The sequence below is a fragment of the Paenibacillus sp. N119s genome (assembly GCF_059447605.1).
Window position 1 is genome coordinate 1 of the sequence record NZ_JCAJRU010000012.1, and the last position, 43,028, is coordinate 43,028.

A 43,028-nucleotide genomic window follows, 5' to 3' on the forward strand; every position below is an offset into this window, starting at 1 on the left:
GGTCATCAACACGCCGCTCTTTTTTATCTGGACGGCATGACTGACATGCAAAAGGTACAGGACAATGTGATCCGTCCGCTGCATGAACGGGTTTCCTCTGACGAGATCACTTTACCGTTATTGAAAAACGCAATTTTGGACATTGGTGAAGCAAGCTTCACTCAAAACTTTGAAGATGCCTTGGAACAGATCCTCGCCGGTAGTCTTCTCTTACTACTCGACGATACGGATGAAGGATTGGTCATTTCTTTGCCTGGATGGGAAGAACGCAGCATTTCAGACTCGAAGACGCAGCCCGTGGTTAGAGGTCCGCAAGAAGCGTTTACAGAAACCTTGCGTACGAACACGACTATGGTTCGTCGAAGGGTGAAGGATACAAGAGTACGACTAACTACCATAAAAGTTGGAGAAAAAACCAAGACCGATATATCGGTTATGTATTTAGAGGGGGTCGCTGACCCCAAAAAGGTGCAGGACATGATATCCAAGTTAAAGAACATGCATGTAGAAGGTATACTTGAAAGCGAATATTTGGAAGAATGTCTCCATGAAGATAAACAACTCACAATATTTCCGCTCTTTTATAATTCTGATCGCCCAGACTCCATTGCAGCAGGAATTATAGAGGGGAAAATTGCGATTTTTGTGGATGGATCTCCTTTCGCCATCCTTGCACCTGCGGTGTTTGTAGATTTCCTTCAATCCGCAGAAGATTATTATCAATCCTATATTTACAGCAGCCTCATTCGAATATTAAGGTACATCTGCCTGGCAATCTGCATGATGGCTCCGGCCATTTATGTCGCATTAACGACATTTCATCAGGATATGATTCCAACAGTTTTGTTATTAAGCTTATCCGCGCAACGTGAAGGAGTTCCGTTCCCGGCATTTATTGAGGCGATGATCATGGAAGTGGTTTTTGAAATTCTAAGGGAGGCAGGTCTTCGTATGCCACGGACGATTGGTCAAGCTGTTTCTATTGTAGGGTCCATCGTGATCGGCCAGGCAGCTGTAGAAGCAAACATCGTTTCGGCTGTTATGGTCATTGTTGTTGCAATAACTGCCATTTCGAGCTTTGTCATTCCCTCCTACACCTTTGCCATTCCAATTCGGATACTACGCTTCGCTTTCATAGGTATAGCCGCTATGTTTGGTGTGTACGGATTGACTGTTGGTATTCTCATGCTCTTAGTGCATCTGAATGGGCTTCATTCATTTGGTGTACCGTATTTAAGCCCTTTTGCCAATTACAAATCGCCAGAGCAGAGAGACGCCATACTGCGTTTTCCATATAGAACTAAAAAACATCGCAAAAACTAAAGGAGTAGACCATCATGAACTCGTACCGATCCACCATTTTGTTACTGTTCATGTGCATCTGGCTAATGGTGTTTCTTACGGGTTGCTGGAACAGTAAGGAATTGAGCTCAATTTCCGTCGTGATGGCTCTAGGAATTGATGCCGTGGATGACCAATATGAAGTCAGTTTACAAGTGGTTGATCCATCGAAAATGTCTCAGAATTCCCCTATGGAACGGACACCAACGATCGTTTTTTCCAAACGCGCCGATACCATATTTGAAGCTATTCGAAAATTAACAACGGAATCCTCCCGAAAAATGTATATGTCTCACTTAAAGTTTGTCATTTTCGATGAGAAAACGGCAAAAAAAGGAATCAAGGAGCCGCTGGACTTTCTCTTCCGTGATCATGAAGTTCGGCCTGATTTCTATTTGGCCGTTGTGAGAGAAAACTCGGCAAAGGAGGCCGTTACCTTTGTAGCTCCAACCGAGGTCTTGCCTGCAATGGATATGTATAAAGCATTAAAGATTTCTGAAAAAGCATGGGCCCCCACTTCCGCAGTCAATGTAAAAGATCTTTTGCAGAAATTTACGGAGGATGGCATTGAACCGGTGCTCACTGGTATTCGGCTGACAAACGTAGCAAAAGGTCTAACTATTGATAATGTGACAAAATCGCCCCAACATGTTAAATATTTTTTCACTGGAATTGGTGTTTTCAAGGGCGATCGACTTATCGATTGGATGGATGATTCGCAAAGTAAAGCCTTTACCTATATATCCAACCGTGTTTCCAGTACCGTAGCTTCCATCGATTGTCCGAATTCCAAAGGAAAATTTGTTGTTGAAGTAATCCATTCCAAAGTAAAAATACGTCCAGAAATAATAGACCATGAGCCGCACATTTCTCTTATTGTGGATACAGAATCCAATATCGGAACGGTCTCCTGCAAGGCCAACCTTAAGAATGAAGAGACATTTAGAGATCTTCAAGAATCAGCTAAAGAGCATCTGAAACAGTCTTTCAGGAAAGGCATTTCGCACGCACAACAAATCGGTTCCGATATATTCGGGTTTGGAGAAGCTTTTCACCGCAAATTCCCGCGTGAATGGCATAGATGGAAAAAGGATTGGCCACAAAAATTCCAAACGCTTAAAGTGGATATTCAGCTCAATTATCGTTTAGTTCGGTTCGGAGACATTACTAGTCCAATTGATATGGGAATACACAATCAGGAGTGAATGCATATGCTTTATGTAATTCTCGTAACTTCCATTTTAACATCGTTGTATGAGTTTAAGAAATTTATGGAAAGACAATATGTGCGTGAAATTGCATTCAGCTCGGTATTGTTAATTATAGGCGTTATATTGATTATCCTGCGGATCGCCGACGTTAAACTACCGACTCCACTGACGGTTATTCAAGTCCTATTCCAACCAGCAAGCCGTTTACTTACAGAAATGCTATCTTAAGGAGGCATTAGAATGAACTCCAACTTGACCGTTCGACAAGCTATTATGTGGTTTGCATTATATCAAATAGGAAGCGCATATTTGGTGCTCCCTGCGGCAATTACCGCTACCGCCAAACAAGATGCCTGGCTCTCCATTCCAGTCTCCTTAGGTTTCCATCTGTTATTGATACCTTTGTATGTCTCCATCGCTAGGCAAATACAGGGAAAATCTTTTGTAGAGCATCTTCGTTGCCTCTTCGGTCCCTTGGGCGGGACGATCAGCATCGTTTTCATTTTTTTCTTTCCCTTTCTTGTGTTCATCATGACGCTTCGAAATCTGGGCGACTTTATCTCGATAGCTATTATGCCTGAAACTCCCCCTGACGCGGTATATTTCATCATGCTTATAGTCATTTATTTTGCCGTTCGATCAGGTCCTGCTGTAATTGGCCGTTGTGCAGAAATCCTGTTTTTTTTCCTTCTCCTTCTGTATCTTTTGGTCAGGATTACCCTTCTTCCTGATACTCACATAGATAATGTGCTCCCTATATTCGAGTATGGTGTGAACCCTATCGTTCTCGCTTCATTCAATTTGTTTGCCTTTCCCTATCTTGAAGCAATTCTGTATCTGTTTTTTTCACAGTACATCCCCGATCCAAAAAAGTGGAAAAAGACAGTGATAACTTGTGCTTTGATTAGTGGCGGCATGTATTTTTTCATGGTTCTACAAATAATCGCCGTGATGAGTGAAGGTGTTGTATCTGATTTGACGTTTCCTACTTATTTTATTAACCGAACAATCAGTAACGGAGAGTTTCCTCAACGGTTTGAAATTTTCGTTGCAGTGTTCTGGTTTGTCACCATTTTTTTTCGACTCGCACTGCTTTTATATGTGTCAGCGCAAGGGCTTGCAGATGCTTTTCGCCTTCGAAGCGCTAACTCTCTCTTAGTGCCTCTGATCTTAATTGCAATAGCAATGGTTCATTCTATTTGGCCAAACATGCAGTTTATAAACAAGTTTTTCTCAGTATGGCCTTTTTACGCCATGATTTTCGGTATCGTGTTTCCAATTGTGCTATGGCTGGTGGGTAAGGTAGGCGGTTCGTTGAAATTACGTAAAAAGTATCACTAAAGTTGCGTTGGCTGCATGAAACATGCTGTCCTCAAAATCAACTTTTGTTGTACTTATTATTGCAATTTAGCAAGAAGTAGCTCTAGTTCCCCCTTCTCAAGATGTCTCCATTGCCCACGTTCCAGATGGTTCAATGTAATATTCATAATTCGAACACGTTCCAGCTTGAGCACCCTGTAACCCAAGGCTTTGCACATTCTGCGAATTTGCAGGTTTAGACCCTGTGTCAAAATAATGCGAAACTCGTATTCACTTATACGATCAACCTTGCACGGTTTGGTAATGACGTTCAATATTTCAACCCCGCGAGACATGGTCTGTGTAAATTCATCTGTAACAGGCTTGTCTACCGTCACCACATATTCCTTTTCATGACCATGCTCGGAACGCATCATTTGATTGACAATGCTCCCATCGTTCGTTAATAAAATGAGCCCTTCTGACGCCTTATCCAGCCTGCCAACGGCAAAAATACGTGAAGGATAATTGACATAACGAATAATATTGCCCTCCACTTGCTCCGCTGCCGTACATACAACGCCGATAGGCTTATTTAATGCCAAATATACAGGTTCACTACGGTTAACTGGAATAGCCTTCCCATCAATTAGCACGATATCCTGTGGCTCTACTTTCGCGCCCGCTTCACAAACGTTGCCATTAATTGTGATTCGCCCTGCTGCAATTAGCCTGTTCGTTTCCCGACGTGAGCAGAATCCTGTCTCGCTAATATACTTGTTAATTCGCATGATTCACCTATTTTACGTTGTAGTATGAGAAATATGGATCAATACAGGCGGTACGTCTTTATTCCATTAAAAAAACATCTGATTATGCCGTACGTAATCAGATGTTAGCCTTTTAAAAACAACCCTATACATGCTCGGCCTACTTACTTCCGCCGCCTCTGTTCCCAATTGGCTTGGCAGGGCCGCCTTTTGCAGTTCCTGCCGCTGTATTTCCTGGTGCACCGGTAGCAGCGCTTTTTCTCCTTACAGGCTTCGCTGTTTTGTTCCAGCGTGTCCAGCCCTTACTGCCTGTACCTCTGCCGGTTCCGCCACCCTTACTTTTTCCACCCATATTATGATCACTCCATTAGTAGTCGTTCTGATTTAACTAAGCTATCATACCATTACTTTGATCATAATGCCCATTTGTTTTAAAAATTGAACATGTTAAGTCGCAAATACTTTCGTAAAACGTACCTTATTGTATTTTTGTTCGTTGCAGGTCAATAATGAAATAAGGTTGTTTAGCATGGAAAAATAATGATTTTTGAAGGAGTGTTCTCTACCAGAAGAAGCCAAAAATTTGGTCATGCATACGCGGCTTCAAATTGATGGTAGCAATGTGATGTTTTCGGACGTTTTTCCGGGGATGCCTTTTGTTACGGGAAACAACATCAGCCTCGCCATCGTCAATAAGGACGAGGAAAAAATTCGATCGTACTATCATAAGTTAAAAGAAGGCGGGACCGTAAACATGGAGCTACAAGAAACATTCTGGAGCAAATGTTATGGTAGTCTTAAAGATAAATTCGGAATTGAATGGCAATTGAGTTATGATAACGGAATGACCAACAGTTAGCGTTTATATTGTTATACGACAGTTAAGCCCTCGCAAGCTATTCTGATTGAATGTTTTGTGAGGGCTTAATATCAGTCGCAGCCTTGGAATTCTTCCAGAACCTTGGATTTGTCCCCATGAATCTTTTCCAGGTGATCCTCTCCCCAGTAGCATAGATGGTCTAATGCAGGTTTTAATCCCCAGCCGTATTGCGTTAACTCATACTCCACTTTAGGAGGGATTTCTTTATAAACCTTTCGTGTAACGATTCCATCCTTTTCTAGGCATCTGAGCTGAGTGGTCAGCATTTTTTGAGTAATGCCAGGCATTAACCGACGAAACTCAGACGTTCGTTTCCGTCCTGTCATCAGATGGTAGATAATTAAAGGCTTCCATTTTCCTCCCATTACCTCTAAAGCCGCTTCCACACCTATTTGATACTTCTTTTGAACCTTATTTTCGGTCTGTTCATTCATTTCTTACTCCTCCTTTAGAAGGCTACGTTTGCTCAGAACAAACTATCACTCGAATTCTTTACTCCAGGTCAGTTTCCAGGGTACCTATCTAGGGTACTTCCATGTTCCTATGGCACCTGTATCATCCTATAGAACTTCAAAGTGCGTACTTCCAGATTATTTTCCTACTGTTTATAATAGCATCAACCATTGAACATGCCTAGAAATCAGCTATTGAGAAAGGTAGTGAATAAATATGAAAGTATTAAGCGTTGTTTCACACCCAAGAAAAGATTCTTTGACCTTTAAGGTTGCCAGTCGTTTCGTACAAGGTCTTGCCGATGCAGGCCACGATTATGAGATATTGGATTTGCATGGGATTGGTTTTGATCCTGTTTTAAAAGGAGTAGATGAACCGGATTGGTCCGTTGCGGAACAAACCTTTTCTCCTGAAGTAGAGATGGAAATAAAGCGGATGAAGGAGTATGATGCGTTGGCATTTATTTTTCCACTTTGGTGGTGGCATTTGCCAGCCATGCTGAAGGGTTATATTGATCGTGTATTGAACAATGGGTTTGCGTACGGTTCGAATAAGCTTCATCATCAGCATATCTTGTGGGTTGGCTTGGCCGGCGTTTCGCAAGAACAGCTGAAAAAGCGTAACTATGATGAAATGATCACTCATTTACTGAATGTGGGTATTGCAGATTATTGCGGTGTTTCCAACTCCAAGGTTGAATTCTTAGATGAGACTCTGGGCTCAAATTCCGATCATTATGAAATGCTGCTGGACCAAGCTTATCGCTTGGGTCTGAATTATGCCAAGGATTAGGTTTTATTTACAAGCCGCTAACCCATTTCCATGCATATGGGTTAGCGGCTTTTCATTTAGCTTGATTTAACTAGCCTTCGATAAAAAATTGCTACCTCCTCCGTGATTGTCAACTGTTTCTTTAAGTTTTATTTACTTTAATGGGTTTTCCAATGTCGCCCTTCTATTCGCTGTATGCCATTCCTGATAGATTCCTCCAATTTCATAAAAAGCTTTATTCATTGCAGTTGTCAGCTCCTTCATGATCTCCTTGGTATATTTTAAATGAGTATTTTTGTTATCCACTTCATATTTGCGAAGCAGATTTAGATGAGCAGTGATATGAATCGTATCCTCAATGATCCAATACATCACATCCTCTACATCTTGAGTAAGCTTGTTTAGCATCTGTACGCCTCTTTCATACATCTGGAGTGTGTACCCCTGTTTGCCAACTTTCACATACGGACTCAGATCATCATAAAAATCCGTGCGAAAAGGTCGTCTAACATATTGTTCATACTGTTCTTCGTACATCGAAGTTTGTTTAAACAGTTGAATGGTCATCTCTATAATTTCTTGTTCGTTATATATTTTTTTCATTGGATTTTTTTCCTTCCCTTTCTCTACTACATTCAAGTCATATTCATAGTAGATCACAAGTGATGCAATAAGATGACGAACGCCTTTTTTACCAACCATTAACAATTCTTTGGGCTGTATACGATAATTAGAATAGAGGAGATTTTCCTCGATACTTTAAACTGAATCCATTAGTGAAGGCAGCAGCGTGAAGGTAAAGGTCAAATCAGGGGGTAACATTAAGTTGTATGCGTATGCTGAGGAGCAAGACAAAATTCCTGACGAAGGTGAAGCCACCAAGAACGTAAAGGTCTCCTCGATTTCTACCAAAGTCTCTACCGTTAAGTTAAGAGTCACTGTTACTGAAAACCGTGGACGCTATTCAGGACATCAAGCCGTTTGGGAATTCACCTATAAGATTAAGAAACAATCATAAAACACTATAAATAGACCGTCACTCTTAGGAGCGGCGGCCTTCATATTTTACAACTCAGGTGAACTAGGTAGATACCATTTAGGTATATCAGTCTGAAAGTAATCATACGCCTCCAAAACCTCTTCAGCTCGTCGCACCATAGCGTCTACCTCTTCTTTACCAAATGGAATGGCCCAGTGAATCGATGAAAGCTGATTGCTTGCGATATACAGTGCCATTAACCTAAAAAATACATCCGGCACATCGTTGTTGAAATAACCGTGAATACGACCAGAAGCAAATAACGGGCTTAATCCCGCACACCAGGTGATACGATTGAATTCTTCCCAGGGATCGCCATAATCCAGTCTATTAAAATCAATAATACCCAGTTCACCAGATGGGGTAACCACCATATTGCCCACATGATAATCCCCATGCTGAAATGTCTGGGGGCGATTTTCTAATAGATGACGGTTTTGCTCAATAAAGCTTATCGTTTGATCTGCTCCCTTTAAAGGAATACCGCATGACTTATAGTTTCTGATATATCTGTTGATTTTCGCATTATAATGTTCAGCCCATGGGACTTGAGCTTGCTCCGCGTGAATCTCATGCAATTTAGCCAATGCCTTTCCAGCTTGAACTCCGAGTTGGTACTGCTGCTCTGCATTTAAGGTGGGGATAACCCCTTCAGCATCATCCCCGTGAACCCAGGTAAATAAAGAGTATACCGATTGTCCGTTGTTGCATATCCCAAAATCAAGCGGACGGGACATTACAACATTTTCTATATGATTTAGCTTTGTTACGGATTCAAATTCTCGGTGTTTCTTGTCATATTGGGTAATGTTCGAAATTCTCAGTAATAAATCCCTGCTGTCCGTGTTTTGAATATAATATTTGCTGTCACTGGACCAGCCTTTATGAATTTCTTGCACGTTGCTCCATGTACTGGCACCCGGAATGTCATTCCAAAGTTGACTCACGCTCGCATCCCCCTCGCTAATCATGGTCTTACTACTACGCCTTCCATAGTTTACCTTTAAATTGACAAAGGAAGCAATCTTCTTGCCAACGGAAACCCAAATAAAAAAGGAACAATCCTTTGAGAAATGTCCCTTTCAGCTCAAGCCCAAATTATGCTTTTATTCGTTATTCACCGATGTATCCGTTCTTTTGAAACCAAAAGGGCTACGCTTCAATTTCCCTTCCATGACATATCTGTCCAGTAGTTCACACATTGTAGCATATCCATTTTTTCTAAATAAAGGTGCATAGGCTGTGGCTTTAGGAGAAGTGTTCAAATATTGAAGAAAAAAAACCTCGTCTATCACCTGCGTATCGTAAATATAAGCTTCAATCAATGTATGCCGTTCTGGGTGATGCTCCCCAATATTCACAAACAGACAATGATCACCATGTAAGTCAGCTGACCATATTCTATCAATAATTAAGTCTGTTTCTCCTTGTTCCAGCCATTCAAACTGAGTTGGGAACGGATCGTACTCAGAAGGTCTAATTTGATGGGTTACGGTAGCCATTCGTTCACATAAACGCTGCGCAGATAGCGTATATTCGTCCCACAAGTTCAAAATAGCCATATCTCTTGCACACGAGTATTCCAACTCACGATCTTTTTCTGTCGAAACTTGTAGGTGTGTGAACGTTTGATCTATCTCCTTATGCCTCATTGCTATTCTCCTTCCTTCTATCTATGACAAAATGTATTCCATCTAGTAAGCAAAAATCCCTTGCTCGAAAAGCCGAATGAGTTCAAAAGAGAACCATCACAGCTTGACGGCAAGGGAAACATGTCTAACTATATACAGAGATTATACTTTTAAATCACCATCATAGGTGGCAATCATTTTGTACAGTTCGGGACGACGGTCACGGAAAATGCCCCACTCGATCCGCCCGACTTCGAGCTCGTCCAGATCAAATTCGGCAGTAAGCACTTCTTCATCCGTACGACTTGCTTCTGTGATTTTGTTCCCTTGAGGACCGGCGATAAAGGATGAGCCATAGAAGTTGATACTGGATTCCTCATCTGTTTCCTTTCCAATCCGATTGGAGGCAATAACCGGAATCAGGTTAGAAGCCGCATGGCCCAGCATGCAGGTCTGCCAGTGATCTTTGGAATCAATAGAAGAATCCTGTGGCTCAGAACCGATCGCTGTCGGATAGAACAAAATCTCTGCGCCCATAAGCGCCATACAGCGGGCCGCCTCAGGATACCATTGATCCCAGCATACGCCTACCCCAATTTTGGCATAACGTGTATTCCATACTTTAAAACCGGTATCACCCGGATTAAAATAAAACTTTTCTTCATACCCAGGGCCGTCCGGGATATGGCTTTTGCGGTATTTTCCCAACACTTCGCCGTCTGCATCAATGACAGCAAGACTGTTGTAACGAGCGTAGTTCTTCTTTTCGTAAAAGCTGATTGGCAGCACAACCTGCAATTCCTTGGCAATCTTCTTGAAATGGTTAACTGCCTTGTTGTGCTCCAGTTCGGTTGCATATACATAATAATCAGACTTTTCCTTCTGGCAGAAGTACGGAGTCTCAAACAATTCCTGCAGTAAAATAATTTGCGCGCCTTGGGCTGCCGCTTCACGTACCAGCTTCTCTGCTTTGCTGATATTTTCTTCGATATTGGTAGAGCAGCTCATTTGGGTAGCGGCCACTTTTACTTTTCTCACTTTAGTCCTCCTTTAAATGTTGTCAAAATCGTTCAACGCTGTGCAGCGGGCATCTGCTGGGTTGTACAGTGTACGTTACCGCCCTCACGAATAACTGCCATACCATCTACAGTGCGAATTTTGCGGTTCGGAAATACTTTTGACAGTACTTGCTGGGCTGCAAGATCACTCTCAGCAGCAGTTCCGCCAAACACTGGCAAAATAATACCGCCATTCACAAAGTAGAAGTTAATATAGCTTAGTGTCAGACGGCTGTCTTCATAATCCACACGCGGCGGTTGGCCGATCTGAATCACTTCCAGCTTACGACCTTTGGCATCTGTTGCTTGCTCTAGAATGCGCAGATTTTCCTGCGTGATTTCATAATTTTCATCCTCTGGGTCATCACATACTTGCAGAATGACCTTGCCAGGAGCAGCAAAGCAAGCAATATTGTCCACATGACCATCTGTTTCGTCTCCACTGAGTCCGCGTTTTAGCCATATAATTTTCTCGGCACCTGTATATTCGCATACGTACCGTTCAATGTCTTCTCTGCTTAATTCCGGATTGCGGTTGGGATTGAGCAAGCACTCTTCAGTTGTAATCAGCGTCCCTTCGCCATCTACATGCAATGAGCCGCCTTCCATCACCAGTGGTGCATCAAACCGTGGAACTCCAAGTTGGTCCAGAATTTGCGGAGCAACCTGGTCATCCAGATCCCAAGGAGCATATTTGCCACCCCAGGCATTAAACCTCCAGTTAATACCTGCCAACTGGCCATGCTCGTCCGTCAGAAAAGTTGGACCGTTGTCACGCAACCACGCATCGCTATGCTCTATCGGCAGCAGTTCTACCCGTTCCCCAAGCTCAAGCGCTTTAACGGTTTCCAGATCGTCTGGATTTACAACAACGGTAACGGGCTCAAATTCTGCCATAGCACTTATAATTTCGGCGTAGCCCTTACATACCTCGGCATGCATCTCCGGATAAACCATCGAAGACTGTACAGGCCAGGAAATATACGTACGTTCATGTGGCGCCCATTCAGGCGGCATCTTATAATGTGAATCCTTAATTTGCATGTATTGAAGCTCTCTTTCTTATCAAAATGTAGACTCCGCTCCTATCATACAATAATATGATCTTTGTCTCAATCGAAGCAGAAAAGTTTTAATAATTTACATTGAGATTTAGCAAAAAATCACTTTGAAAAGGTGATTGCTTTCAACGTTTTTCCATCAAAATCCTTCACAGTAAATTGTGCCCCCTCCAGCACAGCGTAAGAGGATGGGTAGTTTTCTTTTGGCAATGCGATCGAACCAGGATTCAATACAAAGACCCCATTTTCCACATCTGCTACTGGAATATGAGTGTGTCCCTGAATGAACACATCACCCGCTTCTAGTGGCGGTAAATTTCCGATACTAAAACCATGCCCGTGTGTGACATAAATTCGCCGTCCTTCATGGTACAACAAAGCATAATCCCCCATCATCGGAAACTCCAGCAACATCTGATCCACTTCTGAATCGCAATTTCCGCGCACCGACACTGCAATGTGGGATTTGTACTGGTTCAGCATTGCAGCCACTTCCGCTGGATTATATCCTTCAGGTAACGGATTACGCGGTCCATGATACATATAATCTCCAAGCAAGACAAGACGGTCAGCTTTCTCCTCCCTGAACTTTTCCAGTGCCAATTGCAACCAGTACAGCGAACCATGAATATCTGATATAAGCATCAACTTCATAACTTTTCCTTCCTCCCTGAATAGACCATTGTAATTTGAAAATATTTATCTTACGTTCATTATTACATTATTTCCTGAACAAATCTGTGCAAAAATGTTAGTTAGATACTCCGTGCCAATTAACGACCACGAAAAAAAATTGACGACCGCTTCTCCCATAATAAAGCAGAAGCGGTCGCCACGTAAAAAACAATTACTGTGTTTTTATCTTTGTTACTGTTTCATTTATAACTTAACGTTTCAAGCTTTCTCCGTTCGTGGCAATGACTTCTTTGTACCAATGGAACGATTTTTTCCGATATCTTTCAAGTGTACCGCTGCCATCATCATGACGGTCAACATAAATGTAACCATAACGTTTTTTAAGCTGAGCAGTCGATGCGCTGACAAGGTCGATACAGCCCCAGGAGGTGTAGCCCATAACTTCTACTCCATCTTCGATTGCTTCCCCAACTTGAACCAAATGATCATTCAGGTAGTTGATCCGGTAATCATCTTCAACTGTTTTTTCACCTTTGTCATTGGTGATCAATTCGTCAACAGCGCCCAAACCATTTTCAACAATAAACAGCGGTTTTTGGAAGCGATCATAGAATGTATTTAGCACATAGCGCAGACCCTGTGGGTCAATTTGCCAGCCCCATTCACTGGCCTCAAGATGCGGATTGCTAACCCCACCCAGGATGTTACCTTCACCTTTGATTTTTTTAGTTTCGTCCGCAGTCTCACAAGTACTCATGTAATAGCTGAACGAGATAAAGTCAACGGTATGCTTCAGATCTTCAGCATCACCAGGCTCAAAATGGATTGAGATTCCGTTTTCTTTAAAGAAACGTTTCATGTAACCTGGATACTGACCTCTTGCATGAATATCGGCAAATGCCATATTTCTGTGATCAAATTCCATTGCTGCAATCACATCATCTGGATTAGGTGTCAGCGGATAAGTAGGCATACTCAGTACCATACAACCAATTTTGAAGTCAGGATTAATCTGATGACCAATTTTTACCGCTCTTGCACTCGCTACCAGTTCATGGTGAATAGCTTGATAAAGGTCTTGTTCACTAAGTTGATCTTTGGGTGTGCTAATCCCGCCACTCATGAATGGCGCTTCAAGAATGGAGTTGATTTCGTTAAAAGTTAACCAGTATTTTACTTTATCTTTGTAGCGTTTAAATACAGTTGTAGCATAGCGCTCATAGAAATCAACAAGCTTACGGTTTACCCAACCATCGTATTCTCTGGACAAATGTAAAGGTGTTTCATAGTGAGACAATGTAACGAGTGGCTCAATGCCATATTTATGAAGTTCATCAAACAAATCATCATAGAATTGCAAGCCCTTCTCATTAGGCTCCAGTTCGTCACCTTTAGGGAAAATACGCGACCATGCAATGGAAGTACGGAACACTTTAAAGCCCATTTCTGCGAAAAGTTTGATATCTTCTTTATAATGATGGTAAAAATCAATACCGATCAATTTCATATTATCTTCTGTTGGTACATCCGTAACCGGTCCCCAACCACCACGAGGAGTTACATCCTGAATGGACCAGCCTTTTCCGTCTTCTTGATAAGCACCTTCGAGCTGATTAGCAGCAACTGCTCCGCCCCACAGGAAATCTTTTGGAAACTGTGTACTCATATTTTCTCCGCCTTTGCTGATGTTTTTTTCATGAACTAGGACATAAACACGTTAGCTCTACGCTAATGTCTATAAAGTACTTCTAACTGAATCTTAAGGTTTGTAACGCGTTTCATGTCAAGTATTATTTCAAAAAAACTTCCAGAGTCAATAATCGTATGATCTCCAATAGTTCCTTCCATATTTATAGCAACGTCCTCACACATTCATACGTAATTACCAATTCTAACAGAGTGAGCTATTCTTCTATTGAATGACTCTATTTTCTTTTTTCCACCAATTGCAAATTGTACGTCAGACTCTCAAGGGTAACTGAAATCAACCCATACATGTATTCATCGTGCGTATCGTTTTTCACAAAAATCTCAGGCATATGTTCTTTGGGCACATCCTTTAGACAGCCGTTATAAATATCATCCAGTAGTGCCGGCTTAGATAGCTCTCCAGTCAAAGCGATCGAGACAGGGTCTATAATCGCGATAATGGATGTTATCGTTTGGATCGCCAGAGGAATAAAGCCTTGTGTGCTGTTTAACTGTTTAAGCAATTCCTCTCTTGTTAAGCCAAAGGGCAAAAAGGAAACTTCCCCGGCAAACTTCGTATTTCCTTTTAACAAGTGTCCATCAACAATAAAACCGGCTCCCGGATAATTATCCTTAGGAAATGTAACAATCGCAAAGGTCTTGTCCTCGTCATAATTTTGCATGTTATAAAATCCATAGACGGTCAGATGCATATCATTTTCAATCGTGACTTCTAACCCGTATTTATCTTGAAGGCGTGGTCCTACAGGGACTCCTATCAACAGGTCGAGATCACACACATCGATAATCCCTTGGTGAACAACCCCAGGAATGCCAATCCCCACGGCTTTGACGTTTCCATAGTTATGAATTAGCTCTCCGATTTGTTCATCTATGACTTCATAATCAATATGCGGCACAACAGATGTATTCTGTACGATAATATCGCCAAGCATATTGGCAACAGCATAAGTAAGAGAATGTACTCCTCCTTCTGTCTTCACTGTTAAACAGATAATATAAGAATAATCAGCGTTATATTTGTACCGCCTAGCCGGACGTCCGCCGTTCGATTCTTCTAATTCCATCTCTAATACTTCTCCGATTTGAAGAAGCTCATTCAGAATATTGCCACAGGTTGCCACACTAAGTCCTGTAATACTGGCTATAGACGACTTGGTTGCATATTCTTTGGATTTCAGCGTGTTTTTAACTAGCTCTACATTAATTTGTTTGACCCGAATGGTATTATTGGAGAGTGGTTGTATTTGAATACACCCCTTTTGAAGTGATTATTAAAAGGTTAATAATAAGCTGTAATATAACGCTCGGTCTGCCATAAGTCAATTTGCACAAACACACGCAAGCATGTGATTCTCAATTTTATTAGCCGTTCATCATGATATACTATGAAAAAGAGAGAAAAACTTAGTAATAAAACTAACTAAAAGAGGGGAGATTCTATTGTCAACAAGTGAATATGTAGCCATAATTGCGTTAATTCTCTCCGTTATACTTCTGTTCAAGGTCTATCGCCTTCAATCTCAGCTTCATGACCTGAAATCCGATGTGGAACGTCTTGAGAATCGTTCAGGACTAACGGGAACACCAATGTCAAGCACAATCGCATCCCCTGCTCCACGTATCCTAGGCACAGAAGCTTCAGAAGAAATCAATGAAAGACTGCTTCAATTGATCAGAGAAGGAAATAAGATTAAAGCCATCAAAGAGTTAAGAACCGTCAAGGATCTTTCTCTTAAGGATGCAAAAGATTATGTAGATCACTTGGAAAAACGCTATGAAGGGAACATTTAAAATGAGTGTAAGTAAAACAAATGCCATGCGCATATTGGACGGGCAACACATCCACTATAATATTTTGAGTTATGACCACCAAGATGGAAAAATAGACGGAATGAACGTAGCCGAAAAGATCCAGAGAGCACCAGAATCCGTTTTTAAAACTTTGGTTGCACATAGCAAACAACATCTGTTTGTTTTTGTGATTCCTGTACATAAAGAGCTTGATCTCAAAAAGGCTGCCAAATCTGCGGGAGAAAAGAAAATTGAAATGCTTCCAGTTAAGGAGTTGCAAAAGCATACGGGATATATTCGCGGTGGCTGCTCTCCTATAGGGATGAAAAAGCTCTATCCCACTTATATCGACCAGCCCGCAGTGGAGCTGGAAACCATCGTTGTAAGCGGTGGAAAAATTGGAACCCAGCTAGAGCTGAATCCACACGATTTAGCTGAAATCATTCAAGCCCAATTTACAGATCTAACGCACACGACATAAAACTCACCACATCATCATAACATCTATATGCGTATTTTCTCTTAATCCTATGGTTTATTATGCTTTAACCTGGAGGGGAAATTCAAATGATGCATAATGATTGTTCAAAAAAAGTCGGCATCCCCCAGCCCATTAGAAGTGATGGCGCAGGGGGAATCGACAAGGGTCCACGTGATGTGATGAGGGATTTACAAAATCCGGATATGCTGGTTCCTCCCGTAACGGACAATGGTCTCATACCGAATATGAGGTTTTCTTTTTCAGACGCCCATATGCAGCTTAATCAGGGTGGATGGTCAAGAGAAGTGACAGTAAGGGAATTACCCATTGCCACCACTCTTGCTGGTGTGAATATGAGCTTGACACCGGGCGGTGTACGCGAGCTTCACTGGCACCAGCAGGCAGAATGGTCTTATATGCTGTTAGGAAGTGCTCGCATTACAGCCGTTGACCAAGACGGACGTAATTTTATTGCGGATGTGGGACCAGGCGATCTCTGGTACTTTCCACCAGGCATCCCGCATTCTATCCAGGGCCTTGAAGAAGGCTGTGAATTTTTGCTGGTTTTCGATGATGGCCATTTCTCCGATCTAAACACCTTATCCATCTCGGATTGGTTCGCACATACTCCCAAAGAGGTGCTTTCTGCAAATTTCGGGATTCCAGAGGCTGATTTTGCAGCGATTCCTCAAGACCAGGTGTACATCTACCAGGATTCCGTGCCTGGCTCAATCCAAAGTCAAGCGGTCCCCTCTCCCTATGGGACGTTACCCCAATCTTTTAAGCATAAATTGCTAGCTCAGCCCCCGATCAAAACACCAGGCGGAAGCGTACGAATCGTCGACTCCTCTAATTTTCCGATTTCCAAAACCATTGCAGCTGCTCTTGTTGAGATTGAGCCTGGAGCAATGCGAGAAATGCATTGGCACCCCAATAATGACGAATGGCAATACTATCTTGCCGGGCAAGGACGGATGACTGTCTTTGGTGGTAATGGTGCAGCCCGTACATTTGATTTTAGAGCCGGGGATGTCGGATATGTGCCTTTTGCCTATGGTCATTACATTCAAAACACAGGTTCCAGTACACTGTGGTTTCTTGAAATGTTTAAAAGTGATCGTTTTGCAGATGTGTCCTTAAATCAATGGATGGCACTTACACCCACAGAATTGATTCAAAGTAATTTGCATGTTGGCGTTGATGTGACCTCTAAATTACGGAAAGAAAAATGGCCTGTCGTCAAGTATCCAGGGTATTCATTTTACCCGAAGGGCTGACCCGAGAAGAATCTAGTAAGGTGCGCCTTGTTCGTGCACTCAGAAAAAAGTCTATCCTCATTCTTTTCTTACTGCTCTCTAATGCAAATTTAATGATCCCCGAATATAGTTACGCAAATGGCATTTTATAAAAAACAAAATGCTGTAAAAATTCGGGGAGTGAGAAATAAAGATGCAAAAAATCGCACAAGTTACGGCCATTTTCTGGATTATGAAGATTTGCGCTACCACACTGGGTGAAACCGCAGGTGACTTATTGTCACAAACTCTTAATGTAGGGTACGCCATTAGTTCCATGATTTTGTTTAGTATTTTTTTAATCAGTCTTATGTTTCAACTTTTTTCTAAGAAGTATCATCCATTTCTTTATTGGACTGTTATTCTTACAACAAGCACTGCGGGTACAACTATGTCAGACTACATGGATCGTAGCTTAGGATTGGGTTATGCAACCGGATCATTCATTTTAGTATGTATTTTGTTAGCCATTTTCTCATTTTGGTATTTTAGTGAGCGATCATTGAACGTCAATAATATTACTACACGGAAAGTAGAAGTAATTTATTGGATTGCCATCTTGTTCTCAAACACTTTGGGTACTGCTTTAGGTGATTTTTTGGCGGATAGTTCCGGCCTTGGATTTGTAGGAGGAGCGGTCTTAATAGGGAGTTTGCTAGGTCTGATCCTACTATTAACATACTCTACAAATGTCTCACGAGTATTTTTATTCTGGTTAGCATTTGTATTAACGCGTCCTTTTGGAGCGACATTTGGAGACCTTCTTACCAAATCACACGCAAAGGGAGGATTGGACTTAGGTACTATGGGATCTTCATTGGTACTGATTATAATTCTTATAGCTTTAATTATCTACACTACGCTCAATACTTCCAAAATGAAACAATCACCAGAGTTAAATGCAAGTTAATCATTTGTACCGATTGTTTCCATAGCTACTTTATATACAAAGATATAGGCCTCTGCCTATATCTTTTAATCTTACACCGATGGCGGACTCACCGCTGTACCTTTATCTCCAGATCTGCGTGGTTTTGCACAAACTGCTCGAATGAAATCGGGATCAGTTTAGAAAAAACAGTATAACAAAAAAACACCGTATCGAAATACGATGTTTCTATAATCTGTATAACAAAAACTATTCCTCAGAGTCTACGTTATGGTAAACCTGCTGAACATCCTCCAAATCCTCTAAGGCATCAATCAATTTATCAAATTGAGCCTGTGCATCTTCTGGAAGAGTAATATCATTTTGGGCAAGCATGGTGAGCTCGGCCACAGTAAATTCAGTTACTCCTGCCTGCTTGAAAGCTTCCTGCACAGCATGGAATTGGTCCGGCTCTGCGTATACGATGATGGCTTCATCTTCTTCAATGATGTCACGTACCTCTACATCTGCTTCCATCAGCAGCTCCAGCACTTCATCTGCAGTTTTTCCCACCAGACCAATAACTGCTGTTGAATCAAACATGTAGGCTACAGATCCGCTCACACCCAGGCTGCCGCCGTTTTTAGTAAAAGCAGAGCGCACATCCGATGCTGTACGGTTCACGTTATTAGTCAGTGCATCTACAATGACCATGGAACCGTTCGGTCCGAAGCCTTCATAACGAAGCTCTACGTAGTTTTCATCACCAGCACCTTTTGCTTTTTCAATAGCGCGGTCAATGATCGCTTTCGGTACATTGTACGTTTTTGCACGTTCCAGTACGACTCTTAACACCCGATTGGATTCTGGATCAGGCTCGCCCTGTTTGGCTGCTACATAAATTTCCACGCCGAATTTAGCATATATGCGACTCGTATTAGCATCCTTCGATGCCTTCTTTTCTTTAATGTTATTCCACTTACGTCCCATAATATCCCGCTCTCTTCCTATATGAATATACATAACGAACTTCATTATATCCTTGTATATTATATCTCCTAAAGGACACATGAACAAGTTCAAACGATCTAGTCATATTAAGAAAACGATTTCTCATGAAATTCTAATCTTCATCTAAAGATGCTCCCATGTTGAAGAGTTAAGATCATACTACTTTCGAATCACATTAGAAAAGGAGTATCCCTGTATGTTATCCAACCTGGACTACCAGCTTTTCCATCTCATCAATGAACAAGCAAATAGCTTTTCTGCTCTGAATGGACTTATGCGTTTTTTCGCTGAAGATGCCCAATATGTATTTGTCCTTGCCTTGTTGCTATACTGGTTCTCAAGAAATACGCTTAACCGGAAAATGATCATCTCGGCGGTCATATCCATATGTATAGGCATGGGGATTAGTTTTATCATCGGACATCTTATGTATCGGGATCGTCCATTTGTTACCCACACGGTTATTCAGCTCATTAAGCACCCAGCGAATGCCTCCTTTCCGAGCGACCACGCTATTGGAGCTTTTGCACTGGCGGTCACGTTCTGGCTGTACAGTAAGAGGTTTAGAACGATCTGGCTCGCCGCTGCTCTTCTTATCGGGTTTTCCCGTATCTGGACAGGCGTCCATTATCCGTCAGATGTAGCGGCTGGTGCGCTGGTCGGTGCCTTATGTGCAGTTGGTACCCGCTATCTGCTTCTGCATTTTAAACGTCCTCAGCATCTAGTCAACTTATGCCTAGAGCTGTACGAAAGAGTAGAGCTTAAAATTTGGAACAAATCAACAGAGCCTCAATCTGAGGATGCTTGAGTATGATAAGGCCCCATAAGCCATGGTTATGGTTTATGGGACTACTTTGATTTATCCAGTATTTCAGACCCTGTACGCCGGAAAAGAAAGCGTTACGGTTGTCCCTATATGTTCAGCACTGCTCACTCTGATATTCCCGTTATATCGCTTGACCAATTGCTTGGCTATAGCAAGGCCCAAACCTGTCCCCCCTTGCTCGCGACTCCTTGCCTTATCCACTCGATAAAACCGGTCGAATAAATAAGGCAGGTCCTCTGCAGGAATCCCGATTCCGTAATCCGTGATATGAATATGAACCTCGTTTTGTTCCAGCGTTCCGGTTACAAGAAATTCTTTTGAAAAACCAGAATATTTAACGGCGTTATCCAGCACGATTAGCAATAACTGTTCCAGATGCTGCGGCGTGATATGAACTTGTACTTGTTCGAGGAGCGTTGATTCCCACCGGAATATCATATCAGGATGCAGCATATTAAAATTGGTGAGCGTATATTGAATGGTGTGACTGATATCTATCGCAGGCACATCCTGTTCCAAATTTGGGGACTCAGCTCGCGTCAACTCCAGAAGATCGTTTACAATACCCTTCAATCGCTCAAGCTCCTGGACAGAAACACGAAGCGACTCGTCCAATATGGCCGGATCGTGCTTGCCCCAACGGTTCAATAAGGAGATATGACCTTCAATAATCGAAATTGGAGTGCGCAATTCATGGGAAGCATCCTCAACAAACTGTTTTTGTTGAAGGAAAGAACGCTCCAACTGATCGATCAACTCATTAAATACTTTCCCCAGATTCGACAGCTCGTCATTATTATCGGATACTTGCACACGTTCCTCATGCAACCCTTTTTTGCGAATTCTGATCATCGTATCCGTCATGGACTGAATGGGCCGCATCAATTGGCGTGAAAGAAAAATCCCTCCCAAAGCGCTTAATATAATCGCTCCTATACCGCCTGCAATCATGACACCTTTTATTTTGTCACTAATCTTGTCTATATTTTCCATGTTGTTTATAATTTCAATGGTTCCAGTAAAGTGATCTGAATTCAACGGACTTCGCATAATCAAGACCTGATCCTCCAGATGCCAGGCAGTCATAATCTGAGTGCTACGTACTGCTTGTGGCAGGAACCAATCCTCAGGCAGCTCGTTGCTAACGCTGAGCAGTGGAACTCCTTGCTGATTCAAAATACGGATCATTTGATGCCGATCATTCAAATTCTCAACAAAACGTCGACTGTTCACAATTTCTTGAGCAGACAAGTGTTTTTCCTGCAAAAGGGTTTGAAGTTCGTTCATGCTTTTGCGGATACTCACTTTTCCCTCACTGACCATCCACTGGTTAATCGTAAAATATTGGACACCATTGTACAAAACAAACAAAATACATAACAGAAACGAAGACCATACTGCCAATTTCCAACGGATGGGCAGCCGGGAGAATAGGGATCTTAGCGTTGCCATTATCGAATCACATACCCTAATCCGCGTAATGTCTGTATAAAGCTTGGTTCTCCAGGCTTGTCGATTTTGCTACGCAAGTAACGAATATACACGTCGACGACATTCGTTTCGACCTCCGAATCATAGCCCCATATAAGCTCCAGCAATCTCTCCCGAGTCATGACACGTCCGATGTTATGCATCAATATGGATAGCAGATCAAATTCACGCTTCGTCAATTCGATAATCTGTTGGTCTTTGGTCAAAATACGAGCCTCGCTATCCAGCACCAGTCCGTTGTAAGTAATTTGCCTGGAATCTTCAACGAATCCACTGCGCCGGAGCAAAGAACGCATCCGGGCCAGAAGTTCCTCAATGGCAAAAGGCTTTGGGATATAATCATCGGCTCCACTGTCCAGTCCCATCACTTTATCCATCACACCGTCCCTTGCGGTTAGCATTATGATCGGGGTTTGTTTTGTTTTGCGAATCCGACGACACACTTCAATTCCATTGATGCCTGGTAACATTAAATCCAGCAGAATGATGTCCCATTCCTCGCTTAACGCAGACTCCAGACCTTTCCTCCCATCGTACTCGACAGTCACCTCGTAAGATTCATGCTTTAGTTCAAGCTCAATGAAACGAGCCAAGTTTTTCTCATCCTCAATCAGAAGTATCCTTTTCATAGCTTTCCTTTCCAGGCGCAAGAGCGTCTTTTTCTAAACGCTTGATATAGAAATCAGTTTACTAGATGTACATTAAAAAATAATGATCTTTTCAATTTATTTTCTCACGATATTTTAATGTGTCCTGTGTAAGCTGGATCATGACTCTATGAACATGGGTCTGTTAGCCATTCAGCATGAAAGAAGGTTGTATTCTTGAAAATGAAATCACTTATAACCGCACTCACTCTATCGGCAGCTTTCTGTATATTGTCTCACGTCGGCTGGTTTACTGTCCGCTCTGATGCTAAGGCCGTTCAATCCACAGCCTGGGCTGGCTCCTTTGTAAAAGTTAAAGCATCTCAGCCCGATGCTGTTAAATCCCCGCAACGTATGGACCATATCGTCATTGTGGTAGAAGAAAATCACTCGTCGAAAAAAATCTCAGGCAATCCCTCTGCCCCATTTATAAACAACTTGATGAAAAAAGGTGTCAATCTGATGAATCATTATGCAATTGAGCATCCAAGTCAACCGAACTACCTGGATCTATTTTCAGGTTCTAATCAGGGCGTCCACAATGATTTGACTCCAAATAAAATGAGCACCAGCAATCTGGCTTTGCAACTTATACAGCATGGATATACGTTTGGGGGTTATTCGGAGGGGCTGCCTCGAACCGGATTTACCGGTCCATATGATTTGAAAACCCTGTATGCGCGTAAACATAACCCGTGGGTGAATTTCAACAATCTGCCTGCTTCAATCAATATGCCTATGACCAGCTTTCCACAAAACTTCAATCAGTTGCCGACGGTCTCTTTTGTCATTCCCAATCTGAACCACGATATGCACGACGGCACGATTCGAGAAGCAGATCAATGGCTGCAGGCCCACTTATCCTCTTATGCTCGTTGGGCACCGCAGCATAACAGCCTTTTGGTTTTAACATGGGATGAAGATGATATGAGCAGCAAAAACAAAATTCCGACTGTAATCATAGGCGCTCGTTTGAAAAATGGCCCCTATAATGAGAAAAGCAATCATTTTTCTATGCTGCGCATGGTTGAACAATTATACGGATTGGATTTGCTCGGCAAGAGCAGAACGGCCCCGCCGCTTAAAATATGGACATCAGGCTCCTAAATGTCTAATATGAGGGTGAAGTCTAACTTGAAGGAGATTATTCACTTGGATGTCTTACATAAAAAGTTGAGCAATAACCATGAAATCACGGTGTATGAAACCACGGAGCTGTATGGTGAAAAGGGATTATTTCGCGTCATGCAATTTTCAAATGCAGCTATCCAAGGTGCGATGGATTTGAATCATCCGCAACGTATTCTGTTCGAATATCCCAGAGCAATCATCCATCTCATGGAGCTGAACGACCCGTCATTTGAAGACGTGTTTGTTATCGGGCATGGTATAGGTACAATTGCGAGTCATTTTGCAGATAAACGCTTTAAGATTGCCGAGCTGGATGCACAAGTAGTAGAATTCAGCCGAACATTCTTTGGATACGAACAGGACAATGTAGTTATTGGTGATGGACGCTGCATTCTGGAGAAGGAGGGCCCGGATGCTTATGACTATATTATTTTGGACGCCTTCACAGAGCAGGGAACGCCTTTGCATTTAGTATCCCTGGAATTCTTCAAAATGGCTAAAGAAAAGCTGGATTCCGAAGGATCGCTAATTATGAATTTAATGGGCAAAAGTGAACACGATCATCTGATCCATGCCATTCACACAACGTTACGTGAAGAATTCACCTATGTCACAGCGTTCTCCCTACCCTCGGAAGGCATTGCCGATATCCAAAATATTATTATGATAGGTCGAGACAAGCCTATTCGTTTTCAGACACGTCAGATGGCTGACTTCCATCAGATTACACTTGAAGAAGGTCATATTCTGGGAGATGCAGACACCTAGTGTTGAATGAGACCCATTAATCGTCTCTCTATATCATGGATATGAATCAACTCTTTGTGGCTGCTTCTTCGCTCTACAAACTCTACTTTACCGTGTTGTGCATCTTTACCCACGACGATCCGTACGGGAATACCTACTAAATCCGAATCTTTAAATTTAACTCCTGGGCGTTCCTCACGATCATCTAGCAGTACCTCTACACCGCGATCCTGCAGTTGGCTATACAATTCCTCAGCTATGTTCATTTGAAGCTCGTCTTTCACAGAAATCGGAATGATATGAACCTGAAACGGGGCCAACATATGCGGCCATATGATTCCGTTCTGGTCATGATTTTGCTCTACAATGGCGGATAGGATGCGGGAAACACCAATACCATAGCAGCCCATAATCATCGTTTGATCAGTTCCGGACGCATCCAGAAAAGTCGCCCCCAGCTTCTCACTGTACTTGGTGCCCAGTTTAAATACGTGTCCAATTTCAATTCCTTGGTTAAATTCCAAATTTCCTTCGTCACATCGAGGACATCTATCCCCTTCTATGACATTGCGCAAGTCAGCCACATGCCGAAGGTCCAGATCGCGCCTTGGATTCACATGCTGATAATGGTAATCCTGCTCGTTCGCGCCTGCGAGGCCGCTAGACATGTGGACAACGGCGTAATCCACCCACACAGGGATTGTCAAGCCGTATGGGCCTATGAACCCGGGTGGGGTTCCAGTCACCTTTGTGACAGTATCTGTACTTGCTATTTCGAATTTTTCACTACCTAAAATTTGTTTAATTTTTAGTTCGTTGACCTCATGGTCTCCCCTGACAACTACCGCAATCGGCTGATCGTCAGCCATATAAATCAGTGTTTTGATGATTTCCTTCGGCTCTACGTGAAGCGTTTCAACCAGTTGATCTATGGTGCGCAGACCTGGAGTATACAGTTTTTCCATTTTATCCGTAGTGATAGAAGGATGGCTATCAAGTTCATTTTCATTGGAGACAGAAGATGTGCCTATGCTTCCCGTTGACCTTGGTTCCGCCTTTTCAAGATTGGCAGCATAATCACAGCAGGTACATGCCACAATCGTATCCTCTCCAATATCAGCCAGCGCCATAAATTCATGGGTTTCACCCTCACCACCAATAGCACCTGCCTCTGCTTCGACTGCGCGGAAATTCAGACTGCAACGACCAAAAATACGTTGATAGGCCTGAAACATCGTCCAATAAGTGTGATCTAGTCCTTCCCAATTGGCATCAAACGAATAGGCATCCTTCATCAAAAATTCTCTGCTGCGAAGCAGTCCAAACCGCGGACGTCGTTCATCCCGAAATTTGGTTTGAATTTGGTACAGCATTACAGGCAATTTTCGATAGGAATTCACTTCATTGCGTATTAAAGACGTTATGACCTCTTCATGTGTGGGCCCCAATGCGAACTCCCGACCATGTCGATCTTGCAGACGCATCAGCTCAGGACCGTACACATCGTATCTGCCAGATTCTTGCCATAGCTCCGTTGGTTGCAACACAGGCATCAGTAGCTCGCTAGCCCCCGCACGATCCATCTCATCTCGTACAATTTGTTCCACTTTTCTGAGCACCCGTCTGCCCAGTGGCATATAGGTGTACATTCCGGCCGCCAATTGGCGGATAAATCCTGCCCGCAGCATAAGCTGATGGCTAATCACTTCGGCCTCTGCAGGTGCTTCACGCAAGGTTGTCAGTAATAATTGGCTTTGGCGCATGTGTGGCTTCCTCCTTGTAAGAACGATATTTTTGTATGCAAAAAAGACACATCCGTCAGGGACGAATGTGTCGTGGTACCACCCTTCATTTGACCGTAACCATACATGGGACGGTCCTTCTTGAGATAACGGCGTCTAGCCGGTAACGGTTTATCTTACACAGCCGCTACAGCTCGCAAGGCAGGGAAACGTTCATTCGCGTCGAGAAACCTTTCAGCCCATGGGTTTCTTCTCTGTACAGCGGGTCATTGAACCTTTGATCCTTGGTCTACACTATTCCTATATATTACAATTTTCACCACTTTACACGAAACGCAGCTTCGAGTCAAGGAGATCATTGTCTATCCGGACTCGTCCAGGGACATGAACGATATTTAGATTTTAGGATAATCAAATTCCGTTTCTCACCATATTGCAAAATGAGCGGCCAGATTTTAGGTCGGATACGTCTGCGAAAACCTAGAACAAAGCGGATAAACCGAGGTGAAATGTCCCAAATACGAACGGATTCCTGCCCCACTCCTATGGGTAGTTCTTTAGAAAATAAAAAACGGTTAAGCGAACGTGTGATAACCCCTGATATCGCCTCAATCGTGCTGACATCCATCACGATGATTGTATCGGAACGCTGAAGTCGCTCGGTAAAATAACGCTCATGATAATTCCCTTCGATAATCCATTCTTCCCTTTGCAGGACTTCACCCAGTTGTTTATGAAATTGTTCATCTGTGCTCCGCTTCCACTCCGGTCCCCAATACAAATCATCTAACGAAATATACGGCAAATGAGTCCACATCGATAGGCGTCTGGCCAAGCAAGTCTTGCCGCTCCCCGGTGAACCGATTACAATAATCCGCTTAGCATGCTGCACAGCTAGAAGCTTGTTACTTGGTCCCGCACGTAAGGTCAATATGAGATGGATCAGCCGATACAGTAACCCTACTGCCAAAGCCCCTCCCTTTAAAAGCATATAAAGAAGGAACAGCGGCAGAAAAACAATAGCGTATTTCACACTGTCCATCAGACACCCTACTCCTTTTATAAATTCAATAATTGAAACCATTACGAAAGTCTAATACACACTGTTGTGGGTCAGTGTTCTCTTCTTTACTTATGTATTTTTCTTTTTAAAATACACGCCCTTAAAAAACACAAAATTTTGCGAATGTGTGCCATACAGCTCCTGGAATCTAGAATGAAGTTTATTTATAGAAATGGTGTCTGAGACTGTCCGGTCTGTTTGTATGGTTAAGTCGACACAACTGATTCCAAACTGGCACACTTGCTCCATAGGATAACCTTGGGTAATCCCGTAAATCATCCCGGCAATAAAGGCGTCGTCCGCGCCTGTGACATCAATGACCTGTTGAACTGGAGGAATCGGGACTTGTCCATGAGTTCCATTCTGAGAAGCAAACAATACATGCTTAGTGCCGCAGATGAAAATGACATTTTGAACCCCTAGTTTGTGAAAAATTCGGGCTGCATCCAATATATGCTGGTCATCTTTAAGCTCAAGTCCCAAATAAGCTTCCGCCTCATCTGGTTTACATACCAGCCATTCCACCCCATGCAAGTTTCGGGGAAGCTTTCTCATCTTGGAAGCTGACACCGAAGAAACGACAAGCGGAACCTGATGCTCCAGACAGACCTGTATGGTGGCCGCTATTACGTTCATAGAAAAATTAGTGTCCAGCAGAACGAGTCGGGATGAGGCGATTAAAGGAATATTTTCAAAAATTACCGAAGGACGAATCTGGTCATAAATTTCCATTTCTGCAGTCGCTACAATCATTTCACCGTGCTCGTTCAGCAAGGCTGTATAGACTCCGGTTGATGACTCGTCTTGGACTTGAAGAGGTAACACCTGCATATAACGGCTGGACTGTTCAATGATAAATTCGCCTTCAGCATCGTCCCCAACGGCGGTCAGCAAGCTGACCCGTCGGCTCAATCTCCCTAAATTTTCAGCCACATTCCGTGCAACCCCACCACAAGATTGTAGACTAGTGCTGCTCGGGTTAGAGGTATAAAGCTGAAATGTACCTTTAATCATGATCTTCCGATCCAGATTGGCCCCTCCGATACACAGTATCTGTTCACTAGAGGGCCAAGGCTCGTCCTGTTCATTTTTGTGAATTTTTTTTAGTTTCATCATTCGACTCCTTTCTCGAGTCATTTCGCTAAAATGATTTAAATTTGTGCAGAAATAGGTACTCTATAAACCTAACATGTTTTATATGTCAAATTCCCAAGAATCATGTCGAGTCCGTTAAAATATCATAAAGTTACACATACAAAAAATCACCTTATCGTAAAAATACCCTCCACTTTACGATAAGGTGACTGAATCTAAACATGCAGCTTAGATCGTTCCTAGCATCTGTTATTTTATAATAAATAGAGCAGCTCCATGGGGGGGTAAATCTGCAGACAGTTCCTGCGCTAATACACCTAGATCCACCTGATTCCATAGGTCTCTGGCACTCACCTGTCCTTCCATTCCAAGATCCCTTAAAGATACACGAACGGTGGAAGCTTCATCGCCAGCATTAAATAAAGCCGCATATACGTGACCTTCCTCGTTGTGAGAAGTCCAAACGATATGTTCATCCTTTCTATAGACCTGGCGTGCATTCACACCGTTGCGATGAACATCAAGCACTTCTGTGTTCGTTAGCAATGAAAGTGTCCCTGCATCATTATCCCGCAGTTCTCCCCCGAACATCAGTGGAGACCGGAAAATGCTCCATAAGGTCATCATCGTCAACTGCTCATCCTTCGTAAAGCGTGTCCACCGATCATGGCTGCCGGAATCTACTGAATCTACCGAACGGATACCCAGATGACCGAGCGGCAACATATCGCAATCCGGCCAGTTACCTGAGCCCACATGCTCCGCCCATTTCTCACAACGTTCAAACATACCGTGCAGTAAAGGCCATACATCCCAAAAATCATCAGTCATGCGCCACATATTAGCATTTGCCATTAAATCAGCCGCATGTTCCAACGGTGCAGGTCCAGGTGATAGGCTCAACACCATCGGGCGCCCACATTGGTCGATGGCTCGTCTAATCAACTCAATTTCTGCCAAATGAATACCATAGAGACGTGATGCAGCAATGTCATCTACTTTGACAAAATCGACACCCCATTCCGCATACAGGTTAAACAATGAATTATAATATTCCTGTGCGCCTTCTTTGGTTGCATCTACCCCATACATATCTGTGTTCCAAGGACAGATAGAGTTAGGATGTGCAATTTGTCTGGCCGTCGCTGTAGTTCCTAAAATTGGAGTATCCTGATGAACCGCCTGTCTAGCAATACCTCTCATAATATGTATCCCAAATTTCAATCCCAAACTATGAACATATTCTGCAAGAGCATGGAACCCACGCCCATCTGCAGCCGAAGGGAACCGATTCACCGCTGGAATCAGTCGTGAAAATGAATCCATTTCTAATGGAACAAATGGTCGATACTGTGAAGATACAGCTCCCGGTTCATACCACTGAATATCTACCACGACATATTCCCACCCATACTCCTTCAGGTGCTCCGCCATGTATTGGGCATTTCCCCTTACTTCCTCTTCCTTTACCGCTGCGCCGTAGCAATCCCAGCTATTCCACCCCATAGGTGGTGTATGCGCTGTCAAATGATGTTTCATTGAATCCATCCTTTCATCTGCTAGACCTCCAACCTGTTACTGCAAACTCATCCTCACCACAACATTATTATAATGTAAACCCTTACTTTTGTCCGTATCATCTTTTCTATTTCCACTTTTTATACATTTATGTTGACTAACTTAAAGAATGTGGTACATTTAAACATGCTGTTAAAAAACTTTGACTTGAATCAGAGGGTGATTTTACATGTGTGAACATGCTTATCGAATTTTGTTATTTTACAAATATGTCAATATTGAAGATCCGGCTACCTTTACGGCAGCGCATCTGGCTTACTGCAAGGAGTTGGGCGTCAAGGGAAGAATCTTGATTGCTGGGGAAGGTATCAATGGAACACTGTCCGGGACAGTAGAGCAAACGGAGCAATATATCCGTGATTTGCGCGCCAATCCGAAATTCCACGATATTGTTATTAAAATAGATGAGTCTGACGGTCATGCGTTCAAGAAAATATTTGTACGCCATCGTCAAGAGCTGGTTACGCTGCGTCATGAGAATGAGCTGGACCCTAATGTAATTAGCGGCAAGCGTCTGTCACCAAAAGAGTTTTATGAACAGCTTCAAGATGAAGATGTGGTGGTTTTGGACGGACGTAACGATTACGAATATGACATCGGTCATTTCCGCGGAGCTATTCGTCCCGAAGTTGAATCGTTCCGTGAATTCCCACAATGGATTCGTGATCATATGACTGAGTTCAAGGATAAAAAAATCCTGACCTACTGTACCGGAGGTATTCGTTGCGAGAAGCTGTCTGGTCTGCTGATTAAAGAAGGCTTTAACGATGTAGCTCAGTTGGATGGCGGCATCGTCACCTACAGCAAAGACCCGGAAGTACAAGGACGTTTGTTTGACGGTAAATGCTATGTGTTTGACGAGCGGATTTCGGTTCGGATCAACCATACAGATGAAGACGTTATTGTTGGTCAATGCTACCACTGTGAAACACCAAACGATCATTATATTAACTGCCCGGTGTGCAATCTCCAGCATATTGTGTGTCCAGATTGCGAAGAACAACATCAACATTATTGCTCTGACGATTGTCGTACCAAAGCGAAAACCATGGCTTCTGCATAAACCCACAGCATACTCGGGTTCATATGAAAGGGATGTCCTTACTTGCCGTTTAACAGGGCAGTGGACATCCCTTTTATTATCCTCGGAATAAGCGACTTATGATTTATAGTTTATACCTATAACCTTGATTGTTTATCCGTCTTGGACGGGCTTGAAAGCAGCATCTTATAATGAACCATGTTATTACAGAAAGGATGGATGGAATTCATGGTTCAGATCGTACTTTCAACTCTATTATCCGTTATCGTTCCGCTGTCCATTCCGGTGATTGCTGGATTTTTACTCGGCAAATTCATGAGATTGGAAACAAAACCACTCTCGACTTTATATTTATATTTTTTAAGTCCTGCGATGATTTTGGACACACTGCTCAAGGCTCAGCTTTCCTGGCATGACGTGGCACAGACAGCCGCTTTTTCATTGCTAAACCTGCTGCTGTTGTGGGGGATTGCACAGCTAGCGGGGAAAATCTTCAGGCTGAGCGCCCCGGAAACGGCCGGACTTACTTTAGTCTCCACTCTAACCAATAGTGCAAACTATGGTTTGCCGCTTATTTTACTTGCTTTTGGGCAGCTTGGCCTGGATAAAGCCTCCGTATATGTCGTCACCCAGATCATTATGGTCAATACCATAGGTGTTTACTTTGCAGCTCGCTCTGAATTTTCCGTTCAAAGTGCCGTAAAGTCTGTATTTTCTCTCCCTGCGATCTATGCAGCTCTTCTCGCACTGGGACTTCGAGCACTGGATTGGCATCTGCCCTCTGGCATTCAATCAGGCGTCTCGATGATTGCAGCCGCTTATTCTCCAGTCGTGCTGGCGATTCTTGGTACCCAGATGGCTTATGTAAAAATATTCAGGCTGGAGCCATCTATTAAAAAAGCCAGCTACGTAGGACTGACAATCCGGCTTTTTCTTTCTCCGCTTGCCGCTTGTCTTGCCATGCTCATATTGGGAATATCAGGTTTATTGTTCTCCGTTCTCTTTATTCTGGCTTCGATGCCAGTGGCTGTGAATGCAGTCATTTTAGCCGAAAAATTCAATGCATCGCCCAAATTGGTCTCCACCTGCATCTTGTGGAGTACGCTTGCCTCATTTTTACTTTTGCCCATTCTGATTATGCTGGTAGCAGGTTAGTTAAAAAGAATCTCTACCGTGTAGGGAATCTTCAGTATGCAGCCTGTTGTCGACTACAGGCTGCATACAATTGTCAGCGTATTCGCGGAAAACTGATCCAGCTCAGTAGATTTAGCCTTGATTTTTTTCCCTTTTCCCGGATTTGTCCCATAAATTCCCCAAGAAATCGTTCCCACTTTAAACCTATTTCTTTTTTCGCGCTATCATTCTCTAGCACACTTCTCACGCTTTGGTTTAGGGCCATTTCCAGGTGTGCTAAAGCTTCGCGTAAGTGATTATCTATATTTTGCTCGCTCATCTATCCATTCTCCTCATTCCTGGGTATCGTCTAGCAAGGCAATTTCTTGGTCCAATTGCTTTTTCATTCTTTCAAATTTGGCTTCGGCAATAATATCTTCCACTTCCTCACGCGCTAATTGAAGGTATGATTTACCTCGATTGAGCAAGCTGGTTCCCCCCTGCATCCCAGCTTCAGCTATGGGACGGAATGTGGTTTTAGCAATGGGAAGCAATGCGGAGGCCGCAATGGCAAGCGCAGTACCGATAACAATTTTTTCAAAGTTAGTTTGCATGATCGTAATCCTCCTGGTAATAAAGTATTACTGCGGCTGATTAAGCCGCAGCATTGAGGTGGTTTGCAGTAAAGTCTTCACTTGTCTGCTTGTTTGAAATCAAAGCCAAAATCGGTTTGGATAAAAGAGATACCGAGCCGGCAACACCAAGGATGGGAAGCCAATAGTGGAGTGGCAGACGTGCGGTATGGAAGAACCCTGTTAATGGCGGTATATATATGGCTCCTAGTAGAGCCAGCCAGGAAACGCAAAGAGCCCCGATTAAAAAGCGATCTTTTGTCCAATCGCGTACCGTTTCTTCAGACCCCTCCTGCCGCCACGAGAAAGTTTGTATTAATTGCCCCGCAACCAAAGTTGCAAAAGCAACGCTTTGAGCCACAGGCACAGGCGCACCAACTGCAAGGCTTGCAGCAAATAAGCCAAGGGAGCCTAATCCCAGCAGAACTCCTCTGGTAATCACTTTCTGGTACAGGTCTTTGTCGATGATATCCGTTCGTTTCTGCTGTTTTGTTTTCTGACCTGGATTTACAGCGAGAACCATTGCTGGCAAAGCATCGGTCAGTAAATTCATCAGCAGAATTTGAATCGGAACCAAAGGTATCGGCAATCCGACCATTACGGCGACGCTGGTGACAATAATCTCTGCCAGATTTCCGGTTAACAGACAGCCGAGTGCTTTACGGATGTTGCCGATGATCGTTCGGCCTTCTTTAACCCCTTCCAGAATTGTGCCGAAATGATCTTCCGTCAATACCATATCTGCCGTTTCCTTCGTTACTTCTGTTCCTGTTCTTCCCATTGCAATTCCCACATTGGCTTGCTTAATAGCAGGCGTATCATTGACGCCATCCCCAGTCATAGCGACAATTTGTCCGTTTTTTTGCAGAGCTGTTACAATACGAAGCTTGTGTTCTGGAGTAACTCTGGCAAATATGGATATTCGATCCACAATTTGGAGTAACTCTTCGTCCGACAAACGGTCAAGCTCATGCCCTGTTACAACACTCTGCGCATCACTGTTAATTCCAAGTTGCTTCGCGATGGCAATGGCGGTAATCGGGTGATCGCCTGTAATCATCACAGGTTTTAGCCCAAGCGCAAAAGCCTCCTGAATATTTTGCTCTACTTCAGCTTTGGGTGGGTCCATCATGCCAGTCATACCGACGTAAATTAAATCGTGCTCATCGTCAATGGAGTCGTTGTCGATGTTCTCATCCAGAGGCCGATATGCAAAAGCGAGCACACGAAGTGCTGCTTCTGAAAACTTTTCATTTTGCTGTATAATGTGCTGCTTCTGTTCTTCGGATAGAGGCAATACTTCGCCATTCTTTTGATATCGATTGCAATGACGGAGAATGGTTTCCACGGCTCCTTTGGAAAAGAGATAACATTCCTGTTCCGTCTGTTCATCCTTGCAAACCACGCTCATTTTTGCGGTCTTGGAATCAAATGGAATTTCATACCCGCGATGCCAATGGGCCATATCGTTAAGCCACAGTCCATTTTTGCCTGCGAGCGTCAATAGCGCACCCTCAGTTGGGTCCCCTTTGGTTAGCCATTGCCCTTCCTGCTGCTCAAGCTTGCTGTTATTGCATAACAAGCAGATTTGCAGCAAACGGGTCAAATCAGGATGGGCTGATGGGGTTTCACAACTTTTCACATTTTTGAGTTCTGCTGCAGCAGCAGCGTCGATCGCAAGCTCCTCCAATGCTCCTGTCGGTTCGTATCCATCTCCTGTTACATTCCATGCACGATCCGCGGTAGAAAGCACTTTTACCGTCATTTCATTTTTGGTTAACGTGCCTGTCTTGTCTGTGCAAATCACCGTAGTCCTTCCTAATGTTTCTAATGAGGAAAGTTTTCGGATCAGCGCGTTTTTCTTGGCCATGCGAAAGATGCCTGCACTGAGAGCAATCGTGATGGTAACCGGAAGCCCTTCAGGGATGGCCGAAGCCGCCAGTGTAATCGAAGTCGAAATCATTTGTGGAAAAGGAATGCCCCGAAGCATACCAATTGCGAAGACAATTCCTCCCACAATGAGAGCGCCTTTCACAAATTTCTTACTAATTGACGTTACTTTTTCCTGTAAAGGGGTTACTTCTTTTTCCTGATCCTTTAAAAGCGACATTAAATGCCCCATCTCGGTATTCATCCCGGTTTGCACAACAATACCCGTTCCCTTGCCACCGCACACATCGGTTCCCATAAAGAGCATGTTCGTTCTTTCGGCTAAAGCACAATCTTCGGAGAGGGAGTCTTCATCCTTTTCAACGGGAACTGATTCCCCTGTCAGGGTTGACTCATTGACTCGCATGTTCCACGAGTTGATCAACCGGATATCAGCTGGAACGCGGTCCCCTGCTTCCAGGGAAACGATATCGCCGGGCACCAATTCGACAGCGTTAAGCTCTACGTACTGGCCTTGTCTGAGGACTTTGCATACTGGGGGTTGAAATTGATTCAGCTTGTCCACAACCTTTTCCGCTTTGCGTTCCTGAATCGTGCCAATTGCAGCATTCGCGAGCAGGATTGTCCCCATTGCAAGTCCATCAAACAATCCACCTGTAAGAAAGGCAAGTGCACTTGTGCCAAGAAGGATCAGCGTTGTGAATTCCTTAAATTGACCCAAATATGCAATAAGCCAGGGAGTAGGTTGTTTACTCTCAAGCTGATTTGAACCATAGTGGCTTCTTGTAGAGAGAACCTGATCTGAGGTTAAGCCACTGTGCAGGTTTGTTCGAAACTTCGTGATGATCTGTTCGTTAGGTAGTTGATGCCAGGCCAAAGCTTCGGAAGTGACCGCAGCCTCGTCCTTATACGTGACTTCGGTTGAAGATGGAAAGGCTTCGCTCCTGTTTTTGGTTCTGGATATAAACACGAGCGACAAAGCATCTCCGATCAAACTGACCACCGGGGCACTGATCATGCCTAATGTTGCAAATGCTGATCCTACTACATTCCATTTTTTGGCGATCGAAGCATGCTCATTTATAATTTGCTCTGTTTTCTCGGCATACAGGGCACTTTCCTCAATATGTTGCAGCTCATCAATGGAAATCATCTGGACTCCGGCTTCTTTATAAAACTCATTAAGCGGATTTTGTTCGAGACCTGAGACAAATAAAGTCTCTTCACCCTGCTGCTTGAGCGCAGCGATCCGTTCAATCACTTCGCCATGTTCAAAAGCTAACCAGCTTGTATCCATACGGTATTGGGAAAGCTCGTCAGCACTAAAGTCAAGGCTGTTATGCAACAGTCCAAGCCTCCAGCCTTTTTCACTTAATGGAAAGGCCATAGAACCGTATGCGTTGACCTTTGCTTGCCGATGTCTGGCAATTAACCCAAGGCATTCGCCTTTTCCATTCCCTTGGCTTCCAACCAAAAGGACGTCGCATTCATTTCTTGCCAGCCTCTTGCATTTAAGCTCATAAGGGCTGCAATCTATGCCGTGTTCTTCCATATATTTATAGCTACCCAGGATAATCTGTCTATCATTGACTTTTCCCTTTATTCCCTCAGGCTCTTCTTCCACATGGAAGGCAGTACGGATCGTTCGGTGAGTTCGCTGCGCCTTGCTGAACACCTCGTCTTTCCATGGATGCTCTGTTTTTTCCATTAATGAGGCTGCCAAACATAACACTTTATCCTCATTTTCCTCCTTCTCCGCCATGCATTGAATTTCTTCAATCTCTGAACGGTTAAACAGGAGTGACGAATCCTCGAATAAGATCGTTTTTGTTCGAGCGAGTTGGGATAACGAACCTTTTTCCGGAACTACGTATTTTCTTTCTTCTGAAACGAGCTCGGCCTGTTTCCAGGCGTATTGGGCTGGTACGGTCATCACGCGCGGATTTGCAGCCAGAAGCACAGCGATTGCACGAAGTGGATTCCGGGTAACGGCCCAAGTCAGCCCGGCTGCAATGCAGCCTAACTTACCTGCCTTATGGCTATACGCTTGAATTTCCGGTGACATGGAAGTTTCTTGCTGTCCATTGAGCACAGACTGACTTCGTTTCCAGTTCACATATTGCAAAAGGCTGAGTCCAGCAAGCGCTACAAAATTTTCGCGCAAAAGCGCAAGAGCGAGAGCGCTTGTACCCAAAACGAGATCCGAGTTTATTTTTTTCTTATCCGAATAGGTTTGAATCCCCCGTTTGAGAAAAGGGTAGCCGGTTACGATAGATACAAATGCTGATAAATAGAACGGTGCTGGGCTTCTTGCCAGGGCTGAACGTCCGAAACATACCTGCTTGATTCCCAATGCGGCTAAACCGGTCATGGAAATAGCTAAGGCAATCGGGATTTTTTCTTTTGCCTCACTCGTGTTGCTCTTAGGTGTCACAGAGGGAATCGGCAAATCAAAAGGAATACCTGATTCTGCCTGGGCAGCGGCAGCTTCCCTCTGTGCCTCTTTCGACCCTGTATCCTCGTTCCGTATATTGGGGAGCGCCGTCAGATTGGGCGAGCAAATCCGATCTTCTATTTCGCGGAGTATATGGAAAATGTGACGCTCAGAAATCAGCTTTACATCATAAAGGAGCAACACTTTGCCAGTCACTGCACAGGGCTCCGCTCTAAGTATTCCATTACAGGCGGACAGACTGTGGGTTAAAATCTCTGCGGCTGCTTTACTTCCCTTCAAGCCATAAATTTCAACCCGTATCCTTCCTGGAAGGACATGAAGAAACCTGTTTTTATTTCGTAGCGGCACTATGGTTAACCTCCCTTTTCCATATTCGAAAATCAACTTCACTTATGATTTACAATAGCTAGCAAAATATGCATTTTGTTTTCTGAATGTAATCTGGTATAAAAATTTCACATAATGGAATTATTCTATTAACAACTTGTTTGAGGAGAGGATATTATGGCCAAATCACCACTTGGATTTATTTTTGCTGCTACAGCCTTAGTACTTGCTGTTTCCCCTGAAGCGCGAAAGGCTGCACGCCAAGTTGCTGTTAAAGGGGCAGGAATTATGCTTGAGCTCGTGGATCAAGTCAAAGACCGCACTAGAGAGCTACCATCCGCAGAAGCGACATTTAAGGAGGAAAACGATTCAGAACATCATTTACTGACGTAACAATTGGAAAATGTTCAATAATTTAAAAAACACAGAGTGGGGAATTATTAATCTGCAGTAACAAAACATCAAACAAAGGAGGGATCAGCATGCTTCAGGGCAATTCATTATGGGGTGGTCTTATCTCAGGAGGTATAAGCCAAGTGCAGGATACCATTAGCTTGACGAAAGGACAAATGGACAATAAAGAATTTATGGTGCATACGTCGGGGAATTTAACCGGAGCACTCGGCGTTATGGCTGGTATTGAGTATGGGGCTATTCTTGGAACTTCGCTGCTGCCAGGAGTAGGGACAGTTCTGGGGTCCATTGTGGGTGGGTTGTTAGGGAACAATGTGGGTCATAGAGTCGGAATGCAAGCAGGCAGTGCGCTTGTAAATAGCCGTATGGTCAGTAACCTGACACAATCCGTAGCGAAAAATACAGAATCAGCACCAGCTCAGATTGTCGATGCAATGCAGCCGGCCACATCTACGAATAATTAAATTTTCTCCAATACTCGCTAACTTGGTTTAGCGAGTTTTCCCCATTTTAACAACAAGAGGAGTCTAATAATCATGCACAAAAACGATGAGAATATTCCCGACACGATCACGATTCGTCTTGGTGCCACCTGGCAATTGTTTCAAAAACTACGGTATTTATTGTTTAGAAAAAAAGCATAAGCAGGAGGCGTGCTTCTTGAATTATATTAACCGTGAAATAAGCTGGCTTCAATTTAACAGACGTGTTCTTGAGGAAGCACAGGACGAAAGCACCCCGCTGCTGGAGCGAACAAAGTTCTTATCGATTGTCTCCACCAATCTGGACGAGTTTGTCAGTGTTAGGGTCGCAGGACTTATGGATAAAATTAGAGCGGGTAATACAGAGATCGATTTCACTGGTTTTACCCCGCAACAGTTACAAAATAAAGTAATCATCATGATTGAGCAATTAGTAGCCGATCAGTATGCCACCTACGCACGTATTATACAGTTGTTAAATGAAGAAGGTCTTGTTTTTACTGCTTATGGCGAGCTAACTCCTGAACAGAGGAGAGAAATGGAAGCCTATTATCTTGAAAAAATATTTCCCGTGCTCACTCCTCTAGCTATCGATAAAAGTCGTCCCTTTCCCCTGCTTCGTTCGAAAAGCGTGTATTTGGCCGTTGCCCTGAAACCGCCTTCCGATGCAGCAGGCAAGGAAGCTTATATTGCTCTGGTTGAAATTCCGTCCAATTTACCGAGGTATATTGAGGTTCCGTCTCGATTGGATCAAGAGCGTCGGCAGTTTATTTTGCTTGAGGATTTGATTAAGCAGCATATTCACACTTTGTTTACAACGTATACGCCTCTTACTTTCCATACGTTCCGTTTAACTCGCAATGCTGACCTTGATTTAAACGAGGAAGAAGCCGAGGATATTCTTGATGAAGTGGAAAAAGTATTGCGCGCAAGGAAATGGGGTACTCCGGTCCGTTTGGAAATAGAAAATGGATTTGATCCATTTGCGCTGGAATTACTGGAAAAAGAACTGGAACTCGAAAGCCATTTCTTAATTACGCATGAAGGACCCATTGACTTGAGCTACTTCATGTCATTCGCTAGTTCGATCGAGGGCTATGAGCATCTCAAGTATTCGAGATTCGCTCCTCTATATCCGTGGGAATTCATGAAGACGGACGATTTATTTTCAGTGTTGCGAAAAAAAGATGTTCTCTTATTTCATCCATATGAATCCTTCGACACGGTTAACGATTTTGTCCAGCATGCTGCTGCCGATCCATCCGTTATGGCTATCAAAATGACCCTGTATCGCGTAAACGGTAATTCAAGAATTATCCGATCTTTGAATCAAGCGGCCGAAGCAGGAAAGCAGGTCACTGTAGTCGTCGAATTGAAAGCACGGTTTGATGAAGCCAAAAATATTGAATGGGCAAAGGAACTGGAGAAATCAGGGTGCCATGTCGTCTACGGTCTGTCCGGACTGAAAATTCATGCCAAAATGATATTGGTTGTACGTAAGGAAGCAGATTCTCTTAGACGATACATTCATGTGGCGACCGGAAATTACAATGAAGTATCGGCGCAAGTATTTACAGATATCGGGCTTTTCTCTTCCCATCCGGAGATCGGCGAAGATGTCTCCAATTTATTCAACAAAATCACTGGATTTTCCGCCCCAAATCAGTGGCATTACCTCAGCGTAGCCCCAGTCCATCTGAAGCAACGCTTATTGGGCTATATTCAACGCGAAGTGGAAAATGCCCTAAGGGGAAAACCTGCAAGGATTATAGCCAAAATGAACTCGCTATCGAACAAACAATTGGTCGACGAGCTATACGCTGCATCCCAGGCAGGCGTCCAAATTGATCTGATCGTTCGCGGCATCTGCTGTTTGCGTCCAGGAATTCCCGGACTGAGCGACAATATTACCGTTCGCAGCATTGTCGGCCGATTTTTGGAGCATTCCCGAATTTTTTATTTTGAAAATGCGGGGACACCCCAAGTGTGGCTCTCCAGTGCAGACTGGATGACCAGAAATATGGACAAGCGGATTGAATTGATGTGTCCGGTACTAAATGAAGAACATCAATCTTTCGTCATTCAATATTTATTGCTGCTGCTAAGTGATAATATTAAAGCTCGACAGTTGCTTTCCAATGGACAATATGTCATGGCGCATAATGAGCAGCCCCCCTGCCATAGCCAGTCAGAGGCCAAAAATCTTATAGTAAGGAAAAACAATTCCTTTCCTGTACAAAGCGACGGCATCATCCCGTTGGTAGCCTTAGTAAACACAAATGGGTCAGACCTGATTCAATGACCATTATCATCTCCCGTATGATATCGCTTAATAAGGTTGTCCAATTGATCCAATAGGTGTGGCGCTATATCCAAAATCCTGTCGTATACCGTAGAGGAGTTATTCAGGTAGATCGTTTGGACGCCTATTTTTCCAATAATGATAATGGCGAGAGGGGTTACGGACGCACCTCCGCCCATACCTCCTCCAAACGACGGCATCACCTTTACGGTTTCCTGATTGTGATTATCCAGATCTCTTCCACCTGCCGCAAAGCCATAGCTCACTTTACAGACCGGTATGACTATAGTGCCGTCGAACACGACAACTGGTTCTCCAATGGTCGTATTGACACTCACCATTTCCTTTAGATTATCCTTCACCGTTTGAAAAAAAGATTGTAATGGATGCTCTGACACTCCATTCACCTCTCTACAATGTTTCTCTTCTGTCATTGTAGTCAGGATTGGAAAAGAATAAACCGCATTGACGCTCTATACCATAGAAAGCCATGCACGATCCTGTCTCCATTCTACTTGCACCGGTGTTTCAAAAAAGCCACTCAGTGTTTCACTGCTCAGAATGTCTGCTGTTTTACCTTTAGCAAAAACTGTCCCGCGGCGAATCAAAATGGTATGCGTGTACATCGGTAAAATTTCTTCAATATGATGTGTAACATACAATAAATTGGGCGAACCCGGCGACTCGGAAAGCTGTTGAATACTGGTTAGTAAGGATTCCCGTGAAAAAAAGTCCAGACCATTACATGCCTCATCCAAAATCAACAGCTTGGGCGAGGCCATTAACGCGCGGGCAATGAGCACTTTTTGCTTTTCTCCCTGTGAGCATCCCTGATACAACCGATCCACAAGATGAGCACAGCCTAGTTGGGTCATAAGCTGAATAGCCTGTTCATAATCTGTCTCCGTCGTCTGATCGTAAAGTCCAATGGATGCAAATTTGCCGCTAATGACAACATCCTGCGTACGCTGGCTCCCATTAATTCTTTCCTGTAAAGAGGAACTGACCCAACCGATAGATTTGCGCAGCTCCCTCAGATCGACATCTCCAAAGGGATGACCTAATACGCTGACACTACCTGTGGTTGGCCATATGTAACCATTAATCATATTGAGCATTGTTGTTTTGCCTGATCCATTCAAGCCAAGCACAGCCCAGTGCTCTCCCTCAGCTACCTGCCAATTGATTTGATCCAGTATGGTGCGGTTATCTCTCTTCCAGCTTACATTGTTAAGTTCAATAACAGAATTCATGGCTGTACATCCCCTCTATTCATCGTATCATCAGATGTTTATAAACATAATAAACCATCATTTTTTCACACGTTAATCTTCACTTTCGTATAAGAATAGCACAGGGTTGCAGGTTGTTCAATTTTAATTTCACTAAATTGCTTTATTGCTTTCTTCAAAAGTATAGAATCAAATTCAATAGCCCGCATATGCAACCTAGGAATAAGGTAATATATGCGGGCTTACTAGATACTTTATGATTTAAGGTTTAAAATTTAAGATTTTGGAGCAATGAAGACCGATTTATGAGGCAGTTTATCCGCTATTTCTCTAGGAAGGTTCAGATTCGTTGCCAATACATCCACAGGGTTGCCAGCCATCCACTCACTCAAATCAATGGCCTCGTAATGACCACTGTTAAAACCAATCAAAATACGGCATACGTCCGATCCGGTATTTTGAATATAATGCCCTGCTCCCATAGGTACATACCCTACATCTCCGGCTTCAAACTGCTCTGTCACTGCATTTCCTTCGGCCAGGAACACAGTCATTTCTGCTTTGCCGTCCAAATAATATTGCCATTCATCCGCATTGGGATGCCAGTGCATTTCTCGCAATCCACCGGGTTCCAGCTCAATCACAGATCCTGCCATCGTCGAAGAAATAGGAAAATCTTCTACTGTAACGGTCCGCTGAGTCCCTCCACCCGGTGCCGATCTGGGCTGTTTGGCCATTAAAGGATAGCGGTGTTTAGTAATCAGATCGGAAGAAGTGCGGGGAAATGCATCATGAGATCTCGTAGAAGGGACAGGTCCTTTGGCAAAATAGGCTTCCTTCTTTGGCAAAAGAGCCAGCTCGTCTGCTGCGAGTCCGAGATTCTGCATGACAACATCCGTGGGAGTCTGAGCGATAAAATCAGTAATGCTGAACGTATGGTCCTCCGAAAAATCACCATTATCGAAAATCAGGATAAAATGACATTCTCCAGGTCCAAGACCTTGAATGGAGTGACCATAACCACGCGGAAAATACCATACATCACCGGGGTTAAAAATATCGACATAGGAAGTACCGTCTGGATGGATAACAGTTGTCCGACAGGAGCCGCTAATCACATAGGCCCATTCAGCTGCATTGGCATGCCAGTGAAGTTCGCGCATTCCACCAGGCTCTAGACGCATAGAAACCCCTGCTATTCCTTCTGATACAGGAAAATCGTGGACTGAAGCCCCTCGCGTGATACCTCCTGGTCCGGTTCTGGGTTCCTTTTTCTCCAAAGCATACTTAAATGATTTCATCGCGATTCCTCCCTTAAAATCATTCTATATGTCTATGTTTTCTTATCATTCCATATCTATTATATACCTTTAATGTTAAAGAAATCAAATTCATTTATTCTTTATCAATAGGAGATTCGATTTTATCCTTATATTCATCAAAATATACATTCCCATCAGTACTGATTACGGCATAATTGATTTCTTTAAGAGAGAGTCCCTTCTTTTTT

The 43,028-nt window shown here is 43.3% G+C and carries 41 protein-coding genes and 1 pseudogene; 18 read left to right on the forward strand and 24 right to left on the reverse strand.

The genetic code is table 11. The annotated features are described in order from the left end of the window. From AC5V8P_RS03055 to AC5V8P_RS03070, 4 genes are all read left to right on the forward strand, one after another. The coding region (locus AC5V8P_RS03055) for a spore germination protein (protein WP_495473552.1) at positions 1–1,323 on the forward strand (1,323 nt) is incomplete at its 5' end. A gap of 14 nt (positions 1,324–1,337) precedes the next feature. Beyond that, on the forward strand, positions 1,338–2,546 hold the full coding sequence (locus AC5V8P_RS03060) for a Ger(x)C family spore germination protein (protein WP_063210764.1): 1,209 nt from the start codon (positions 1,338–1,340) through the stop codon (positions 2,544–2,546). Between the two features lie 6 nt (positions 2,547–2,552). Further along, entirely contained in the window at positions 2,553–2,780 is a 228-nt protein-coding gene (locus AC5V8P_RS03065) for a hypothetical protein (protein WP_064797028.1), read from the forward strand. Between the two features lie 12 nt (positions 2,781–2,792). Then, positions 2,793–3,893 carry a GerAB/ArcD/ProY family transporter gene (locus AC5V8P_RS03070; RefSeq protein WP_064797029.1) on the forward strand — a complete coding sequence of 367 codons (1,101 nt, stop codon included), beginning with the start codon at positions 2,793–2,795 and terminating at the stop codon, positions 3,891–3,893. Positions 3,894–3,949: 56 nt separating this feature from the next. Here AC5V8P_RS03070 and AC5V8P_RS03075 read toward each other — a convergent pair whose 3' ends face one another. Beyond that, the gene (locus AC5V8P_RS03075) at positions 3,950–4,642 is read right to left on the reverse strand and encodes a pseudouridine synthase (protein ID WP_063210761.1); all 693 of its coding nucleotides are present in this window, start codon (positions 4,640–4,642) and stop codon (positions 3,950–3,952) included. A gap of 139 nt (positions 4,643–4,781) precedes the next feature. After that, positions 4,782–4,973: a DUF3934 family protein gene (locus AC5V8P_RS03080; protein WP_064797030.1), complete on the reverse strand. Its 192-nt coding sequence runs from the start codon at positions 4,971–4,973 to the stop codon at positions 4,782–4,784. 210 nt (positions 4,974–5,183) lie between these two features. Between AC5V8P_RS03080 and AC5V8P_RS03085 the strand changes: the two are divergent. Next, positions 5,184–5,480 (forward strand): annotated as a pseudogene (locus AC5V8P_RS03085) (VOC family protein); the annotation flags it as partial. A 71-nt stretch (positions 5,481–5,551) separates the two neighbouring features. Here AC5V8P_RS03085 and AC5V8P_RS03090 read toward each other — a convergent pair. After that, positions 5,552–5,935, reverse strand: a complete 384-nt coding sequence (locus AC5V8P_RS03090; protein ID WP_064797031.1) for a winged helix-turn-helix transcriptional regulator — start codon at positions 5,933–5,935, stop codon at positions 5,552–5,554. A gap of 235 nt (positions 5,936–6,170) precedes the next feature. Between AC5V8P_RS03090 and AC5V8P_RS03095 the strand changes: the two genes are divergently transcribed. After that, entirely contained in the window at positions 6,171–6,746 is a 576-nt protein-coding gene (locus tag AC5V8P_RS03095) for an NAD(P)H oxidoreductase (RefSeq protein ID WP_064797032.1), read from the forward strand. A gap of 132 nt (positions 6,747–6,878) precedes the next feature. On the opposite strand, the gene AC5V8P_RS03100 is transcribed toward AC5V8P_RS03095, so the two are convergent. The 8 genes from AC5V8P_RS03100 to AC5V8P_RS03135 form a co-directional block, all read right to left on the reverse strand. Further along, positions 6,879–7,427 carry an immunity 63 family protein gene (locus AC5V8P_RS03100; RefSeq protein ID WP_231116860.1) on the reverse strand — a complete coding sequence of 183 codons (549 nt, stop codon included), beginning with the start codon at positions 7,425–7,427 and terminating at the stop codon, positions 6,879–6,881. Positions 7,428–7,790: 363 nt separating this feature from the next. Beyond that, positions 7,791–8,711: an aminoglycoside phosphotransferase family protein gene (locus AC5V8P_RS03105; RefSeq protein WP_064797033.1), complete on the reverse strand. Its 921-nt coding sequence runs from the start codon at positions 8,709–8,711 to the stop codon at positions 7,791–7,793. A 159-nt stretch (positions 8,712–8,870) separates the two neighbouring features. After that, entirely contained in the window at positions 8,871–9,416 is a 546-nt protein-coding gene (locus tag AC5V8P_RS03110) for a hypothetical protein (RefSeq protein WP_064797034.1), read from the reverse strand. Between the two features lie 141 nt (positions 9,417–9,557). Then, positions 9,558–10,433, reverse strand: a complete 876-nt coding sequence (gene aguB, locus AC5V8P_RS03115) for an N-carbamoylputrescine amidase (RefSeq protein ID WP_063210749.1) — start codon at positions 10,431–10,433, stop codon at positions 9,558–9,560. A 32-nt stretch (positions 10,434–10,465) separates the two neighbouring features. Beyond that, positions 10,466–11,497: an agmatine deiminase family protein gene (locus AC5V8P_RS03120; protein WP_064797035.1), complete on the reverse strand. Its 1,032-nt coding sequence runs from the start codon at positions 11,495–11,497 to the stop codon at positions 10,466–10,468. 119 nt (positions 11,498–11,616) lie between these two features. Next, the gene (gene yfcE / locus AC5V8P_RS03125) at positions 11,617–12,168 is read right to left on the reverse strand and encodes a phosphodiesterase (RefSeq protein ID WP_064797036.1); all 552 of its coding nucleotides are present in this window, start codon (positions 12,166–12,168) and stop codon (positions 11,617–11,619) included. A gap of 232 nt (positions 12,169–12,400) precedes the next feature. After that, positions 12,401–13,816: a glycoside hydrolase family 1 protein gene (locus AC5V8P_RS03130; RefSeq protein ID WP_064797037.1), complete on the reverse strand. Its 1,416-nt coding sequence runs from the start codon at positions 13,814–13,816 to the stop codon at positions 12,401–12,403. A 259-nt stretch (positions 13,817–14,075) separates the two neighbouring features. Then, positions 14,076–14,984, reverse strand: a complete 909-nt coding sequence (locus AC5V8P_RS03135; protein WP_081276819.1) for an ROK family protein — start codon at positions 14,982–14,984, stop codon at positions 14,076–14,078. A 319-nt stretch (positions 14,985–15,303) separates the two neighbouring features. On the opposite strand from AC5V8P_RS03135, the gene AC5V8P_RS03140 reads away from it, so the two are divergent. From AC5V8P_RS03140 to AC5V8P_RS03155, 4 genes are all read left to right on the forward strand, one after another. Next, positions 15,304–15,654: a ribosomal protein L7/L12 gene (locus tag AC5V8P_RS03140; RefSeq protein ID WP_064797039.1), complete on the forward strand. Its 351-nt coding sequence runs from the start codon at positions 15,304–15,306 to the stop codon at positions 15,652–15,654. Between the two features lies 1 nt (position 15,655). Further along, entirely contained in the window at positions 15,656–16,135 is a 480-nt protein-coding gene (gene ybaK, locus AC5V8P_RS03145) for a Cys-tRNA(Pro) deacylase (RefSeq protein ID WP_064797040.1), read from the forward strand. An 89-nt stretch (positions 16,136–16,224) separates the two neighbouring features. Beyond that, a complete protein-coding gene (locus AC5V8P_RS03150; RefSeq protein ID WP_187360676.1) occupies positions 16,225–17,412 on the forward strand; it encodes an oxalate decarboxylase family bicupin in 1,188 nt (395 codons plus the stop codon). Positions 17,413–17,584: 172 nt separating this feature from the next. Next, positions 17,585–18,340: a COG4705 family protein gene (locus AC5V8P_RS03155; RefSeq protein ID WP_064797042.1), complete on the forward strand. Its 756-nt coding sequence runs from the start codon at positions 17,585–17,587 to the stop codon at positions 18,338–18,340. Positions 18,341–18,568: 228 nt separating this feature from the next. Here AC5V8P_RS03155 and AC5V8P_RS03160 read toward each other — a convergent pair whose 3' ends face one another. After that, positions 18,569–19,288: a YebC/PmpR family DNA-binding transcriptional regulator gene (locus AC5V8P_RS03160; protein ID WP_064797074.1), complete on the reverse strand. Its 720-nt coding sequence runs from the start codon at positions 19,286–19,288 to the stop codon at positions 18,569–18,571. Positions 19,289–19,505: 217 nt separating this feature from the next. Here AC5V8P_RS03160 and AC5V8P_RS03165 point away from each other — a divergent pair, with 217 nt between their 5' ends. Next, a complete protein-coding gene (locus AC5V8P_RS03165) occupies positions 19,506–20,117 on the forward strand; it encodes an undecaprenyl-diphosphatase (protein WP_064797043.1) in 612 nt (203 codons plus the stop codon). Positions 20,118–20,180: 63 nt separating this feature from the next. Here AC5V8P_RS03165 and AC5V8P_RS03170 read toward each other — a convergent pair whose 3' ends face one another. Together AC5V8P_RS03170 and AC5V8P_RS03175 are read right to left on the reverse strand one after the other, a co-directional pair. Further along, positions 20,181–21,587 carry a HAMP domain-containing sensor histidine kinase gene (locus AC5V8P_RS03170; RefSeq protein WP_064797044.1) on the reverse strand — a complete coding sequence of 469 codons (1,407 nt, stop codon included), beginning with the start codon at positions 21,585–21,587 and terminating at the stop codon, positions 20,181–20,183. Next, positions 21,587–22,255 carry a response regulator transcription factor gene (locus tag AC5V8P_RS03175; protein ID WP_063210727.1) on the reverse strand — a complete coding sequence of 223 codons (669 nt, stop codon included), beginning with the start codon at positions 22,253–22,255 and terminating at the stop codon, positions 21,587–21,589. The genes AC5V8P_RS03170 and AC5V8P_RS03175 overlap by 1 nt, the downstream gene beginning before the upstream one ends. 201 nt (positions 22,256–22,456) lie before the next feature. Here AC5V8P_RS03175 and AC5V8P_RS03180 point away from each other — a divergent pair, with 201 nt between their 5' ends. Both AC5V8P_RS03180 and AC5V8P_RS03185 read left to right on the forward strand, forming a co-directional pair. Beyond that, the gene (locus tag AC5V8P_RS03180) at positions 22,457–23,380 is read left to right on the forward strand and encodes an alkaline phosphatase family protein (protein ID WP_231116865.1); all 924 of its coding nucleotides are present in this window, start codon (positions 22,457–22,459) and stop codon (positions 23,378–23,380) included. A gap of 27 nt (positions 23,381–23,407) precedes the next feature. Next, a complete protein-coding gene (locus AC5V8P_RS03185) occupies positions 23,408–24,172 on the forward strand; it encodes a fused MFS/spermidine synthase (protein WP_081276820.1) in 765 nt (254 codons plus the stop codon). On the opposite strand, the gene AC5V8P_RS03190 is transcribed toward AC5V8P_RS03185, so the two are convergent. From AC5V8P_RS03190 to AC5V8P_RS03205, 4 genes are all read right to left on the reverse strand, one after another. Next, entirely contained in the window at positions 24,169–25,914 is a 1,746-nt protein-coding gene (locus tag AC5V8P_RS03190; RefSeq protein WP_064797046.1) for a proline--tRNA ligase, read from the reverse strand. The two genes, AC5V8P_RS03185 and AC5V8P_RS03190, sit on opposite strands and share 4 nt — an antisense overlap. 334 nt (positions 25,915–26,248) lie before the next feature. After that, complete coding sequence (locus tag AC5V8P_RS03195) at positions 26,249–26,935, reverse strand: P-loop NTPase family protein (RefSeq protein WP_064797047.1); 687 nt, start codon at positions 26,933–26,935, stop codon at positions 26,249–26,251. Positions 26,936–27,025: 90 nt separating this feature from the next. Continuing rightward, the gene (locus AC5V8P_RS03200) at positions 27,026–28,069 is read right to left on the reverse strand and encodes a carbohydrate kinase family protein (RefSeq protein ID WP_064797048.1); all 1,044 of its coding nucleotides are present in this window, start codon (positions 28,067–28,069) and stop codon (positions 27,026–27,028) included. Positions 28,070–28,300: 231 nt separating this feature from the next. Further along, a complete protein-coding gene (locus AC5V8P_RS03205; protein ID WP_064797049.1) occupies positions 28,301–29,590 on the reverse strand; it encodes a glycoside hydrolase family 27 protein in 1,290 nt (429 codons plus the stop codon). A gap of 208 nt (positions 29,591–29,798) precedes the next feature. Between AC5V8P_RS03205 and trhO the strand changes: the two genes are divergently transcribed. Both trhO and AC5V8P_RS03215 read left to right on the forward strand, forming a co-directional pair. Next, positions 29,799–30,692: an oxygen-dependent tRNA uridine(34) hydroxylase TrhO gene (gene trhO / locus AC5V8P_RS03210; protein WP_064797050.1), complete on the forward strand. Its 894-nt coding sequence runs from the start codon at positions 29,799–29,801 to the stop codon at positions 30,690–30,692. Between the two features lie 207 nt (positions 30,693–30,899). After that, a complete protein-coding gene (locus AC5V8P_RS03215) occupies positions 30,900–31,826 on the forward strand; it encodes an AEC family transporter (protein WP_063210713.1) in 927 nt (308 codons plus the stop codon). 73 nt (positions 31,827–31,899) lie between these two features. On the opposite strand, the gene AC5V8P_RS03220 is transcribed toward AC5V8P_RS03215, so the two are convergent. From AC5V8P_RS03220 to AC5V8P_RS03230, 3 genes are read right to left on the reverse strand one after another with little or no spacing between them, the layout of a single operon-like run. Further along, on the reverse strand, positions 31,900–32,124 hold the full coding sequence (locus AC5V8P_RS03220; protein WP_063210711.1) for a hypothetical protein: 225 nt from the start codon (positions 32,122–32,124) through the stop codon (positions 31,900–31,902). A gap of 13 nt (positions 32,125–32,137) precedes the next feature. Then, a complete protein-coding gene (locus AC5V8P_RS03225; RefSeq protein ID WP_231116862.1) occupies positions 32,138–32,398 on the reverse strand; it encodes a DUF5132 domain-containing protein in 261 nt (86 codons plus the stop codon). Between the two features lie 40 nt (positions 32,399–32,438). After that, positions 32,439–37,112, reverse strand: a complete 4,674-nt coding sequence (locus AC5V8P_RS03230; RefSeq protein WP_064797076.1) for a cation-translocating P-type ATPase — start codon at positions 37,110–37,112, stop codon at positions 32,439–32,441. A 153-nt stretch (positions 37,113–37,265) separates the two neighbouring features. Between AC5V8P_RS03230 and AC5V8P_RS03235 the strand changes: the two genes are divergently transcribed. The 3 genes from AC5V8P_RS03235 to ppk1 all read left to right on the forward strand — a co-directional run bounded on the left by AC5V8P_RS03235 (position 37,266) and on the right by ppk1 (position 40,286). Continuing rightward, a complete protein-coding gene (locus AC5V8P_RS03235) occupies positions 37,266–37,481 on the forward strand; it encodes a hypothetical protein (RefSeq protein WP_064797051.1) in 216 nt (71 codons plus the stop codon). A gap of 89 nt (positions 37,482–37,570) precedes the next feature. Beyond that, entirely contained in the window at positions 37,571–37,966 is a 396-nt protein-coding gene (locus AC5V8P_RS03240; protein WP_064797052.1) for a hypothetical protein, read from the forward strand. 196 nt (positions 37,967–38,162) lie between these two features. Beyond that, entirely contained in the window at positions 38,163–40,286 is a 2,124-nt protein-coding gene (gene ppk1 / locus AC5V8P_RS03245; protein WP_064797053.1) for a polyphosphate kinase 1, read from the forward strand. Here the strand turns inward: ppk1 and ytfJ are convergent. From ytfJ to AC5V8P_RS03260, 3 genes are all read right to left on the reverse strand, one after another. Further along, complete coding sequence (gene ytfJ, locus AC5V8P_RS03250; protein WP_495473553.1) at positions 40,280–40,720, reverse strand: GerW family sporulation protein; 441 nt, start codon at positions 40,718–40,720, stop codon at positions 40,280–40,282. The genes ppk1 and ytfJ overlap by 7 nt on opposite strands. A 39-nt stretch (positions 40,721–40,759) precedes the next feature. Then, complete coding sequence (locus AC5V8P_RS03255; RefSeq protein ID WP_064797055.1) at positions 40,760–41,539, reverse strand: ABC transporter ATP-binding protein; 780 nt, start codon at positions 41,537–41,539, stop codon at positions 40,760–40,762. Between the two features lie 254 nt (positions 41,540–41,793). After that, positions 41,794–42,819 (reverse strand): cupin domain-containing protein, encoded by a 1,026-nt coding sequence (locus AC5V8P_RS03260; RefSeq protein WP_064797056.1) that lies wholly within the window; start codon positions 42,817–42,819, stop codon positions 41,794–41,796. Positions 42,820–43,028 lie beyond the last annotated feature (209 nt).

Excerpts from the sequence above, each read along its gene's own strand:
- AC5V8P_RS03060 (WP_063210764.1), top strand. The coding sequence starts at position 1,338 with ATGAACTCGTACCGATCCACCATTTTGTTACTGTTCATGTGCATCTGG.
- AC5V8P_RS03065 (WP_064797028.1), top strand. The coding sequence starts at position 2,553 with ATGCTTTATGTAATTCTCGTAACTTCCATTTTAACATCGTTGTATGAG.
- AC5V8P_RS03070 (WP_064797029.1), top strand. The coding sequence starts at position 2,793 with ATGAACTCCAACTTGACCGTTCGACAAGCTATTATGTGGTTTGCATTA.
- AC5V8P_RS03075 (WP_063210761.1), bottom strand. The coding sequence starts at position 4,642 with ATGCGAATTAACAAGTATATTAGCGAGACAGGATTCTGCTCACGTCGG.
- AC5V8P_RS03080 (WP_064797030.1), bottom strand. The coding sequence starts at position 4,973 with ATGGGTGGAAAAAGTAAGGGTGGCGGAACCGGCAGAGGTACAGGCAGT.
- AC5V8P_RS03090 (WP_064797031.1), bottom strand. The coding sequence starts at position 5,935 with ATGAATGAACAGACCGAAAATAAGGTTCAAAAGAAGTATCAAATAGGT.
- AC5V8P_RS03095 (WP_064797032.1), top strand. The coding sequence starts at position 6,171 with ATGAAAGTATTAAGCGTTGTTTCACACCCAAGAAAAGATTCTTTGACC.
- AC5V8P_RS03100 (WP_231116860.1), bottom strand. The coding sequence starts at position 7,427 with ATGGTTGGTAAAAAAGGCGTTCGTCATCTTATTGCATCACTTGTGATC.
- AC5V8P_RS03110 (WP_064797034.1), bottom strand. The coding sequence starts at position 9,416 with ATGAGGCATAAGGAGATAGATCAAACGTTCACACACCTACAAGTTTCG.
- AC5V8P_RS03120 (WP_064797035.1), bottom strand. The coding sequence starts at position 11,497 with ATGCAAATTAAGGATTCACATTATAAGATGCCGCCTGAATGGGCGCCA.
- yfcE (WP_064797036.1), bottom strand. The coding sequence starts at position 12,168 with ATGAAGTTGATGCTTATATCAGATATTCATGGTTCGCTGTACTGGTTG.
- AC5V8P_RS03130 (WP_064797037.1), bottom strand. The coding sequence starts at position 13,816 with ATGAGTACACAGTTTCCAAAAGATTTCCTGTGGGGCGGAGCAGTTGCT.
- ybaK (WP_064797040.1), top strand. The coding sequence starts at position 15,656 with ATGAGTGTAAGTAAAACAAATGCCATGCGCATATTGGACGGGCAACAC.
- AC5V8P_RS03150 (WP_187360676.1), top strand. The coding sequence starts at position 16,225 with ATGCATAATGATTGTTCAAAAAAAGTCGGCATCCCCCAGCCCATTAGA.
- AC5V8P_RS03155 (WP_064797042.1), top strand. The coding sequence starts at position 17,585 with ATGCAAAAAATCGCACAAGTTACGGCCATTTTCTGGATTATGAAGATT.
- AC5V8P_RS03160 (WP_064797074.1), bottom strand. The coding sequence starts at position 19,288 with ATGGGACGTAAGTGGAATAACATTAAAGAAAAGAAGGCATCGAAGGAT.
- AC5V8P_RS03165 (WP_064797043.1), top strand. The coding sequence starts at position 19,506 with ATGTTATCCAACCTGGACTACCAGCTTTTCCATCTCATCAATGAACAA.
- AC5V8P_RS03170 (WP_064797044.1), bottom strand. The coding sequence starts at position 21,587 with ATGGCAACGCTAAGATCCCTATTCTCCCGGCTGCCCATCCGTTGGAAA.
- AC5V8P_RS03175 (WP_063210727.1), bottom strand. The coding sequence starts at position 22,255 with ATGAAAAGGATACTTCTGATTGAGGATGAGAAAAACTTGGCTCGTTTC.
- AC5V8P_RS03180 (WP_231116865.1), top strand. The coding sequence starts at position 22,457 with ATGAAATCACTTATAACCGCACTCACTCTATCGGCAGCTTTCTGTATA.
- AC5V8P_RS03190 (WP_064797046.1), bottom strand. The coding sequence starts at position 25,914 with ATGCGCCAAAGCCAATTATTACTGACAACCTTGCGTGAAGCACCTGCA.
- AC5V8P_RS03195 (WP_064797047.1), bottom strand. The coding sequence starts at position 26,935 with ATGGACAGTGTGAAATACGCTATTGTTTTTCTGCCGCTGTTCCTTCTT.
- AC5V8P_RS03200 (WP_064797048.1), bottom strand. The coding sequence starts at position 28,069 with ATGAAACTAAAAAAAATTCACAAAAATGAACAGGACGAGCCTTGGCCC.
- AC5V8P_RS03205 (WP_064797049.1), bottom strand. The coding sequence starts at position 29,590 with ATGAAACATCATTTGACAGCGCATACACCACCTATGGGGTGGAATAGC.
- trhO (WP_064797050.1), top strand. The coding sequence starts at position 29,799 with ATGTGTGAACATGCTTATCGAATTTTGTTATTTTACAAATATGTCAAT.
- AC5V8P_RS03215 (WP_063210713.1), top strand. The coding sequence starts at position 30,900 with ATGGTTCAGATCGTACTTTCAACTCTATTATCCGTTATCGTTCCGCTG.
- AC5V8P_RS03220 (WP_063210711.1), bottom strand. The coding sequence starts at position 32,124 with ATGAGCGAGCAAAATATAGATAATCACTTACGCGAAGCTTTAGCACAC.
- AC5V8P_RS03225 (WP_231116862.1), bottom strand. The coding sequence starts at position 32,398 with ATGCAAACTAACTTTGAAAAAATTGTTATCGGTACTGCGCTTGCCATT.
- AC5V8P_RS03235 (WP_064797051.1), top strand. The coding sequence starts at position 37,266 with ATGGCCAAATCACCACTTGGATTTATTTTTGCTGCTACAGCCTTAGTA.
- AC5V8P_RS03240 (WP_064797052.1), top strand. The coding sequence starts at position 37,571 with ATGCTTCAGGGCAATTCATTATGGGGTGGTCTTATCTCAGGAGGTATA.
- ytfJ (WP_495473553.1), bottom strand. The coding sequence starts at position 40,720 with ATGACAGAAGAGAAACATTGTAGAGAGGTGAATGGAGTGTCAGAGCAT.
- AC5V8P_RS03255 (WP_064797055.1), bottom strand. The coding sequence starts at position 41,539 with ATGAATTCTGTTATTGAACTTAACAATGTAAGCTGGAAGAGAGATAAC.
- AC5V8P_RS03260 (WP_064797056.1), bottom strand. The coding sequence starts at position 42,819 with ATGAAATCATTTAAGTATGCTTTGGAGAAAAAGGAACCCAGAACCGGA.